The following is a 57671-nucleotide window of genomic DNA, read 5'->3' on the forward strand; positions in this document are numbered from 1 at the left end:
CGACCTGGCATCTCAAAACACGAACAGGATGGAAACGAATCTCCATCCTGTTCGATAGGTCTTACCAGATCCTCATCCAGCCCAACTTAAGTGAACTGCATTAGGCACATGGCCGCCCTCTTGCGGTTGTGCATACGATTCTATTGCACGGTTAGCTCGGCTCGCTCGCCGGCCTTGACCGTCACGTTGCCTTCTTTGGAACTGTTGTCGGATTTCTCCGAGACGACGGCGTAGTCGCCCGCAGGGATCGCTGCCTGATACTTCTGGTCGAATGCATAGCCAAGCGACTTGCGGTTGCCGTTGATGTCCTTCTTGGCCTCGAAAATCTCGATCTTCGAGGCTCCGGGCGCGGTGATCGCCAGCACGCCGGCATTCATTGCGACCTTCAGATCCTGAAATTCGCCCACCTTGACAGTGAACGGCTGCTCGACGACGGCGAGATCAACCGTCGCAATCAACACATAGTCATCGGGTGGCAGATCGAATTTGCTGTCGGGTCCGTAGGCATAGGTCACCTCGTCCCTGGTTCCATCGATCTTCTTTTTTGCCTTGAGCACCTTGAAGCCGATGCCTGAACCGTCCGCCTTGTCGCCGCCGGCAGCATAGTAAGCATTGGCAACGACATGGCCGACACCGGCAATCATGTCCTTTTCCACGGTCTTGCCGGCAGCCAGCGGGATCGTATCGGTAGCCGCGCCCTGCCCGATCGTGACAGTCACCTTCTGGTCGCCGGCCGGCAACACGGCTTTCGTCGTCCCATAAAAGGTCGCGGGCATGTCTGCACCCGGATAATCGATGACGACAGCCGCGCCATCGACGACATCCGCCCCCGCGTTCGGTCGCGGGTGGATGATCAGCGTGCCGGCATTCAAGTTGAAGAGAGGCTTGTAGACCTGGCCTGCCTCGATCTTGACCTTCTGCTCGGTCTTCGCCTGGCCGTCACTGGCCACGACGATATAGTCGCCCGGTTCCAGATTGGCCTTGTAGGCGCCGTATTCGGTGCTGACGTAGTCGCCGCGCGTACCGTCGGGTTTCGCCTTGTAGATTTCCCAGGCGTTGCCGTCGGTGACGGGATCGCCGCCCTCGGCAAGCACTGCTATCGGCTGGAAATTGAAGTCCGGTTTGGCCGGCTCCGGTGCGGGCGCTGGCTCCGGTGCCGGAGCGGGTGCCGGTTCCGGCACCGGCGCCGCCACGGTCTCGGCAAGCGCCTCCTGCAGCGCCTTCTCGTCGGAGGCCTGGATGTATTTGCCGCCGGTGTTGTCGGCGAGGCAGGCGATCTGCTTGCCCTCGTCGGCGGTGAGGCCGAAGCCGACGACATCGGCGGTGAAGTCGACGCCGGATGCCTCGAGCTCCTTGCCAAGCGCGCAGGGGTCGCCGCCGCATGTTTCGAGCCCGTCGGTGATGAGCACGACGGTCGCCTTGTCCTCGGTGTATTTCAACGCCTCGGCCGCCTGCTTGACGGCAGCGGTCAGCGGTGTCTTGCCGAGGAATTTCAGGCTGTCGGCAGCGGCCGAAATGGCGCTGCCCGAACCTGCCTGCGGCGGCACGATCAGCTGGATGTCGTCGCAGCTGCCCTTTGCACGATGGCCATAGGCCATGAAGCCGATCTCGTCGTCGGTGGGGACCGATTGAAGCACGGTTCGAAGCGACTCGCGGGCGATTTCGAGCTTGGGCTTGCCGTCGATCTGCGCCCACATCGAGCCGGACGCATCGAGAATGATGATGACCTTGTTTGCGGCGAAGCCGAACGTCGTCATCGACAAAAGGAGGACCGCCACCGCGACACCCCGTGCAAGTCCCGCCATCGAAATCTCCTAAATCCACCCCTGATCCGGGCGGCAAGCTATTTGACGCGGCGCCGGGACACAAGTCCGGGCGCCGGTGCGTAGGGCTCCGAACCCAGCTTGACAAAGACCAGACGGCAGCCAGTTCGGCAGTGCCGGCAGTTTTTGCGATAGGAATTTTTTCTTGACTCTATGCCCTCAGCTATGGTACATTTTCGTCCATGGTGCTGATTTGCGCCGGTGACCCGCCGCTCAGGCGGGTTTTTCGTTTGATGCACCCGTCAGCCTACGCGCAGCGAAGGCACCGAAGGAACCCGTTAACCCGAAATCGCTGCCCTGGTCCGATGCGCCGGGCCGAATGCCGTACTTTCAACGGAAGCGAAGTTCAGTAGGTCGTGCGGCGCTCTTCCGAGGGCGGCCTGCCGAATTGCAGCCGGTAGCTCTGGGCGAAGTAGGAATGCGAGGTGAAGCCTGTCGCGATCGCCACGTCGAGGATCGGCATGTTGGTCTGGCGCAGCAGTTCGCGCGCCCGCTCCAGCCGCAACCGCATGTAATAACGGCCGGGCGTGACGCTGAGATGGCGCAGGAACAGGCGCTCGACCTGGCGCACCGAAAGGCCGGCGGATTTGGCCAGCTGTACCGCCGACAGCGGCTCGTCGAGGTGGTCGGCCATCAGTTCGACGATACGCCTAAGCTTCTCCGACTTGCCGGTCAGGTCGCGTTCCGGCCCGACGCGCTGACGGTCGCCGGCCGAGCGGATGCGTTCGTGCTGGAACTGGTTGGCGACGCCATTGGCGAGGTTCGAGCCGAAATCGCCGCGCACGATCTCCAGCATCAGGTCGATCGAAGTGGTGCCGCCGGCACAGGTGTAGCGCTTGCGATCGATCTCGAAGACGTTGCCGGTGCAGTTGATGTCGGGGAAGCGTTCGACGAAGCCGGCACGGTTTTCCCAATGGATGGTGCAGCGATAGCCTTCGAGCTGGCCGGCCTCGGCCAGCAGATAGGAGCCGACCGACAGGGCACCCAGCGCATTGCCGCGCCGGCCCCAGCTTCGCAAAGCCGCCAGCACCTTGCTCTTGCCGGGGAATTCCGTCGTCAGCCCAACCGAGACGAACAGGATATCGACCGGCGGCAGGTCGGCAACGGCATAGTCGATCTTGAGCGGCAGGCCGTTGGAAGCCATCACCGGATCGCCATCGGCCGACACCGTCGTCCAGCCGTAGAAGTCACGGCCGAGCAACCGGTTCGCCGACCGGAACGTATCGATCGCGGCAGCCAGCGAGAACATGGAGAACTTGTCGACCAGCAGGAATGCGAACTGCCGGCCACCTTGAACGGGGTCCGCGATGACCGGCCGTTCTGAGGGAACACTGGGGTTCGGCAAAGCTGCGGCTTTCTGGCGGGTCAGAAGGACGGCCGTTTCAATCCGGCCGCAAGGTAGGCCGAGGCTAACGTATTGGCCATCAGCATGGCAATGGTCATAGGCCCGACACCGCCAGGCACCGGCGTGATGGCGCCGGCGGCCTTGGCCGCTTCGGCATAGGCGACATCGCCGACGAGACGGGACTTGCCCTCGCCCTTTTCCGGCGCCGGAATGCGGTTGATGCCGACATCGATGACGGTGGCGCCTGGCTTGACCCAATCACCCCTGATCATCTCCGGCCTGCCGACGGCCGCGACAAGAATGTCGGCGGTGCGGGCAAGTGCCGGCAGGTCCCTGGTGCGGCTATGGGCGATGGTGACGGTGCAATTGGCGGCAAGCAGGAGGTTGGCCATCGGCTTGCCGACGATGTTGGAGCGGCCGACGACGACGGCGTTGAGACCGGACAAATCCTTACCGCGCACCCGCTCGATCAGAAGCATCGAGCCGGCCGGCGTGCAAGGCACGAAGGCTGTCTCGAGTTCACCGGTGCCGAGCTTGCCGACATTGATGAAATGGAAGCCGTCGACATCCTTTTCCGGCGCGATGGTCTGGATGATCTTGCCGGCGTCGATGTGGGCCGGCAGCGGAAGCTGCACGAGGATGCCGTTGATGGCCGGATCGGCGTTGAGGTCGCCGATGATCTTCAGCAATGCCGGTTCCGAGGTTTCGGCCGGCAGCGTGTGCTGGACGGAATGAAAGCCGCATTCCTTGGCGGTGCGCGACTTGGACGCGACATAGACCTGGCTGGCAGGATCCTCGCCGACGATGACCACGGCAAGACCGGGCTTGGGCTTGCCCTTGGCGACAAGTTCAGCCGTCAGGGACTTGACCGTCCCCACAACGTCCCCGGCAACGCTCTTGCCATCAATCACTACAGCCATGGACTACCCTCAACACCAGAATGCCCAAGCGCGTCGCTTCCGAAAGCGACGCGCTTTTCGATCTTTCACAGCGTGGCATTTTCACGAAAATTCCAACATGCAATCCCGCCAAAGCGCCGTCCCATGCCGTTTACGCGAAACCGGCATGTTTTTGTACGGCGCCTGGAAGAATTTTGTGGCTCAGAAGTAGCGGCGCCGCGCGCGGCTCTCGGTCAGTTCGCGAACCGCTTCGCGGAATTCGCGCAGGCTGGCGCGGATTTCCTCGATTGGCGCTTGCTGCTCGGCATCCTCCACGGCCCGCGACGGCTCCGCCGATTGCTGATGAGGCTGAGGCGCCTGTTGCTGCTGGAGGGGCGGTTGTGGATAGGACTCGGAAGCAGGCTGAGCCGGATCGGGCTGCTGCCCGGCGTTGGCGGCCGGCATCGATGGCAAATAGGGATAGCCCGGCGGCTGCGCGTAGCCCAATGGCTGCGCGTAGGGATAGAGCTGCGGCCCGGAATATGGCCGCTGCGTCACCATGGGAGGCGGCAGTGGCGGCTGCGCCGTCTGCTGCGGATGGCCGCCGGGCTGGAAAGGCGGCGCCGGGTATGCTGTCGCGGCCGCCTGCCGAGGCTCGAAGGCCGGCGCCGACTGGGGATAAGCGCGGTATTGCGGATCCTGCATTGGTTTCGCGTTTTCGGCAGAGGCCCATTCAACGGTATCGAACGGCTCCTCCCGGGATGGCCTGCGGGAGACGGACTTATGCAGTCTCGACAGCAAGGCACCGATCCGGCCGGGACCTTCGGCCGGCGAGACCTCGGCTTGCTGGACAGGCGGTGGCGCGGCCGGCGGTGGTGATGCAGGCGGGGGTGTCGATGGCTGCGGCGCTGGTGTTTGTGGCGGCGCCGGCGGCGCTGCCCGATATGCCTTGTCTTCGTAAGGCGTCCGGCGTTCGTCCGTGCCATGGTCGCGGCGCGAGCGCGAATTGGCGGTGTCACGCAGGCTCTCATAGGCGCCACGCATGGCTCCGAGGCCAATGCCGGAGGCAAAGCCCAGCAACAGGCCGCCGAGCGCGACCACGACCCGCGACGGCCCGTTTGCCTCGAGCGGCGCGAAGGCCTTCGAGATCACGTTGATGTTGGCTGTGTTGATGTCCTTCTGCTCGCCGGTTTCCTTGGCGCGCAGCAGATACTGTTCGTAGACGGAACGCTTGGCGGTCGCCTCGCGCTCCAGTTCGCGCATCGACACCAGGTCGCTGTTGACGTCGCCGCTGCGGACCTTCAGCTGCGCCAGGCGAGAGGCAAGGTCCTGTTCGAGCTGGACCGCGCGCTTGAGGTCGACCTGCAGCGACGAGCCTATACGGCGCAGCTCCGCGGCGATGCGGTCGCGTGCGCCGGCAATCTGGGCATTGAGCGCCTGGAGTTCGGGATGACGCGGGCCGAACCGGATGGCGGCGCGGTCAGCCTCCTGCTTGAGCGACGCATATTGCGAACGCAGATCGCTCATCGTGTTGGAGTTGATCTCCTCCGGCAAGGTGCCGGTGAGGACCGAATTGACGTCGACCGACCGCGCCGAAGCGGCCCGGGCATTCAGCTCCAGCGTGCGGGCGCGGGCAATCGACAGTTGCTCGTTGAGCTTCAGCATCTCGTCATCGCTGATGAGATGGCCCTGCGCGTCGACAAGGTCGTGCGTGGCCCTGAAATCTTCGACCTTGCGCTCGGCGGCCTCGACTCCCTTGCGCAACTCGTCAAGCCGGGCCGTCAGTTCGTCGGTGGCGCGGCCTGCGGTGTCCGACTGTATCTGGCCGAAAGTCTGCAGAAAGACATCCGTCATCGTGTTGGCGATGAGGGCCGATTTCTCGCCATTCTGCGTGGTGGCACTGACGGTGATGACGAAGGTCTTGCCGCCGCGCTCGACCGAAAGGCTCTCGGCCAGATTGCCGACAGCAAGCGCGCGGCGGCGGGCGTCGTCGACACCGCCCGGCCCGTCATTGCGGGACAGGACGGAGCGGATGAGCGACATGACGCTGAGGCCGCCGCCGCCTTGCCCATTGAATTCCGGATCATTGACCAGATTGAGCTTGTCCACGACCTTGTTGAGAACGGTGCCTGATGTCAGCACCCGGACCTGGTTCTCGACGATGGCCAGCGTTGCATCGGAAGCCACGACCGACTGGGTGAGGTCGCGATCGGTGAGCTTCAGGTCGCGTGGGTCGACGATCAGTTCGGTGGTGGCTTCGTATTTCTTCGGCGTCGACAGCGCGATGGTGATGCCGAGCGCGGCGCCCAGTATCGTCGTCGTCACGATCAGCAGCTTCGACTTGCCGACACCGCGCACGACCTGCATCGGGTCGATCAGCGGCTTCCACTGCTGGCTGTCCATGCCGTCGTTTCGGGATACCGACGCGTCGCCCGCAGCGTAAGGTTCCGATGCATGATCGGCGCGACGGGCGCCAGCGGTTTCGGCGGCACTGATTTGTGTCCGTGGCGTGGTTTGCGCGCGGTGCGGCGATGAAGCCCGCTCCTGATCCCCGTCGGTTGCGACCGGATCCGACAGTTTCGGGTTGCGCGCCTCGCGCTGCGAACGGGCGAGGCGATGACGGGTGGCGGCATCCTCGCGCCATGACGGGTCTGCCCGATCGCCTATCGAGACCAGGGAAGCGTCGGGTTCGTCGCCGCGCACAGCCTGGCCAAGCGCCAGCAATGAGCGCTCGCGCTTCCAGTCTTCGCGGTTTTCCCTGTCGACCATCGTCTGGAACTTTACCTTTGGCGACCTGCAAACGGCGATTGGCCATTCGTTAAGCCACGCTAAACAGGCATGGAAAACAAAAGGTTAATTTTCCCGCGCCGAAGCGTCGGTTTCTCGCTTCGGTTGCATCTATTTTCGACACAAGCCCAAGCTCCAGAACGGCACGTTAAGTTTTCCGGCCTAGGCTCTCCTCGAGACATGACGCAGGCCAGTGACATACCGCAAAGGCGGCCCCTCGCCCGGATCGGCAGCTTTTTGGCCGAACGACGGGGGCTGCTTCGCGACTATTTCTCGGCGATCAGCGGCGCCGGCGGGCGACTGGTGTTTTCGCTGGCCTATTTCATCGCGTTGGCCAACACGCTGTCCATTTCCGAATTCGGCATGTTCGCCACCGCGTCGGCGGCCGGTGTCATGCTGTCGCGCATCCTCGCTTTCGGGTTCATCTCGGCGCTCTACCGCACCGCCACCATCCGCCCCAATCTGATCGGCACCTTCTCCGCCGGCTTCCTGCTGCTCGGCGTGCTGTCGCTGCCGCTGCTGGCCGCGGCCTCGTTCGGCGTCTATCTGCTTTTCTTCGCCGACACCGTGCCGCTGTCGGTGTTTGCGGCAATCGTCTTTGCCGAAGCGCTGTTGTGGCGGCCGGTCGAGGTAGCACTGATCGTCAACAACGGCCTGGGCAAATTCGGCCGCGCCGCGCTGCTGGCCATCCTGGCGACCGCGCTGCGGGCAGTCGGCGCGGTGCTGTTCATGTTCTCAGCACAACACAGCGTCTGGATATGGTCTTGGTTCTATATCGGCGCCAATGCCGCCTCGCTGCTGATTGCCTTCGGCTTCTTCTACCCGCGCCAGAGGCTGCGGCTGCGGGTCGCTCTGTATCTTCGGCGATTGGCCGATTCCATCTATGTGGCCGGCGCCGAAGTGCTGTTCTACCTGCAGATGGAGTTCGACAAGCTGCTGGTGCTGGCGATCGGCGGCCCGCATCTGGCTGGCATCTACGCCATCATCATGCGGCTGGTAGACCTGACGGCCATTCCGATCCGCACCTTCTCGATGATGCTGGTGCAGCGCATGATGCGCGCACCGGAACTGTTGTCACGGCTGGCGGTCAAGAGCGGCATCGAAGGCGGTGTGTTCGCGGTCTCCACGGCAGCGCTGCTGACGCTTGGCATCGTGCTGCACTTCTTCCCCAACGCACTCGGCAAGAATGTCGCCGAGGCTGCCCCGCTGGTGGTGCTGGCGATCTGCGTGCCGGGACTGCGCAATCTTGTCGAATACCAGGCCGAACTTTTGTTCGCGCGCGGCCAGACGCTGGTACGGGCGCTCAATCTCGGCCTGCTCGCCGCGCTGAAGGCACTGTTGCTGACCTATGTGCTGACGACCATCCTCGACACGCCGAATCTGGTGCTATCGCTCAATGTCGTCTTCCTGCTTCTGTATCTCGCCTCGGCGCTGCTCACCTATTCGGCGATGCGCAAGCCGGCCAAACCCGTCTAGGACTTTCTTTGCACCTGATCTTTTCCAAAAACCGGTTCCCGCTTTTCGGGATGCTCTAATCCAACCCAATCAGTCGGCGGATGCGGCCGATATCGGTGCCGATGAAGGATTGCATGCCGATCGCCACCTGCTCCGGCGCCATGGCGGCAACGAAGCGGCGGAACTCGTCATCCGAAAGCGCTTCGCCGGTCCAGTGGACGCGGCAGAATTCTTCCGAACCGTGGAAGTGGCCGGCGCCCTCCAGCAGATCGTCGACATAGCGGCCGTAGATCATGCATTCGGAGAATTTGCGCGCCGAGCCGACGACCTCGATCCAGTCGCGGCCATGGACCTTCTCGATCTCGGCGCACATGGCCAGCACGGTGTCGCGCCGCCAGGCGATCAGCGTCGAGATATAGTCATGGATCGACGTCCGGGACGGGTCGATGCCGAGTGCCGATCCCGCATTGCGCGACCAGATGCGATGCTCCTCATGACCTTCGTCCGCCAGGACACCGTCGCGGCGAAACAGGCGCACCTTGCCGTCGCGCCAGAAGGCGCCGCAGTCGAAAGGTTTGAGGAAAGCGACGTCTGAATCGCAGAAGATGAGCACGTCTTGAGATGCATGCGCCGATATGGCGATGCGGCGCAATTGCTGTACATGCCAGCCGCGCAGCGGCTGAGTCTTCAGGCTGAGCCAGACGCGCCGGCGAAACAGGCTGAGCGGATCGTCGAAGGCGTGCAGCCAGCGCGGCAGCAATTCACGCTCGTCGACGACCGTGCGGCGGCCGGTTTCCAATTGGCGAAACAGACTGACGTCGCGATGTTCGACCAGGATGTAATGGTGCGCCGCGCCCGAAACGTGGCGATCAAGTGTCTCGCACAGCAGGCGGCAGCGCTCGAAGTCGGGCGCGTAGCTTGCCGTCACGATTGCCGCCGTCGGTGTCTGCCGCAGCGGGCTTGGCTCGACAGCGGCACCTGGCACGAACCTGCTGTTCACTTGATATCCCTCGCAGCTTCGGGCGCAAGCGAGAATTTCTGCCTAAGGACGCGCAGCAGGAACAGCGGATTGCCGACCACATAACGGCGCCACAGGCGGCTCGGTTCGACAGCCAACCGGAACAGCCATTCGAGCCGCAGCCGGCGCATCCACAAGGGCGCGCGGGGCACCGCGCCGCTCAGGAAATCAAGCAACGCGCCGACCGCGATCGGCAGCGTGCAATGGCGCGCGTCGATATGGCGTTCGATCCACAATTCCTGGCGCGGCACGCCCATGGCGACGAGCAGCACGTCGGGCCGAAGCGCGGCAATCCGGTCGACGATTTCCTGCTCCTGCGAAGCAGGGAAATAGCCGTCATGGATCACCACGAATTTGTGCTGCACCGCCAATGCGGCCAGCTTGACCGACGCCGCTTCGGCATTGACGCGCGTCGCGCCGAGCAGGCCGACGGTGAGCGGCGTCGTCGAGGCCTGCAGGAAGGCCGGGACGAAATCGGTACCGTTGAGATTGTCGGGAAATGGCGCCCCGTAGAGGAGTCTCGCCGCCAGATCGATACCGATGCCGTCGGGCAGGATGAGGAAATCATCGAGTGCCTCGGCGAACACCGGGTCGGTATAGGCGATGTTGGCGTTGTGGGCGTTGAGGAAACTGACCTTGGTGAAGCGCCGCTCGGCAATCAACCGGTTCAGCAGGGCGATGGCATCGTTCCAGCGGACCGCAACCACCGGGATGCCAAGGATCGTCTTCAGCGTGTCGAGCCCGAACGCGGCGCGGGCGGAATGCATGTTCACGCAAATGCCTCCTGCCTGACGGGTGCGAGCTTTTCGAGGCCGAGCCGGATGGCAGCGTCGAGCGCCTTGACCTGCGAGCCCCGGAACGCGCTGCCGTCAACGTCGCGGATGTCGGCCGCCGCAGCCTCGAGTGCCCTGGCGAAGGCGACGGGATCGTCGGTGACGACGCAGTTGGCCGGACGGTGGTCGATGCCGCGCAGCGAACGGCTGGTGGCGACGGAAGGCAGGCCGAGCTCGAAGGTTTCGATTGTCTTCAACTGGACGCCGCTGCCGGCGGTGCTGATCAGCGGGATGACGGCAGCGCCACGCACGAAAGCCTGCGCGTCGGGCACGCGGCCGACAAATTCAACACCCGGATGCTTCGACGTGACGCCCGAAGGCATGTGGCCGGCGATGCGGATGCGAAAGTCGAGCCGCAGATGCGGCACGACCTTGCCCAGGAACCAGTCGAGGCCGATGCGGTTCGGCTGCCAGGTCCAGGTGCCGATCAGGGCGGCGTCGCAGTCGATGCGGCGCGGGCCTTTCAGGGTCGGCGCGTGGGCACCGGTCACCAGCGGCAGCACCGCCGAGCGGTCGTGCGAGGCGACACCGAGGGCGGTGCGGTCTTCTTCGGCCAGGGTGAAGACGAAGCGCGCCCGGCGGCAGAGACGGTCTTCGATGGTCTTGAGCAGCCTCGCCTCGCGGCGAAACAGCAGGCGCTGGAAGAGGCTGCCGGCGGCAGCGGCATTCTCCCGCGCCGAAAGATGCTCGACATTGTGGGCAACGAAGATCGAAGGCCGGTCGGTGAACAGTTTTTCGAAGGCACCGGCGAACTGCACGGAATTCAAGACATAGCCATCAACCGGTCCAGCGCGCTCAATGGCAGCGAGAACATCGCTGTCGGACACGGCGCGCAGCTTGGCCGAGGCGAAGGTGAGGCCCGAAAGCAGCGCCTTGCCGACCCAGGCCAGCTTTTGCCGCGCGGAGGCATTGTCCGTGCGCACGTCGATGGCACCCAGAACCACGGTGTTTTCGGGGTCGGCCGCGGGTTTTCCCGGCCAGGTGAAGCCGATGACGGTTACGCGCGCGCCAGCGCGCCGCAAGGCAGCGATGATCGCAGCGTTGGCGATCTCGTAGCCCGAGGCGAGAGCGCCGTCAGGCACGATCGATGTGGCGAACAGCAGATGCATCTCACCTATCCTGTGGTGTAGCCGGTAGCAAAGTGCGGTGAACCCTTGATTAAGCCAGCACATTCGACGGCCGAAAGTCCCTGTCTGGCGGGCTTCTCCGTGGAAGGTGATTAACGAAACCTTATCAACCGTGGTGCTACCAGAGCCCAACTCACCATGTGGCTGGACGCGGATGATCCCTTTGCCATCGGACGGTTCGGTATCGATCGCTGGACGCACGCCGCGGCTCGACGTCGAGGCCGTCGAAGCCGTCGTCACCTTGCCGACCTTCAAGCGCCCCGAGCAGGTGCTGGAAACGCTGGCGTCGCTGCGCGCGCAGCAAACCGGCAGGCGCTTTGCCGTGATCGTCATGGAAAACGAAGCCGAGGCGCGGGCCGGCGCCAAGGCAGCGCTGCCGCTGTTCGAGCGGGGCGAAATGTCGGGCTTAGCGATCATCGCGCATGAGCGCGGCAATTGCAGCGCCTACAATGCCGGCTGGCAGACGGCCATCCTGCAATTCCCGAACTTCAGGCATCTGCTGGTCATCGACGATGACGAGATCGCCGATCCGCAATGGCTGGAACGGATGTGCCAGGCTGCCGAAACGCTTGGCGCCGATATTGTCGGCGGCCCGCAGGTGCCCATGTTTGCCGACCCTGCCCATGCGCGATGGGCCGAGCATCCGGTGTTCGCGCCGCCTTATCGGGAAACCGGGCGCGTGCCTGCGCTCTATTCGTCCGGCAATCTTCTGGTCGGGCGCAACGTGCTGATCGCCATGGGTCCGCCCTTTCTCGATCTCAGATTCAACTTCATGGGCGGCGGCGATTCCGACTTTCTCAGCCGGTCGGCGCAAAAGGGCTTTGTTCTGGGTTGGTGCGCCGAGGCCAAGGTGCTGGAAACCGTTCCGGCGCGGCGTATCGAAGCCGACTGGATCCGTGCCCGCAGCCTGCGCAACGGCGTGATCTCGACACTGGTCGAAAAGAAGAAGCGTGCCGGCACGCCAATGGCCGGCGCCAAAGTGTTGCTGAAGAGCCTGGCACTGCTTGCCGCTTCGCCCTTTCGCGGCCTGATCCGGCTGGCGCGGACCGGATCGCCTGATATCGCCATCTACCCCGTCCATGTGGCGCTGGGCCGCGTGCTGGCCGAATTCGGATATGCCAATGAGCAATACCGCCAGCCTGAGAAAAACTGAGCACGCGCCGCTCAGCGCCGCGTTCACGCGCGAAGGCGTGGCCACCGCCATTGCCGCGCTGCTGTTCACCGTCATCATGGTGTCCTTCCGGCCGTTCCAGCCGGGCGGCGCAGAACTTACCGGTCAAGGCGGCGACATCGTCAACCAGCTTGGCTTCGGCTCGCTCGGCGCCATGTCGATCTTCTCGCTGATGGCCTTTGCCGATCCGCGCGTCGTGCGCTCGCTGCTCAGCCCATCCTGGGTGCTGATGCTGGGCTTCTTTTTCCTGTCGGTGGTCCTGTCGACCGATCCGCCTTCGGCGATGCGCGCCGCCTCCTTCACCCTGATCGGCATCCTGACGATGGCGACGATCCTGGTGCTGCCGCGCGACGCCGAAGCCTTCTCGAAGGTGATCATCTTCACCGCCGTCGTGGTCATGGGCCTTTCCTATCTCGGCCTCATCGTCTTTCCGCACGAGGCGATGCACACCGCCGACTCGCAGGAGCCCGAGCATGCCGGCCTGTGGCGCGGCGTGTTTACCCACAAGAACATCGCCGGGCCGATCATGGCCTGCCTCAGCTTCGCAGGCCTCTATCTCTACCGGCGCGGACAGCGCTACTGGGGCGCCGGGATCTTCCTCGCAGCAATGATCTTCATGCTGCACACCGGCTCCAAGACGACCGCCGGCCTGGTGCCGTTCTCGATCCTGATCGTGATGTTCCCGAGCCTGATAGGCATGCGGCTCGGCACGCCGATCCTGTTTTCGCTGGCGATCGTCGCGACAGCGGTCGGCACGCTGGGCATCGTCTTCCTGCCGCCTGTAAAACATCTGGCGGCGATCTATTTCCCCGGCATGACCTATACCGGCCGCACGACGCTGTGGGAGTTCGCCGGCAGCATGCTGGCGAAGAAGCCATGGACCGGCTACGGCTATGAGAGCTTCTGGGGCACGCCGCTGCTGCTCAACCAGGATCAGCCTTTCGACCGGCCGTGGGACATCAGGACCATCGTGCACGGCCATGACGGCTATCTCGACATCGCCGTGCTGATGGGCATTCCGGCACTGTGCGTGGCGGTCTACACTTTCCTCATCGCGCCGCTGCGCGACTACATGCGCATTCCGTTGCGCAGGGAAAACATCTTTCTCGGCGACTTCTTCATGATGGTGGTGCTGTTCACGGCGCTGAACGCCTTCCTCGAAAGCTTCTTCTTCCATCGCGGCGACCCGGTCTGGCTGTTCTTCGTGCTCGGCGTGCTTGGCCTCAGGCAAGTGTCGCTGCGGCCAATCGCGGTACGCGATCCCGATCGTGGCTCGCGATCCTGACAGGGCTTCCCCAGGGAAGCGCCAGCGTCTATGTGATGGCTTCCTTCGGAGGGCTTTCGATGACGATCAGACTTGTTCTCGCCGGCTGCGGCAATATGGGCTACGCCATGCTCTCGGGCTGGCTGAAATCCGGCAAGCTTGCGCCGTCGGCGGTCTTCGTGGTCGAGCCCAATGCCGATCTGCGCAATCGCGCGGCAGCGCTGGGCTGCGCGACATCAGCCGATGCCGATGGCATACCGGCCGATGCCGTGCCCGATCTCGTCGTCATCGCGGTGAAGCCGCAAGTGATCCGCAACGTGATTGCCGCCTACAAGCGCTTCGGCGACGGCCGCACCACCTTCGTCAGCATCGCCGCCGGCACGCCTGCCGCCACCTTCGAGGAAATCCTCGGCAACCGCGCGCCGGTCGTGCGCTGCATGCCCAACACGCCCGCGGCGATCGGCAAGGGGATGATGGTGGTGTTCTCCAACAGACTGGTGTCCGACGATACCAAGCGTTTCGTCGCCGACCTTTTGTCGGCGAGCGGCGAAGTGGCCACCATCGACGACGAGGGCTTGATGGATGCGGTGACCGCCGTGTCCGGATCGGGGCCGGCCTATATCTTCCATTTCATCGAGGCGCTGACCGTGGCCGCCGAGAAGGCCGGGCTGCCAGCCAAAACCGCCAAGCTGCTCGCCATGCAGACCGTCTACGGCGCTGCCTCGCTTGCCGCAGAAAGCAGCGAAGAGCCGGGCGTGCTGCGCCAGCAGGTGACCAGCCCCAAAGGGACGACGGCCGCGGCGCTGGAGGTGCTGATGGGCGAGGACCGGCTGACAAATCTGCTGACGCAGGCGGTGGAGGCGGCGCGGTTGCGGTCTGTCGAGCTGGGGAAATAATCCTCAGCTTGCCCCGTACAGCATCTCGTCCTGCAGCCGGCGCAAGGCGAACAGCCTCGTCGTCTGGTCGGGCGATGCATTGTCTGACGTCAGCAACTCACCTTTCCTGACCGGTTTCAGCACCTTGCCGCCCTCGAGCAGGCCGACCGGCACAGCGCGCCGGGCGCGGGCTTCGCCGACGGTCATGGTCCAGGAGCGGTAGCAGGTCTCGCCGATCGCATCGAAGGTCTCGCCGGCGGCAAGGTCGCGCTTGGCGACGGCGCACACTTCGGCCACCGGCCTCGGCAACGGCACCATGTCGGGCTTGCCGAAAAGCACGATGCGGGCGGCGGTCAGCGGCACCTCCAGCGACGTCAGATGATAGGGCCGGAACAGGCTGTAATAGGGGCCGTGGCCGATATGCAGATCGTCCATGCGCTCGATGATGCGCGGATGCGTCGCCTCGACGATGACGAAGACGCCAGGCGCGACGCCTTTGCCGACCGTGTAGTCGACGACGCCTTTCTTCAACAGCAGACCGCCATCCTCGCGCGGAATGAGCACCTTGGCGAGGTCGTCGCGGTCGGCCTTGGGGCCGTGCATGCCGGGCACATCGGGCACCAGCCCGGTGGCGTTGGCGATGGCGCACATCTCGACCATGGTCTTGGAGCCGTCGACGAACTCGACCAGCATGCGCGGGTTCATGTTGCGGCGGATCGCTTCGGCGCGATAGTCGTCCGGCACGGCATCGTGGTTGAGCGGGTTGTTCTTGCCCTTGCCGGCCGAGACGATGGTCAGCCCGAGTGCCGACGCAAACTCGATCAGTTCCATGCAGCTCGACGGCTCGTCGCCCGCACCCACCGAATAGACGACGCCAAGCCGGTCGGCCTGCTGCTTCAGATAGCAACCGATGGTGACGTCGGCCTCGACGTTCATCATCACAAGATGCTTGCCGTGCTCCATCGCCATGAGGTCGAAGTCGGCGGCGACACCCGGCTTGCCGGTGGCGTCGATGACGACGTCGATCAGCGGATTGGTGACCAGCATCTCGTTCGAGGTGATGGCGATCTTGCCGCTCTCGATGGCGCCGGTGACTTTCGACGCGGTGTCGGCTTCGACCGCCATGGCTTCATCGCCATAGGCGATGCGGATGGCATCGCGCGCGGTGTGCGGGCGGCGCGTCGAGACGGCGCAGATCGAAATGCCTGGCATCAGCATGCCTTGCGTGACCAGATCGGTGCCCATTTCGCCCGAGCCGATGACACCAATGCGCACCGGGCGGCCTTCGGCGGCACGCCTGGCGAGATCACGGGCAAGGCCGGTCAGGGCGACGTTGATCATGCAGGAATGTCCACAGCTTCGTGATTTGGGATCGGATAGCAGGGAACGGGTTCTATTTGCCAACGAAACCCGGTCGCGACCGGCAATTTCCACGAAATCGTCTCGGAAGGGACGTCCTTCGGGGCTCGATTGGCCGAAGCGCAACCAATTGACATCGCAGCGAACAACCCCAATAAAACATTCGTTTGTCAACAAAGGCAAATGTTCACCGACGCGACAGTCGGGAAGCATTCGCCTCTGGCGCAAATTGGGGAGTGTCTTTGCGCCACGGCGTCAAAGGCTGGATGGAGCATCATTGCGAGGCGTCGAGCGAAGGCTCGCGGCTCCAGGGGAGGAAAAATGGATACTGTTCTCGCGGGCCTCAAAGGGGCCATCGATACGCTTGGCCCGACGATCCTGCTGCCAATTGTCATTTTCATCATCGCCGTGGCTCTGGGCGCCAAGGTCAGCAAGGCTTTTCGCGCCGCCGTCACCATCGGCGTCGCCTTCATCGGCATCAATCTGGTGCTTGGCCTGATGTTCACGTCGATTGGCGATGTCGCCAAGGCCATCGTCACCAACACCGGCATTCATCGCGACATCATCGATGTCGGCTGGCCCTCCGCGGCCGCGATCGCCTTCGGCTCGTCGGTCGGCCTCTGGGTCATTCCGGTCGGCATCCTGGTCAATATCGTGCTGTTGCTGACACGCATGACGCGCACGCTCAATGTCGACGTCTGGAATTTCTGGCACTTTGCCTTTGTCGGCTCGCTGGTGGTCGCCGCAACCGACAATCTGGCCTATGGCATCGCGGTCGCAGCACTTGTCGCAGCACTCTCGCTGCTGTTCGCCGACTGGTCCGCGCGCGCGGTACAGCAGTTCTACGGCGTGCCCGGCATTTCGGTGCCGCATCTCGCCTCGGCACAGATTCTGCCGATCGCCATTGTGCTCAACTGGATCATGGACCGCATTCCCGGGATCAACCGCATCAACATCAACACGGACACGATCGAGCGCAGGTTCGGCGTGTTCGGCGAACCTGTCGTGATGGGCCTGATCATCGGCCTCGTGCTTGGTGCGATCGCCTTCTACAATGCGGGTGATCTCAGTGTGGTGCTGGCAAAGGTTCTGGGCACCGGCATGACGCTGGCCGCGGTGATGCTGCTGCTGCCGCGGATGGTCAAGATCCTGATGGAGGGGCTGATCCCCGTTTCCGACGCCGCACAGGCGTTCGTGCGCAAGCGCACCGGTGACCGAGAGCTTCTCGTTGGTCTTGATTCGGCGATCCTGATCGGCCATCCGGCCGCGATCTCGTCGTCGCTGATCCTTGTGCCGATCGCGATCATCCTGTCCATCATACTGCCGGGCAACCGCGTCATCCTGTTCGCCGACCTCGCGGTCATCCCCTTCATCGTCGCGATGACCGCGCCGCTGGTCAAAGGCAACGTGTTCCGCATGGTGGTGATCGGCACGGTGACGCTGGCCATCGGCTTCTACGTCGCCAACGCGCTGGCGCCGCTGTTCACAAGCGCTGCTGTCGCATCGGGCTTCAAGTTGCCGGCGGACGCGCTGCAGATCACCTCGGTGGTCGACGGCTTCCTGTGGGTGCCTTACGTGGTCATCGAGGCGATCCAGGGGATGGGGCTTGTCGGCATCATCGTGATCGCGGTGGTCATCGCGGCATTGTTTGTCCTCTACCGCCGCAATCCGCTCGGCTGGGAGCGGGCCGCGGGCGCCGAGGACGAGCCGGCCGAAGAGACGGCCTGACCTGATAGCGTCCACCCTTTAAACCGATCGTGCGCCCTTTCCGGGGCGCACGATTTCATCGACGGAGCAAAGAATGTCCGACGGCCTCATGCAGCTTCTGGACCCCGACGCGATCGTGCTCGGATCCGATGCCTCGACCAATGAGGAGATCATCCGCATCCTGGCGGGCCGGCTGGAGAGACTTGGCTATGTCAAAAGCAGCTATGCCGACGCGGTCGTGCGCCGCGAATTGACCATCCCGACCGGACTGCCGCTGGAACGCTCCGACAATGTCGCGGTGCCGCACACCGATCCGGAGCATGTGCTGAAGCCTGGCATCGCGATGGGCACATTGAAGCAACCAGTCACCTTCGCCAACATGGAGGATCCCGACGAGATGCTGCCGGTCGGCTTCGTCTTCCTGCTTGCCATCAACGACAAGGACAAGCAGATTGAGGCGCTGCAGGCCGTCATGGCCACCATCCAGAACCCGCAAGCCTTGGATGATTTGAGGTCGGCCAGAACCCTCGAAGACGTGCGAGCCGTACTCGGCTGAAACAAGGAGAAGCAGAGATGTCCAGACAGAAAACCATTCTCTTTGCCTGCGGCACGGGCATCGCCACCTCGACCGCGGTCAATGTCGCCGTCACCGAGGAAATGAAGAAACGCGGCCTCACCTTCAACGCCCAGCAGGCAAAGGCCACCGAAGTGCCTGGACTGGCCGACAATGTCGACTTCATCGTCGCAACCACACCGATCTCCGCTTCGGTGACCAAGCCGGTGATCAAGGGCCTCGCCTTCCTCACCGGCATCGGCAAGGACAAGGTGCTGGACGAGATCGAGGCGCAGTTGCGCAAATGACGGCACAGACGCTACGCGCAGGCTGACGCGGCTTCACACCACCCTGACATAGCTCGTCATTCCCGATTTCTGGTGCTCGATGATATGGCAGTGCAGCAGCCAATCGCCGGGATTGTCGGCGACGAAGCCGAGCTGAACCTTCTCGTTGGGCTGGATGAGATAGGTGTCGGAAATCGCAGGCTGAACCTGGCGCGTCGAGGATGACAGCACCTTGAAGCTCATGCCGTGCAGATGCATCGGATGGGATTGCGGCGTCAGGTTCTCCATGTCGATGACGTAGCTTTGGCCAAGCTTCAGTTCGGCCAGAGGCGCGGTCGGATCCTTGGTGTCGCCGGGCCACGGCACTTTGTTGATGGCCCAGAAACTGTAGCCAAGCGAACCGCAGATGCCATCGCTCGGGACGTTTTCCGCCGTGGCGCTCAGTGCCAGGGAAATATGCCTGGCGCTGGCGAGATCCACTTCCGCCACCGGATTGAGCTCCAGCGGCGCGAGATCGCGAATGTCCCGTTTGAGCGAGTTTCCAGTCGCACGCAGGGTCGCCAGGATTTTTGGCTTGGTGCCCCTGACGTCCCTCAAGCTGACGATCGCACCTTCCTCGTCGGGCATGCGTATGGCCAGCTCCATGCGCTGGCCGGGTCCAAGCAGCAAGGCATCGGGCGAAAAACGTTCAGGCACCGGATTGCCGTCGAGCGCCATGACACTCGCCTCCGCACCGTCGACGCGAAAAGCGTAGATGCGCGTGACGTCGGTGATGGCGACCCTGAGCCGCACCAGCCCTCCCGCCGGCGCGTCATATTGCGGCTGATCCAGCCAATTGGCGGTGCGCACCGTGCCGTAAGTGCCGGTTCTCGCGGCATCGCGCGGCCGGAACTGGTCGATGAACTGACCGTCGTCGCCGAGGCGCCAGTCGCGCAGGTTGAGGACGATTTCGGCATCGAATTTCGGGTCGTTGGGATTCTCGACCACGATCACGCCGGTCAGGCCATGGCCCATCTGCTCCAGTGTGTTGCAATGCGGGTGGTACCAGAAGGTGCCGGCGTCGGGCGGCGTGAAGGCGTAGTCGAAATGATCGCCGGTATAGACGTAGGGCTGGACCAGGAACGGCACGCCGTCCATCTTGTTTGGAACGCGAATGCCGTGCCAGTGGATCGTCGTCGGATCGTCGATCGCGTTGACAAGGCGTGCAGCGAAGGGCTCGCCCTTTTTCATTCTGAGCACGGGCGGCATTCCGGCGTTACCATAGGTCAGCACATCCCTGGTCTGGCCGACATCCATCAGCTTCGCCTGGATCTTTGCCGTCTGCAAAACCACCGGCTCAGTTGTGGCAGCTGCCAAGCCGCCAAGCCGACCCATGGCCGAAAGCCCGACCCCGCCCGCGCCGGCTATCGCTGCCGTTTTCAAAAGCCTGCGGCGTGTGAGTAAGGTCATTCGGCGCTCCAACTGCAAAGGCGACTGCCCGCGAAGGTGTAACCGCCGCGCCATGGATCACAAGCCGGGAACCCGCGCAAATTCTGTTGAGGGCATGCCGTCGCTATTCAGCCGCCTCGGCGTAGTGTGCCGGCACGTAGTTGAGGATGGGGCCAAGCCAGCGCTCGACCTCGGCCAAGGGCATTGCCTTGCGGCGTGCATAATCTTCGACCTGGTCGCGTTCGACCTTGGCGACGCCGAAATAGTAGCTTTCGGGATGCGACAGATAGATCCCCGACACGGACGAGCCCGGCCACATCGCATAGCTTTCGGTCAGGCTCACGCCCGCATTGCCCTCACCGTCAAGCAGCCGGAACAGCGTCGCCTTCTCGGTGTGATCCGGCTGCGCCGGATAGCCGGGCGCCGGACGGATGCCGCGGTAAGGTTCGCCGATCAGCTCGTCGGGCGCCAAGGCTTCGTCGGGAGTATAACCCCAGAATTCCTTGCGCACCTTCTCGTGCATGCGCTCGGCAAAGGCTTCGGCGAAGCGGTCCGCCAGCGCCTTGACCATGATCGACGAATAGTCGTCGTTCGCCCGCTCGAACCGTTCGGCGATCGCCACCTCCTCGATGCCGGCGGTGACGATGAAGCCGCCGATGTAGTCGGGCTTTCCGCTGTCGGCCGGCGCGACAAAATCCGACAGCGCGACATTGGCCTTGCCGTCGCGCTTGGTCAGTTGCTGGCGCAAGGTAAAGAAGGTCGCCAGTTCCTGCGACCGCTTTTCGTCCGTGAACAGCCTGATGTCGTCGCCGACGGCATTGGCCGGCCAGAAGCCGATGACGCCGCGCGGGGCGAACCATTTTTCGGCGATGATCTTTTTCAGCATCGCCTGCGCATCCTCGAACAGCTGGCGCGCGGCGGCGCCTTGCGCCTCGTCTTCGAGAATTTTGGGATAACGGCCCTTCAGCTCCCAGGTCTGGAAGAACGGCGTCCAATCGATGTAGCGCGCGAGTTCGGTGAGATCCCAGTTCTCGAACACCTTGACGCCGGTAAAAGACGGCTTCGGCGGCTCGTAGGCAGACCAGTCGATCCGGTGCGCATTGGCCCTCGCCTTGGCCAGCGGCAGCCGTTGCTTGTCGGCTTCGGAGCGGGCATGTGCATCCGCGACCTTCTTGTATTCGGTGCGCACCGTGTCGACATAGCCGCCCTTGCTCTCGTTCGACAGCAAGGACGACACGACGCCGACCGCCCGGCTGGCGTCGGTGACGTAGACCGTCTGCCCCTTGCTGTAGCGCGGGTGGATCTTCACCGCCGTGTGCACGCGGCTGGTCGTCGCGCCGCCGATCAGCAGCGGAATGTCGAAGCCTTCACGCTCCATCTCGGCGGCCATGTGCACCATTTCATCGAGGGATGGCGTGATCAGGCCGGACAGGCCGATGATGTCGACATTTTGGTCGCGCGCCGTCTGCAGGATTTTCGCTGCCGGCACCATGACGCCGAGATCGATGATCTCGTAATTGTTGCAGGCCAGCACGACGCCGACGATGTTCTTGCCAATATCGTGGACATCGCCCTTCACCGTCGCCATCAGGATCTTGCCCGCGGTCTGGCGTTCGCCATTGTCGATGCCGTTGGCGGCGTTGGCCAGCTTCTCGGCCTCCATATGCGGCAGCAGCCCGGCCACCGCCTGCTTCATCACACGCGCCGACTTAACCACCTGCGGCAGGAACATCTTGCCCGCGCCGAACAGGTCGCCGACGACGTTCATGCCGGCCATCAGCGGGCCTTCGATGACATGGAGCGGGCGCTCGGCGGCAAGCCGCGCTTCCTCAGTGTCGGCGTCGATGAATTCGGTGATGCCGTTGACCAGTGCATGGCCGATCCGCTGTTCGACAGTCCATTCGCGCCAGGCGAGATCGCGCTCCTGCGCTTCCTTGCCGGCCGTGCCCTTGAAGCGTTCGGCGATCTCCAGCATGCGTTCGGTGGCGGTGCCGCCGGCCTTGGGCATGCGGTTGAGCACGACATCCTCGCAGGCTTCGCGCAGTGCCGGCTCGATCGTATCGTAGACGGCGAGCTGACCGGCATTGACGATGCCCATGTCCATGCCGCGCTGGATGGCATGGTAGAGGAACACGGCATGCATGGCCTCCCTCACCGGCTCGTTGCCGCGGAACGAGAAGGAGAGGTTCGACACACCGCCGGAAATGTGGACATGCGGCAGCGTCGCGGTGATCTCGCCCGCCGCCTCGATGAAGTCGACGCCGTAATTGTCGTGCTCCTCGATGCCGGTGGCGATGGCGAACACGTTCGGATCGAAGACGATGTCCTCGGGCGGGAAGCCGGCCTGTTCGGTCAAAAGCTTGTAGGCGCGGGTGCATATCTCCACCTTGCGCGCTTTGGTGTCGGCCTGGCCATCCTCGTCGAACGCCATGACGACCACGGCGGCGCCATAAGCGCGCACGAGCCTTGCATGATGCAGGAATGCCGCCTCGCCTTCCTTCATCGAGATGGAGTTGACCAGCGGCTTGCCCTGCACGCATTTCAGGCCAGCCTCGATGATCTCCCATTTGGAACTGTCGACCATGACCGGGACACGGGCGATGTCCGGTTCGGCGGCGATCAGGTTGAGATACTCCACCATCGCCTTCTTCGAATCGATCAGGCCTTCGTCCATATTGATGTCGATGATCTGCGCGCCATTGGCGACCTGGTCGCGCGCCACGTCGAGCGCGGCGACATAGTCACCCGCCGTGATCAGCTTCCTGAACTTGGCCGACCCGGTAACATTGGTGCGCTCGCCTACATTGACGAAGGGAATTTCGTCCGTCAGCGTGAACGGCTCCAACCCGGACAGGCGCATCTTGCGCTCGATGTCGGGAATGGCGCGTGGGGGATACTTTTTCACCGCCTCGGCGATGGCGCGGATGTGCTCGGGCGTCGAACCGCAGCAGCCGCCGACGACATTGACCAGTCCCTCGCGGGCAAACTCCTCGATCTGCGCGGCCATGAAGTCCGGGCTCTCGTCATACCGACCGAATTCATTGGGCAGGCCGGCATTCGGATAGGCGCAGGTGAAGGTGTTGGCGACGCCTGAAATCTCGGCCAGATGCGCGCGCATGGCGTTGGCGCCGAGCGCGCAGTTGAGGCCGATGGTGAACGGGCTGGCGTGGCGCACCGAATGCCAGAAGGCCGTCGGCGTCTGGCCCGACAGCGTGCGGCCGGAGAGGTCCGTGATGGTGCCCGAAATCATCACCGGCAGGCGCACGCCCTTCTCGATGAAGATCTCTTCCGCTGCAAAGATCGCCGCCTTGGCGTTCAGCGTGTCGAAGATGGTCTCTATCAGGATGATGTCGGCGCCACCGTCGATCAGGCCGCGCAGCTGCTCGCCATAGGCGAGGCGCAGATCGTCGAAGGTCACGGCGCGATAGCCGGGATTGTTGACGTCGGGCGACATCGAGGCGGTGCGGTTGGTCGGCCCGAGTGCACCGGCGACAAAGCGGCGCTTGCCGTCCTGCTGCTCGGCCCGAACAGCGGCGCGCCGCACCAGCCGCGCGCCATCGCGGTTCAGCGCGTAGACGGCATCCTCCATGCCGTAATCGGCCTGGGCGATCGAGGTCGAGGAGAAGGTGTTGGTTTCGAGGATATCGGCGCCTGCGATGGCGTATTGATAGTGAATCTCCTCGATCGCCTTCGGCTGCGTCAGGATCAGAAGATCGTTGTTGCCTTGCTGGTGGCAGGCGCAGCCGGCGAAGGCCTCGCCGCGAAACTGGTCCTCGTCAAAGCCGAGGCCCTGGATCTGCGTGCCCATGGCGCCATCGAGGATGAGGATGCGTTCGCGTGCTGCTGCCGTCAGCGCGGCAAGCACTTCCGAGCCGTCCGGTTTTGCCGCGACGGGGCCGAACAAATCGTCCAGCGATGCAGAATTCTGCGACATTTTTTATCCCTTTGGCGACAGGCCTTTTCATGTCACATAAGGATATCTTTATGTCAATATACGGTAGGTGCACGTGATTGTCACCCACCTGTCTCGAAGGCGGGGTCTGTGGCGCCGGTTTTCCGACGGACCTACGCTCTGTCGAAGCTTGCCAGGAAGCGGGCGAAGACCGGATTGAAGCGATCCGGCGAATCCCAGAACGGCGCGTGGCCGGATTTGTCGAGCAGATGGGCCTTGCCTTCCCATAGATTGGAGAATTTCACAGCGGAGACGAAATCGGTGTTGACGAATGGCTCGTCGATGCCGTTCAGAACGGCGATCGGCGGCGTCTTGCCGGCCACGATCTCGCGCTGGTTCCGCCCGGTGCCGGCCGCGAACTTTTCGAACATCAGGCGCCGCGCCCTTCCATCGGTGCGCGCCACCGTGTCGATGAGAAACGGCTCGAACGGCTCGCCGCAGGTGCTGCGCGCATAGGCCTGGACATCCGCGTCAGTGAAGGTTTCCTGCCCGGCAAGGTGCATATGCGGGCTCGGCTTGAAGCCGTTGCCGACCTCCTCGGGCGAGACGGGCGGCGTGCCGGTGATCATCAGGCCAAGCAGGCCGGGAAAGCGGTCGATCATCTCAAGCCCGATATGGCCGCCGAGCGACCAGCCGAAGACGATGGCCTTGTCGATGCCGAGCAGCCCGAGCACTTCGGTCATGGCGTCGGCATAGCCTTCCATGCTGTAGGAACGCTCCGGATCGATCGCATCGGCGGACGCTCCATGGCCGGGCAAGTCGGGAGCGATGAGATGGTAGCGCTCGCCCAACATGCTGTCCAACTGGTTGCGGAAAACGGCGCTGGAAGATGAATTGCCGTGGATCAGCATGACAGCGGTGCCTTCGCCACCGGTCTGGCGAACAGCGATCTTGCCGTGGCTGGTTTCAAGGGTCTTCTGCGAGATCGTCATTGTCCGCTCCGTCGGGAATTGCCCTGTTTTAATGCAGTTGCGCAGCAAAGCGCCACGGCTTCCATACCTTTGCGGGAACCATCTTCCCGGCTAGGTTGCGTTGAAAAATCCTTTTCAAATAAGAACAATTATGCGTAGATTGTCAATTATCCAACTCCCGATGAACGGGAGGAAAACAGGGAACAGCACGATGAAGCCCAAATCCGCCGCAAGTCGAATCCGCCATATGCTGATGAGCACGACGCTGATCGGCATGTTTGCCGTGTCAGGCGCCCCCGCCTTTGCCGAAATCGTCAAGATCGGCCTGCTTGCGCCGCTGACCGGCCCTGCCGCGGCGGACGGCCAGGAATTCCAGCGCGGCGTGCAGATGGCCATCGACGAGGCCAACGCAGCCGGCGGCGTTGCCGGGGATACGTTCGAACTGGTGGTCGGCGACGTCAAGGATCAGTCCGCCGGCAACGTCACCAGCGCGGTCGAGCGCCTGCTTGGCGATCCGGGCGTGCACTTCATGCTGACCGGCTATGCCAGCCTGACCAATTTCGAGATCGACAACATGGCCGAAGCGGAAATGCCTTACATGCTGGCGGCCACCTCGCAGCAGACCAGGGACATCATCGCGCCGAGCCCCGATAAATACATGTGCTGCTGGTCGCTGACGCCTTCCTTCGACGCCTACAACACCGACGTCACCCTGTTCGTCGAGAAGCTCGCGGCCGACGGCAAGATCACCTTGCCGACCAAGAAGGTCGCCATCATCTCGTCCGACAACGCTTATTCGAAGACCATCTCCGAAGGCATGAAGAAGACCTTCAAGGAGAAGGGCTGGACCATCACCGTCGACGAGATCGTGCCCTTCGGCGAAGTGACCGACTGGCGTTCGATCCTCGCCAAGGTGCGCGAGAACGTTCCCGACGTCGTCATCAACACCGACTATCTGCCGGGCAATTCGGCGTCCTTCCTGAACCAGTTCCTCGAGCAGCCGACCAAGAGCCTCGTCTTCCTGCAATACGCACCGAGCGTTCCGGAATTCGTCGAACTGACCGGCAAGAAGTCGGATGGTGTCATCTACAACCTGCTCGGCGGCGCGCTGACGACGCCGAAGAACCCGCGGGCCGACGAGGTGGCAGCCAAGTTCAAGGCAAAATACGGCGTCGAGAGCGGCACCTACGGCATCGGCCTCTACGAAATGACCAATGTCTATTTCGACGCGGTCAAGAAGGTCGGCGGCGCATCCGACCATGCGGCGATCATGAAGGCGCTGTCGGAGACCGACAAGCAGGTCGCCGAAGGGCGGCTGAAATTCGATCCCGCCACCCACCTTGCCACACAGGGCGACGACTACATCCCGATCACCTTCTTCCAGATTTGGGACGGCCAGCGCACGCTGATCTCTCCGGAGAAATACGCCACCGGCGCCTTCAAGCTCCAGCCCTGGATGAAGTAGGGAATGGCCCTGCTTGAACTGGACGACGTGTCGAAGGCCTTCGGTTCGCTGAAGGCCGTCGACGGCGTGTCTTTCAAGGTCGAGGCCGGCGAGATCTTCGGTATCGCCGGCCCGAACGGCAGCGGCAAGAGCACGCTGTTCAACATCATCACCGGCATCCCGTTCGGCCCCGACCGGGGCAACATCCGCTTTGACGGCATTGCCATAAACGGCAAATCGGGACACGCCATCGCGCGCCTCGGCCTCGCCCGCACGTTTCAGCGCGAGACCAGCTTCGACGGGCTGACCGTGTTCGAGAACGCGCTGATCGGCGCCAGTTACGGCAAGCAGGAAAAGACAGCGGCCACGGCCCGCAATGCCGCCGCCGAGGCGCTGGAGTTCGTCGGTCTGGGATCTCAGTCGTTCGGCCGGCTTGCCGGCGAATTATCCGTGTTCGAGCGCAAATGCCTGATGCTTGCCACCGCGATTGCCATGCAGCCGCGCATGCTCTTGCTCGACGAGCCGGCATCGAGCCTGACCAAGCCCGAGATCGAGACGTCGATCGGCCTGATCCGCCGCACCGCCGAGCGCGGCATCACCATCCTTCTGATCGAGCACGTGCTGACCTTCCTGATGAGCCTTTCGCAGCATCTGCTGGTGCTCAACAATGGCCGTGTCCTGGCCGCCGGCGATCCGGCAGGCGTAATCGCCGATCCGCGCGTCATCGAAGCCTACCTCGGCACGAGGAGGTCGGCGGCGTGAACCCCATTCTCAGCGTCGAAGGCGTCACCGCCGGCTATGGCCGCGTCACCGTGCTGCACGATATCTCGCTGGAGGCCGGCCGTTTCGGCAATGTCGGCCTGTTCGGCCCCAACGGCCATGGCAAGACGACGCTGCTGCGCGCAGTCTCCGGGCTGCTGCAGCCGAAGAGCGGCCGCATCCTGTTCGACGGGCAAGACATTGCCGGCCGCAGCGCACGCGCCATCGTCGGCGCCGGCCTGATCCATGTGCCGCAAGGCAACCGGCTGTTTCCCGATCTCTCGATCGCCGACTGCATGGCGCTCGGAGCCTATTCGCCGCGGGCCCGGCCGCATGAGGCGGAGAACCGCGAGAAGGTGATCAAGCTGTTTCCGAAACTGGCGGAACGCTGGCGCCAGCGCGTGCGCACATTGTCGGGCGGCGAGCGCCAGATGGTGTCGATCGGCACCGCGCTGATGAGCCATCCGCGCCTGCTGATCCTCGACGAGCCGACGCTGGGGCTGGCACCCAAGATCAAGGACGAACTCTGCGCCTCCGTCATGGACATTTCGCGCGGCGGCGTGCCGCTGATCGTCGTCGAGCAGGATATCGAATTTCTGCTGGAACTGACGCAGCAACTCTACCTCGTCAACCATGGCGCCGTGGCGACCGAGATCAAGCCGGGCGAAAGCCTCGACCACGGCGAGATCATGTCGATGTATTTTGGCCATTAGGAAAATCCGAAGATGAGCGCATTGGCGGAAATCCTGTTCGGCGGCCTGTTCCAGGGCTCGCTCTACGCCATGATGGCGGTTGGGCTCGCTCTCGTCTGGACGACGATCGGCGTGTTCAATTTCAGCCATGGCGTGTTCATGATGCTGGGCGCCTACATCGCCTGGCAGCTGGTCGAACTCGGCCTGCCGGCGGCGGTCGCCTTTCCCATCGCCGTCGTCGTCATGGCCGGCGTCGGCTGGATCCTGCAGGCGAGCGTCGTGCGGCCGCTGATCGGCCGACCCAACATCGTGCTGGTCGTCGTCATCACCACGCTGGCAGCCGGGTCGCTGATCGAGAACGGCGCGCTGACCATCTGGGGACCGCGCTCGAAGCAGATCCCGGCGCTGATCGCCGGCAACACCACCATCGGCGGCGTCGGCGTCTCCCTGCACCAGATCGCCATCATCGTCATCACGCCGCTGATCCTGACCGCACTTTGGATGTTCCTCAACCGCACGCGGCTCGGGCTGGCGCTGCGCGCCGTGGCGCAAAACGAAGATGCCAGCCACCTTGTCGGGCTGAACGTCACCGCGCTCTATGGGCTGGCCTTCGCCATCGCCGCTTCGCTCGCCGGGCTCGCCGGCATCTTCATGGGCGGCTACCGTTTCATGTCGCCGGTGATGGGCAGCGACCCGCTGCTCAAGGCGCTGATCGTCGTCGTCTTCGGCGGCATATCGAGCATATCGGGCCCGATCTTCGCCGCCTATCTGATCGGCTTCTTCGAGGCAGCCTGCAGCTATTATTTCGGCTTGTACTGGACGCCGGCGCTGCTGTTCGGCGTGCTCATCCTGACCCTGATGGTGCGCCCCGAGGGCATCTTCGCCAGCCGCTCCCGAGGCCTAGCATGACCGACACGACATCGCTGATCGCGCCTGGCCACGCCGAGGCGGCAACCCCGATCGCTCCAGGCCGCACGCCGTGGAAGCAGGAGGCCATCGGCTTCGTGCTCGGCTTCGCGCTGCTGGCGCTGCTGCCGCTGATCTTCGGTGACACCTATGCCCGCCACATCCTGATCATGGCCTTCATCTATGCGATCGTCGCCTCGAACTGGGATCTTAGCCTCGGCTATGGCGGCGTTTTCAATTTCGGCCATCTGGCGCTGTTCGGCATCGGCGTCTATGCCTACAGCCTGCTGACCAAGCTGGCCGAATTCGACCCGTGGATCGCGCTGTTTGCCAGCGGTGTCATCGCCACGCTGGCGGCGATCCTTGTGACCATCCCGATCCTGCGGCTGAAGGGCATCTACATCATCCTGGTCACTTTCGGCTTCGCGCAGCTGGTCATGCAGGTGATCATCAGCCAGTCCGCCATCACCGGCGGCACGCAAGGGCTGGTGCGCATTCCCGGACTTTACGTGTTCGACCACAATATGGTCCGTGACGGCAAGTCAGCCTATTTCTACATCGCGCTGGCGCTGCTGGTGGCGAGCACGCTGTTCCTGCGCGTGTTCGTGCGCTCACGCGCCGGGGCCAGTATCGTCGCCTTGCGCGACAATGAGGAATACGCCGTCAGCCGCGGCGTCTCGATCGTCCGCCAGCGCATGCTGACGCTTGCCGCGAGCGCCTTCTTCACCGGCATCGCCGGCGCCTTCTACGCCGCCTACCAGCGCAATGCCTCGATCGACGTCTTCGGCATGAGCCTGGCGACCATCATCCTGTCGATGGTGCTGCTCGGCGGCACCAGCACCATTTACGGCGCCATCATCGCTTCGTTCGTGCTGACGATCTTCGCCGAATGGATGGCCGATTTCGGTGCGTGGCGGCCGATGATCACGGCGGTGCTGATCATCGGCGTGATGCTGGCCTACCCGAGCGGCCTGGTCGGCATGATCAAGGCTTCATGGGGCGCCGTCGCCGGACGCCTGAAACGCCCGGCCTGACCGTTTCGGAATAGCGGCTCCGCGTTAGAGCATTTCACCGTTTCAGAGAAACGGCGAGCTGCTCTAACTCTTTGTTTTGGAGCAATTCTGGACGGAAAACCGCTTCACACTTTTCCTAGAATTGCTCTAACGGATGCCGCACCAGTCGATGACCGAAGCAGCGATCACCTTGGCGGTCTCGACCACCGATTCGACCTCGACATATTCGTCGGAACCGTGAAAACCGTCGCCCGACGGGCCGAAGATGACACCGTCGACGCCGGCGCCGGCATAGTGCGCGGCATCGCACACAGCGACGAAGCCGCGCGCCTGCGGCGCCTTGCCGACCATGGCCTTGCGCTTCATCAGCGAGGTCACCAGCGGATGATCGACCGGGGTGTTCATCGGCGGGAAATATAGCCCGCCGAGCTCCCATTGGATCGCAGGCGGGTTGTCGCGCAGCCACGCATCGGTCTGGGCGAAATGGTGGACGAACGTCTCGAAATCGCGGCGGTAGTCGGCCGAGTTCTCATCGGGCAGGAATTTCATGTCGAGATCGAGCACCGCGACGTCGGGAATGATGGCCGGGTTGGTCATGACGGTCGGCAGGCCGTGTTCGCCAAGGCCGGTGCCGCCATGCATGACGCCGATGTTGATCGTGTTCATACCGAGCGGCAGCAATGGATGCGATTTCGCCCGCGTCCGGTCCAGTTCATACTGGCGCACGGCGGCGATGAAGCGAGCGGCGATCTCGATGGCGTTGACGCCCGGCTCGAGCCGGTCCTTGTCGTGGCGCTGCGGATAAATCTCGTTGTAGCGCAGCGCCGAATGGGCGTTGCGGCCGCGGATCGTCACCCGCGCCCATTCGAGCCCGCCTTCGACGGGCAGGACATCGCCCCAGGTCGGTTCGGCGACCAGCACCGCCTTGGCGAGCTTGCCCTTCTTCACCGCGTCCATGGCGCCGAAGCCGCCGGCTTCCTCGTCGACGACGGAATGGATGGCCAGCCGGCCCTGCAGCGTGATGCCCGCCTTGCGGATCGCATGTGCTGCGGCGACGCAAGCGGCGACGCCGCCCTTCATGTCGACGGCGCCGCGGCCATAAAGGCGGCCATTGGTGATCTCGCCGCCGAACGGATCCACCGACCAGTCCTTCATCGCGCCGACCGGCACGACGTCGATGTGGCCGCACAGGATCAGGCTGCGGTCCTCGTCTCCCGCCCATTCGCCGACCAGATTGGGCCGGCCGGGCAAGGCATCCCATTGCTCGGTCTTGAACCCGTCCTGCCTGAGGATCGGTTCGAGCAGCGCCTGGACATCCGCCTCGCGGTTGATCGCCGGGTTGGGCTCGAATTTGGGGTTGACCGAAGGGATGCGAACCATGTCGCGGGTCAGGCCGATCAACCAGTCGCGATCGGTCTCGATCTCAGCCTGCACGGCATCGATGATGGTCTGGTTGTCGGGCATTGTCGCTTCCTTCTCTGCGTCGCGGCGCTTTGCAATCGCTGCACTGGGCGCAACGACACTATTTCCTTGTGGTTTTGGATTTGGCGGCGTCGTCGGCCGATGACGACAGGGCGGTATCGAGCGTGACCGCATTGGCGCTGCGGATCCTTTCGATGTCCTCGATGCGCTTGCGCACCCCGGCGCCGTGGCTCTCCAGCGCGTGGGCAAACACGGTTTCCATCTGGGCAACGGCCGTCGCCAGCGTGTCGAACGGCGAGTTGGCGTCGATCGCGGCGACCATGGTCAGGTCCGCTATGTCAGATATCGGCGACAGCCAGACATCGGTGAACAGCAGGATGGAGACGCCGCGCTCCTTGGCCTGCTGGGCAAAGCTCACCACGTCCGACTGGTAACGCCGGTAGTCGAACACGACGAGGAGGTCGCGCTTGCCAAGGTCGATCAACAGGTCGAAATCGGCGGGGCTCAACGAACCGATGTCGCGCACGCCGGAGCGGAACTGCAGGAGGTAGCCGGCCAGCATGGAGGCGATATGCCGGCTGAACCGGCCGCCCAGCAGCACGACCTGGCCCTTGCTCTCCAGCAGCATGTTGACGGCCCGCGTGTAGGCCTGCACCGGCACTGCCGTGCGCGTGCGCTCCAAGCTGTCGGAAACCGAATGGAAATAGGCAAGTGCGGTGCCTTCGCTGGAGCCGCCCGGACGCTTGGCCTCCATCATCAAAAGCGGCGAATGCAGCCTGGATTCGACTTCGGTGAGCAGGCGTGCCTGGAAGTCGGCAAAGCCGACATAGCCAAGCTTGGTCATCAGCCGCGTCACGCTCGGGTCGCTGACGCCAGCGCGCCGTGCCAGCCGGGTCGCGGTGCCCAGCCCCGACATCGGATAATCGGCGAGCAGGACCTGGACGATCTTCTCTTCCGCGGAAGTGAACGCCACGGTCGTATTGGCCAGTTCTTCGCGGATCGACATGTCATCGCCTATCGTCGACGGAAAGACAATTATCTTACAATTTCGCACATGTTTGTCAAATTTGGAACTTTTCTTACAGAACCATCGAGAGTTCGGCATGACTTGCAATCCCATGACAGCCAAGCCAGTCGTGCAACACATCCACGTCGGCTCGAACGAGGGCTTGCGTCTATCTGAAGCTGGCGATGGGCAGGAACTTGACCGCTGAACCGGTGAAGCGTCGGTGATCGGAGGTCTGTCCTCGCGGCTGGAATCCATCGAGATAGATGTGCTCCGGCGCTGTGCGGATGAGATTGGCGGCAATGACGGGCGCCGCCGCAGGGCTAGCTCCGCCGGCGATGCCACGACCCGTCTCAATCAGCCGGCCGGACAACGCTGCCGGCACGATGACCGCGGTAGCTTCGGGATCGAGATTTGGCTGGACACGGTCGGCCTTCGGGCTGGTCCTGACGCGATCTTCGGGCTTCGATTGGGCAACCGAGACCCGCTGGCCGGCCAACCCATTGTGGCCGTCATCGGCGTGGTTCAAGGCCAGCAAGGCAGCGACCGCATCGCCGGATTTGTCTGCGTCAGGCTGGCGCGTCGGCCTTGTCGGGCTTTCCGGCCGCCATGTCGGCAACGGGATGTTGAGCACCACCAGGTCCGGCGCGCCGCTCGCGGGGCCGGCATCCGACTTGCCCGAGGGAATTTCAGCATCGGTTGCTGCTGGATTGGCCAGCTCGGCCCGCGCCGTGGAAGCGTTGGCTGTTGCAAGTGGCGCGATTTGCGGGGTCGGAATGCTGGCCGTTGACCCGGTGCGCGGGGCGAAGGCTGGCAGCGGCACTGAGCCCGGCGCCATCGCCATCACGATCGCTTCAGGCGTCTTTCCCTCCGCTCCGATCGGCGATTCTTCGGCCCGATCGACGGAAGCCGTCTGGATGTCGGCGCGCTGGGCATCCTGTGGCGGCACGATTGCGATGCCGGCGGGCCTGGGTTCAACGGACTTGGCCGGCTTGCGTGGCGCCGGCACCGCTTCGGCGACATCATCGGTCTCGTCCGCGCCGCGCCCACCCAAAAGCGTCGCCAGCAGGCCGCGCGGCCTGCGGTTGCCGCCGTCGGCACTTGCCAGGTCGATGTTGGGCGTGCCGGCGCCCTTGCGCGATTTGTAGGCGGCAAACGCCTGCCCATAACCGGGCAGCGGTTTGCCGTCGCTCGGCACATGCAGCGTATTGCCGTTCGGGAATACCCTTGCGAGTTCCTGGCGGCTGATGCCAGGCCAATGCCGCACATTGCCGACATCCATATGTATGAAAGGCGAGCCGGAGGTCGGGTAATAGCCTACGCCGCCGCCCTGCATCTTGAGGCCGATGTCGCGCAGCTTCTTCAGCGGCACATCCGGCAGGAAGAAGTCCATCGCGCGGCCAACCATGTGTTGGCTTTCCCGAGCCACGCCCTTCGAGCGGCTGCGCAGCATGGCGTTCGTCGCTGGCGACCGATAGGCGCTGACCACGTGAATATAGGCTGTCGAGCCGCTGGCGCGATAGGCCTGCCAGACAAGATCGAGCAGGCGCGGATCCATCTTCGTCGGTTCGTTGCGACGCCAGTCGCGCAGCATCAAATTGATCTTCTTCAATCCCGCCGGATCATAGCGCCCATTGCGCTTGAACACGATTTCAGCCTTCTCGCCCGTATGGAGATGTTGAATCTTCAAAGCACGCGTCTCCGCGAACGCGCCGGTAACGAACAGACATAAGAACGCTGCCATGATGGCCGGCAGTGTCCAAAGACGGGAAGCACCGGGGGCGTTTTGCACGTTTTCGCTCACGTTCATGCCTTGCACGTTCTTTTGTTTCGGGCGGTTTTAGGTTCCGCCCAGATCAGGAGCCTTTCGGCCCTCTTCCTGACAAGCATGGACTTGACCGACGCAGACGGGCATCCATGCCACAATACGTCATGTCGATGAACAGCATCTTGGTTAACGAATCGTGTCTTGCCGGGAATGCGCTTCGGCTGGAGTTGCCTGTGGCAGCCATTTTCTGGAGCAATGCACCGCTGATGAGGTCCGCCAACACGACGGCCGCGCCGTTCCCGTGTAGCCGCCTCGCCCTTGCAAATGCAGAGGACGAATGTGCGGCAACAAGGATGTTGGAAACTGGTGCTGCGAGAGAGGATTGAACTCTCGACCTCTCCCTTACCAAGGGAGTGCTCTACCACTGAGCTACCGCAGCCGCTGATGGCGGGGCTTCTGCCATATCGAACCGGCAAGCGCAAGGCCAAGCGCAACGCTTCTGTGAAAGCCTTTGCCGGATAGCTTTTAATGACATGGGGGCGCCACAATGTTGGCTATCCCTGAATGGCGGGCTGGCTGCTCACGGGCCAGAGCGGGACAATGGATGACAAGGCAATTCCAGTGAAAAAGGATGGTCCACCGAATAACAGCGCAACAATCCGCAAGGATCGGCTGGCAGAGCAATTGCGCGCCAATCTGCAGAAGCGCAAGGCGCAGTCACGCTCGCGGCGCACCGGAGATGCAGATCAACGGCCGGACGGGCTCGCTGCATCGAAGGAAATACAAAAAGATTAACTCAAATCGGCCACTCTTGGCCCGGGGTGGGCGAAATCCCATTTCTTGAACCAGCGTAATTCTTGAACCAGATCGGCCAATGGTCTAGACGGGCCGCTACTCAAACGATTGAACCGGCCCTGTTTGGCCGAGAGGGACTTTCTTCCATGGATCGCATCAGAATTGTCGGGGGCAACCAGCTCTCCGGAAGCATTCCGATCTCGGGCGCGAAAAACGCGGCGTTGCCTTTGATGATCGCCTCGCTTTTGACCGACGACACGCTGACGCTGGAAAACGTGCCGCATCTGGCCGATGTCGAGCAACTGATCCGCATCCTGGGCAACCACGGCGTCGATTATTCGGTCAATGGCCGCCGCGAGAAGCAGAATGAGGGCTATTCGCGCACCATCAACTTCTCCGCCCGCAACATCGTCGACACCACAGCGCCCTACGAGCTGGTGTCGAAGATGCGCGCCTCGTTCTGGGTGATCGGCCCGCTGCTGGCCCGCATGGGCGAAGCAAAAGTGTCGCTGCCGGGCGGTTGCGCCATCGGCACGCGGCCGGTCGATCTGTTCCTCGAGGGCCTGCAGGCGCTGGGTGCCGACATCGACGTCGACACCGGCTATGTCATCGCCAAGACAAGGAATGGCCGCCTTGTCGGCAACCGCTATATCTTCCCGAAGGTCTCGGTCGGCGCCACCCATGTGCTGATGATGGCCGCGGCGCTCGCCAAGGGCGAGACGGTGCTGGAAAACGCGGCTTGCGAGCCCGAGATCGTCAACCTCGCCGAGTGCCTCAATGCCATGGGTGCGAAGATTTCCGGCGCCGGCACGCCGACAATCACCATCGACGGCGTCGAATCGCTCTCCGGTGCGCGCGTACGCGTCATTCCCGACCGCATCGAGACCGGCACCTATGCCATGGCCGTCGCCATGACCGGCGGCGACGTCGTGCTCGAAGGTGCGCGTCCGGATCTGCTGCAGACCGCACTGGACGTGATCGCCCAGACGGGTGCGGAGATCACGCCGACCAATTCCGGCATTCGTGTGAGGCGCAACGGCGCCGGCATTGCGCCGGTCGACGTGACGACGGCGCCGTTTCCGGCCTTCCCGACCGATTTGCAGGCGCAGTTCATGGGCCTGATGACGATGGCCAAGGGCAAGTCGCGCATCACCGAGACGATCTTCGAGAACCGCTTCATGCATGTGCAGGAACTGGCGCGGCTCGGCGCTCACATCACGCTTTCGGGCCAGACGGCGATCGTCGACGGCGTGCCGAAACTGAAGGGCGCGCCGGTCATGGCGACCGATCTTCGCGCCTCTGTCTCGCTGGTCATCGCCGGCCTGGCGGCGGAAGGCGAGACGACGGTCAACCGCGTCTACCATCTCGACCGCGGCTTCGAGCGGCTGGAAGAAAAGCTATCCAACTGCGGCGCGGTGATCGAGCGGATTTCCGCATAGGCCAATCGCAAGGCCTCGCGGTGCGGTTGCGCGGACGGGAAAGACCGCCTAACAGAAGGTTCAGTTATCAACCTTCAGGTGCGAAATCCGCATGACTGCCCTTAAGCTTATCGCGCTCGACGATCAGGATCTGAGCATCGTTTCGGCCCATGTCCAGGATGCCGTGATGAAGGTCAGCGACCTCGAATTCCTGCCTGCGGCCAAGCGTTTCCTGCTGACCATGAACCGTTTCGTCTGGGAGGCCAAATCCGGCCTGTTTCGCCAGCACAATGAGCGGCGGCAGGCGGTGCTGCATTTCGACCGGGTGCTCGGCGCCAAGACCAACGGCATCGCCCGCGACAAGCCCAATGAGGTCCTGTCGCTGCTGGCGATCAGCTTCATCGAGATCAGCAAGCCGGCGGGCATCGTCGAGCTGATCTTTGCCGGCGGCGGCACGATCATGCTCGACGTCGAATGCATCGAGGCGCGCCTTGCCGATATTGGCGGGGCGTGGGAAGCCACCTCGCGCCCCATCCACAAGGCCTGAGCGTCCGATGGCCATCAAGCTTCGTCAGTCCGACGCCGATTTCGAGCAGCGTTTCGCCGCCTTCCTGTTGACCAAGCGGGAAGTGTCCGCCGACGTTGATGCCGCGGTGCGCGACATCATCGCGCGCGTGCGCGCCGAAGGCGACGCGGCGCTGATCGACTATTCACAGAAATTCGATCGCGCCGATCTGACTGGATTGGGCATCGCCGTCTCGAAGGACGACATCGCTCAAGCTTACAAGGCTGCCGACTCAAAGACGATCGAGGCGCTGGAATTCGCGCGAGACCGTATCCGCTCCCACCATGAGCGGCAGCGGCCGAAGGATGATCGCTATACGGATGCCGCCGGCGTCGAGCTCGGCTGGCGCTGGACGGCGGTCGAGGCGGTCGGGCTCTATGTGCCGGGCGGCACGGCGAGCTATCCAAGCTCGGTGCTGATGAACGCCATACCGGCCAGGGTGGCCGGGGTCGAGCGCATCGTCATGGTCGTGCCGGCGCCCGGCGGCATCATCAATCCGCTGGTGCTGGTGGCGGCCGACATATCAGGCGTGTCGGAAATCTACCGTGTCGGCGGCGCCCAGGCGATCGCAGCCCTCGCCTACGGCACCCGGACTATAAAGCCGGTCGCCAAGATCGTCGGCCCGGGCAATGCCTATGTCGCGGCGGCCAAGCGCCAGGTGTTCGGCACCGTCGGCATCGACATGATCGCCGGGCCGTCGGAAGTGCTCGTCGTGGCCGACGGCAGCAACGATCCGGACTGGATCGCGGCCGACCTGCTGGCCCAGGCCGAGCACGATGCATCGGCGCAATCGATCCTGGTCACCGACGATCCGGCCTTCGGCATCGCTGTCGAACAAGCGGTCGAGCGCCAGTTGCAGAGCCTGCCGCGGGCCGAAACGGCTGCGGCGAGCTGGCGCGATTTTGGCGCCGTGATCCTGGTTCCAACCATTGAATCCGCGCTGCCGCTGGTCGACCGCATCGCCGCCGAACATGTCGAACTGGCCATCGACGATGCCGAGGGTTTCCTGGCGCGGATGCGCAATGCCGGTGCCGTCTTTCTCGGCCGCCACACGCCGGAAGCCATCGGCGACTATGTCGGCGGCTCCAACCATGTGCTGCCGACGGCACGCTCGGCGCGCTTCTCGTCGGGCCTGTCGGTGCTCGATTTCGTCAAGCGCACGTCGATCCTCAAGCTTGGATCGGAGCAGTTGCGTATCTTGGCGCCGGCGGCGATTGCGCTCGCCAAGGCGGAAGGCCTTGAGGCGCATGGACGCTCCGTCGCCATACGGTTGAACATGTAGGCGGCGATGTCTGGCCCCGATCAAACCCGCGCCAGGCTGATCGATGTCGAACTCGATGAATCGATCGGCCGGTCGACACCCGATGTCGAGCATGAACGCGCGGTGGCGATCTTCGACCTGATCGAGGAGAACAGTTTTCAGCCCGTCAATGACAGCGGCGACGGCCCTTACCGGCTGAAACTGTCGCTGGCCGAGCAGCGCCTGGTGTTTGCCGTGGCGCGCGAGGATGGCACCGCCGTCGTCACTCATATCCTGTCGCTGACGCCGCTGAGGCGCATCGTCAAGGATTACTATATGATCTGCGAAAGCTACTACGACGCCATCCGTTCCTCGACGCCGAGCCACATCGAGGCGATCGACATGGGCCGCCGCGGCCTGCACAATGAAGGTTCGCAGACGCTGATGGACCGGCTATCCGGCAAGATCGACATAGACTTCGATACGGCGCGCCGGCTGTTCACGCTGGTCTGCGTACTGCACTGGCGGGGCTAGCCCTGGCACCCGGCGCCCTACCCCGTTCGATCCTGTTCCTGTGCGGCATGAATGCCGTGCGCTCGCCAATGGCAGAGCAGCTGGCGCGCCGCATGCTGCCCGCGGCCATCTTTGTCGCTTCGGCCGGCGTTCGCGCCGGCGAGCGCGATCCGTTCGTCGATGCGGTGCTTGCCGAGGAAGGCCTGTCGTTGGGCGAGCGTCACCCACGGACCATGGACGATCTCGAGGACGATTATTTCGACCTCATCGTCACGCTGGCGCCGGAAGCGCACCACGCCGCACTTGAACTCACCCGCTCGCTCGCTGTCGAGGTCGAATACTGGCCGACGCCGGACCCGACCGACGCCGCCGGCACGCGCGAACAGATCATGGCGGCCTACCGGGACGTGCGCGAGCGCCTGAAAGCGCGGATCGGGCGTCGATTCACACCTCCGGAGGCCGCCGATTAAGCGTGTTCACAAGCGGACGATTATCATATAGGTTCCGCCGAAATTCCGGCCAGGGCGCTGGAACTACCATCCAAGCAAAGGTATCGAATGCCGAAGGAAGAAGTCCTCGAGTTTCCGGGTGTCGTGACGGAATTGTTGCCGAACGCGATGTTCCGGGTAAAGCTCGAAAACGAACACGAAATCATCGCCCATACGGCCGGCCGCATGCGCAAGAACCGCATCCGCGTGCTGACCGGCGACAAGGTTCTGGTCGAGATGACGCCATACGACCTGACCAAGGGCCGCATCACCTATCGTTTCAAGTAAGCAAAGCCCGACTGGTCCGCGATGAGCATTTTGCAGAAGCTGGTGCTTGCCTCGGGTTCGCCGCGCCGAATCGAGCTCTTGCAGCAGGCCGGCATCGAGCCGGACCGCGTGCTGCCGGCCGATGTCGACGAAACGCCGCTGCGTGCAGAGCATCCGCGCTCGCTGGCCAAGCGGCTGTCGAAGGAAAAGGCCGAGAAGGCGTTCGCGTCGCTGAAAACCGAAGCCGACTACGCGCCGGGCTTCGTGCTGGCCGCGGATACGGTCGTCGCCGTCGGGCGGCGCATCCTGCCCAAGGCAGAAACCCTCGACGACGCCGCCAACTGCCTCGGGCTGTTGTCGGGCCGTTCGCACCGGGTCTATTCCGGCATCTGCCTGATCACCCCGGGCGGCAAGCTGCGTCAGCGGCTGGTCGAGACGCGGGTGCGCTTCAAGCGGCTGCCGCGCGAGGAGATCGACGCCTATGTCGCGTCGGGCGAATGGCGCGGCAAAGCGGGTGGTTACGCCGTCCAGGGTCTCGCCGGCGCCTTCGTCGTCAAGCTGGTCGGCTCCTACACCAACATCGTTGGGCTGCCGCTGTATGAGACCGTCGCGCTGTTGAGCGGCGAAGGCTTCAAGGTGCATGGCGGCTGGCTGGCGGGAACCCGGCTGTGAATTCCGACTCCAAAGTCACGCCCTTACGCCCAAAGCGCCCCTGCCCCGAATGCGGCAAGCCCTCGGCGCGCGACACCTTTCCGTTCTGCTCGACGCGCTGCAAGGACATCGACCTCAACCGCTGGCTGAAGGGCGCCTATGTCATCAAGGCCCGCGATGACGAGGAAGAGACGGACCCCGACGCTCCGAATTAAGGCTGGGCGCCGCCGATCAGGCGGCGGCCTCGTTCTTGCGCTTCAAGCGCGCCCAGGCAGGCAGCCATTCACCATGAGCAGCCAAGAGATCATCGACCAGTGACCAGATCTGGTCGAGATCGAGTTCGGCCGCGGTGTGCGGATCCATCATCGCCGCATGGTAGATGTGTTCGCGGTTCTCGCTCATCAGCGCCCGCACCGTCAGTTCCTGCACGTTGATGTTGGTGCGGATCAGCGCGGTCAATTGCGGCGGCAGGTCACCGATATAGGTCGGCTGGATGCCGGAGGCATCGACCAGGCACGGCACTTCGGCGGCGCAATCCCGGGGCAGCGAGGTGATGCAGCCATTGTTGCGGACGTTGCCGTAGATCACCGAGGGTTCGCCCGTCCACACCGAATTCATGATCGATGAGGCATATTCCCGGGACTGCTCGACCTCGATGCGATCGGCCGAGCGATAGGCCTCAGCCTGTCCCTTCCAGCGCTCGATCTGTTCGATGCAGCGCTTGGGATACTCATCCAGCGGGATGCCGTACTTCTCGATCAGGTCCGGGCGGCCTTCCTTGATGAAATAGGGCGTGTATTCGGCGAAATGTTCCGAGCTCTCGGTGACGAAATAGCCGAGCCTGGTCAGCATCTCGTAGCGCACCTTGTTGGGGCAGCGCGGGTTCCAGCCGGGCTTGGGCGCGCGGCCTTCGCGATAGGCGCGCACGAGATCGGGGTAGAGGTCGCGGTACGAACCGTCCGGCTGGCGATGCTCGAAGCTGAGATAGAAGGCCATGTGGTTGATGCCGGCCGAGCGATAGCGGATCTCTTCGTAGGGAAGGTCGAGATCGTGCGCCAGCTCCATTGCCGTGCCCTGCACGGAATGGCAGAGACCGACCTGCCTGATGTCAGGGTATTTCTCCGCTATCGCCCAGGTGTTGATCGCCATCGGGTTGACATATTGCAGCATGATCGCCTGCGGGCAGACGGCGAGCATGTCCTCGCAGATCTTCCACAGATGCGGCACGGTCCTCAAGCCGCGCATAATGCCGCCGACGCCGAGCGTGTCGGCGATCGTCTGGCGCAGGCCGTATTTCTTCGGCACTTCGAAGTCGGTGACCGTGCAGGGCTCGTAGCCGCCGATCTGGAAGGCGACGACGACGAAATCTGCGCCCGCCAGCGCCTTGCGCTGGTCCGAATGGGTCTCGGCCTTCGCCTTGACGCCGAGCGTCGCGATCAGCTTGTTGACGACGATGGCGCTCTCTTCCAGCCGCTGCGGATTGATGTCCATCAGCGCGATGGTCGCGCCGGAAAGCGACGGGCGCTGCAGCACGTCGCCGACAATGTTCTTCATGAACACCGTCGAGCCTGCGCCGATGAAAGTGATCTTGGGATTTCTTGCCATGCTAACCTCCGGCATATGTTCAGGCCACGTCGAAAGCGGCCCTGACGAGCCGTTCCGTGTAGGCGGTCTTGGGATTGGACAGGACGTCGTCGACGGGGCCCTGCTCGACGATCTTGCCGTTCTGCATGACGATCACGCGATGGCACAGTGCGCGCACCACCTTGAGGTCGTGCGAGATGAAGAGGTAGCTGAGGCCGCGCTCGTCCTGCAGCTTGCGCAACAGGTCGATGATCTGCGCCTGGACGGAGAGATCCAGCGCCGATGTCGGCTCGTCGAGCAGGATGAATTCGGGTTCGAGTGCGATGGCGCGGGCGATCGCGATGCGCTGGCGCTGGCCACCGGAGAATTCGTGCGGAAACCGTGACAGTATATCGCCCGGCATGCCGGCGCTGACCAGCGCGTCGCGCACCCGTTCGACCCGCTCGCGCCGCGTCGCCCCTATGCTGTTGACGATCAGCCCTTCCTCGATGATCTGGCCGATCGTCATGCGCGGGTTGAGCGAGGAGAACGGATCCTGGAAGACGATCTGCATGCGCGAGCGCAACGGCCGCATCTGCGCCCGCGACAGGCCGTGGATCGGCTTGCCGTCGAAACGGATCTCGCCGCGCTTGGCGTCGATCAACCTGAGCAGGGCCTGGCCGAAGGTGGTCTTGCCTGAACCGGACTCGCCGACCAGCCCCAGCGTCTCGTGGCGACAGAGTTTCAGGCCGAGATCGTCGACGGCGACCAGCTCTCGCCAGTCCGGTTTCAGGAAGGTGCCGTGGCGCAGCATGAATGAGACGCGCACGCCGCTGGCCTCCAGGATGGTGCCGCAGCCCTCCGGCAGCGGCTTCGGCTGCCCCTGCGGCTCGGAAGCGAGCAGCCGTCTCGTATAGGGGTGCTGGGGGTTGGCGAACAGCCGTTCGGTGACGTTGTGCTCGCACATTTCGCCATGCTGCATGACATAGACGTAGTCGGAGAACTGGCGCACCACGGTCAGGTCGTGGGTGATCAGGATCACCGCCATGCGCAGCTCTTTCTGCAGGCTGCGGATCAGGTTCAGGATCTGCGCCTGGACGGTGACATCGAGCGCTGTGGTCGGCTCATCGGCGATCAGCACATCGGGATTGTTGGCCAGCGCCATGGCGATCATCACCCGCTGACGTTGCCCGCCCGATAGCTGGTGCGGGTATTGCTTGAGCCGCGCGGCGGGATCCGGAATCTGCACATGCTGCAGAAGTTCCAGTGCGCGCGCCCAGGCCTGCTTGCGGCTGACTTTGCGATGCACCCGGATCGCCTCGACGATCTGGCTGCCGACCGTATAGATCGGATTAAGCGAGCTCATCGGCTCCTGGAAGATCATCGAGATGCGGTTGCCGCGCAGCTTGCGCCGGGCGCTCTCGGGAAATTTCAGGATGTTTTGCCCGTCATAACAGACGCTCGACCCGGGCGACACCGTGGCGCGCCGCGACAGCAGGCCCATGACGGTGCGCGCCGTCACCGACTTGCCCGAACCGGATTCGCCAACGATGGCGATCGTCTCGCCGCGATAGAGCTGAAACGAGATGTCCTTGACCGCGTCGACGACGCCATGCTCGACCTTGAAGGCCACGGCGACGTTGCGGGCATCGATGATCGGCTGGCCCTGGCGTCCGTCATGGTCGTGACGGACGGTTGGTGCGAAGGATTCGGCGAGCGCGACGGACATCTCAGGCACCTCAATAAGGGTCGACGGCGTCGCGCAGGCCGTCGCCCAGCGCGTTGAAGGCAAAGACGGTGACGAGCACGAAACCGACCGGCGACAGGATCCAGGGATAGGTGCCGATGACGGAATAGGTCGCGGTGTCCTGCAGCATCAGACCCCACGAGATCAGCGGCGGCTTGACGGCGAAGCCGAGGAAACCGAGGAAGGATTCGAGCAGCACCACCGTCGGGATCGCCAGCGTCACGGCGACGATCACGTGGCTCATCACATTGGGGAAGATGTGCTGCATGATGATGCGCCGGTCGGTGGCGCCGACCGCCATGGCGGCGCGCACATACTCGATCCGCGCCAGCGCCAAAGTCTTGCCGCGCACCTCGCGAGACATCTGCGCCCAACCCAAGGCCGACATGACGATGATGACGAAAGCGAGGAAGACGTTGGTGGGAGCGGTGACCGGGATCAGCGTCGTCAGCGCCAAATAGAGCGGCAGCTGCGGGAAGGCGAGCACCAGTTCGACGAAGCGCTGCATCCAGACATCGAACCTGCCGCCAAAATAGCCGGAGACCATGCCGACGGTGGTGCCGATGACGGTGATGATGAAGACGACCGTCAGCGCGATCATCAACGAGACGCGCGAGCCATGGATGGCGCGCGACAACACGTCACGACCAAACTTGTCGGTGCCCAGGAAATGCACCGGCTGGCCGTCCAGCGAGCCGAACAGATGCCGGTCCGCCGGCAACAGCCCGAAGAGCTTGTAAGGCGCGCCATGCACGAAGAAACCAAGCAGCCTTGGATGATCGTAGTCGGGACCGACGACGGGCTGGAAAGTGACCGGATCGAGGTCCGCCGAATCGGCCAGCGCATAGACCCTCGGCCGCGCGACGAAACCGCCATCTCTGTCATGGAAAACAGGCAGCTGCGGAGGCGCGAAGCCGACATCCGTCACCTTCGGGTCCATTGGCGCGATGAACTCGGCGAACACGGCCATCACCAGCAGCAGCACGACGAGCCAGAGCCCGGCCATGCCGGTCCAGGAGCGCTTCAGCCGGCGCCAGACAAGCGCGAGGTAGCTTTCGTTACCGCGCGCCGGTTTGGCTACGATGCGACCTTCGGCCGGCAGCGGTGGAGGGGATGGATCGCGCGCCAGCATCTCAGCGCCCCCCGAACTGGCGCACGCGCGGATCGAGCAGGACGAGCAGCATGTCGGCGATGATGTTGCCGACGATCAGCGTCGCCGACAGCACCATCATGAAGGTGGCGGTGACATAGACATCGCCGACAGCCATGGAGCCGACGATCGCCGGGCCGACAGTCGGCAGCGCGAAGATGATCGCCGTCTCGATTTCGCCGGTCAGCATGTAAGGCAGCACCACACCCTGATACATGATGAGCGGGTGCAGTGCGTTAGGCACGGCGTGGCGCATGACGACAGCGGCGCCGGTCAGCCCCTTGGCCCTTGCCGTCTCGACATATTGCGCGTTCAGCGTATCGAGCAGATTGCCGCGCATGACGCGCATATTGTAGGCGAGCCCGCCGAAAGTCGCGATCGCCACCACCGGCCAGACATGCTTGACCAGATCGACGAATTTGGCCCACGACCACGGCGCGCCCCCATATTGCGGCGAGAAGAATGAGCCGATCTCCGACACGTTGAACTGGAAGACCAGGAGATAGACGATGATCAGCGCCATCAGGAAGCGCGGCACCGTCATACCGAGGAAGGAGATGGCCGACAGCGCCGAGTCGATCCAGGTGTATTGCCGGGTCGCCGCCCATATGCCGAATGTGATGCCCAGCACCGAAGCCAGCAGATGGCAGACCAGCGCCAGGAGAAGGGTGCGCGGCAGGCGCTCTCCGACCACATCGGCGACCGGTTTGTTGTAGTAGAGGCTGTAGCCGAAATCGCCGCGGGTGACGATGCCGCCGATCCAGTTGAGATACTGGAGGGGCAGCGGCTTATCGAGACCATGCTCGATGCGGTAGGCCTTTGCCTGCGCGTCGGCCTCGGCGAAGGAGGCTCCACCCTGGTTGATCGCCTGCGAGCGGATGTAGTCGGCATAATCGCCCGGCGGCGCCTGGATGATGGCAAATGTGGCCAGGCTCAAAATGGCGAGGACCGGGATTGCCGACGCTATTCGCGTGAGCAGGAATCGCAGCATGGACGGTTCGTTTCCTCGTCTCGCCGATCGCGCCCTTGGTTGCGTCCGGAGGTTGGTTTGTCCGGCCGCGCCAGCGGCGCGGCCGGAGGTCTCTCAGTCAGGGAGGTAAACCTAATTCATCGGCCCCTTCTCTCCGGGTTTGCCGGGCAGTTCTTGCGGGAACAATTCGTATTTCGCCTGCTTGTCGGCCGCGACAAAGACCCTTTCGCGGATGATCGAATCTTCGGCCCAGTTGAACATGAAGATCGGCGTGCCCTGCGGAATGTTCGAGAAGCGCTTGTTGACGATCAGCGCGCCGGGATATTCCGTCAGGCCGACATTGTAGACGTGCTCCGTCGAGATCTTCTGGAATTGTTTCATTAGGCTGGCACGCTGGTCATTGTCCTGCGTCGAGACGAACTTGTTGACGATATCGACGAGGTCCTTTTCGAACGGCATCACATCGACCTCGCCGTTTTCCGGCGCACGATGGTCCCAGCTGGTGCGTGGACCGACCGGGGCAAGCTGCACGGTGTTTTGCACCACCGAGGTCAGTTCCTGTTCGTTGCGACGGACCAGCCAATCGAAGCGGCCGGAATATTGAGAAGCGTCGCGCTGGGTGCCGTTGAGCCCGTTGAGCACGACCCGCAGCCCAAGCTTTTCCATCTGGGCGACGACGCCTTCGGCAAGGCTCTTGTCGGTCGTGTAGTCGTTGTTGACCAGCATCACGATCTCGACGTTCTTGCCGCCGGCGGTGCCGGAAGGGAAATTCACGAAGCCGTCGCCGTCCGTATCCTTGAGGCCGGCCTTGGCGAGTTCCGCCTTGGCGCCCTCGAGGTCGAAGGGGTAGTAGACCGTCGAAGCGCGGTCGTAGAAGCTGGTTCCTGACGACAGGCCGCCGGGATAGATGGCGGTGAACGGTCCCTTGACCAACGAGTCGCCGAGCGCCTTGCGGTCGAGCGCCATGGTGACGGCCTTGCGGAAATCCTCGTTGCGGTTCAACTCGCGGATCGCCTGGCCGCGTTCGTCCGGATTGCCCCAGCCATTGGCGGAAAAATTAAAGCGCAGATTGTAGCCGATGAGCCGCGGGCCGAAAGCAAGACGGGCCGGCGCGTTTGCCTCTGCCGCACGCTTCAGCGAGGCGACGAAGTTTTCCGGCTGCTCCAAATTGGAAAAATCGGCCGCACCGGCCACCGCCTGGACATCGCGGTCGGCCCAGGTCGACAGCTTGTAATGCAGTTCGTTGAGATAGGGCAGTTGATTGCCCTTTTCGTCGACCTTCCAGTAATAGGGATTGCGGCGCATGACGATGATGTCGTCCGGCCGGTATTCGACCGGCACCCAGCCACCCATCACCGGCATGTTCATGAATTCCGGCGGGAAGGCATTTTTGAACTGATCATAGGTGTTCTTCGAGTATTTCGGATGCTGCGGCTTCAGGATGTGCGCGGGGCCCGGACAGAAGGTGCCGTAGGCCATGGCGTACAGGTACTGCTTCGGGAAGGCATCCTTGAAGGTCCATTCGACGGTGTAGTCGTCGATCTTCTTCAGCGTCGTGCCGACGCCGAAGGTTTCCGGCGTCGCACCGTTCAGCGGCGAGACGTTGGGATCGACCACCTCGTCGTCCCAGTAGAACATGACGTCATCGGCGTTGAACGGCACGCCGTCCGACCACTTCGCTCCTTCGATGAGGTGCATGGTCAGCTTGTGGCCATCGCTCGACCAATCCCAGCTCCTGGCCAGGTTCGGCAGCGGCTCGGTGTCCTTGGCCTCGACCTGGAACAGCGGGGCGGTGCGCGTCAGGCATTCGGAGAGGCCGATGTCGATGCCGCCCCAGCCTTGCGTCTGACCGGCGCCGTAGTTCCAGCCTTCCGGCCGCCCGCCGATGACGTGGCGCATCGTATCGCCATAGACGCCGATGCCGTCCTGCATGTTGCCTGTCTTGAAGACCAGCGGATCTTTCGGCAGCCTGTCTTTCACCGGCGGCAGCTTGCCGGTCTTGACGTATTTCTCGGTGACCCAGTCGGGCTCGTGATATTCGGGGAGCGGCTTGAACTCCAGGATCGAGTCTCGCGCGACATAGTTGATCTTGCCTTCGGCGGGAAACGGTGTCGGCCCCGGCGGAACCGTCGGCTCGGAAGCGTAAGCACTGAGTGCCGAGACCGAGACGCTCAGCGTCAGTCCGGCAGCAAGGCCGATATTGCGTAAATTCCTCACGGTCTCTCTCCCTCTTGTTTGTCCGGAGCGTTTGCACCCGCTCCGCCTCTCCTCGAATTCAAACGGCTTCGTGGCAGTGGATCCGCCTCCCATGGATCCACCATCACCGCATGAATTTTCAGCCGGCCCGCCTCAGCCGGCTTGCTTCAGCGCGGCTTTTTCGGCGCGCAATTCCTCGATCGAGCGAACGCTGCGCCGTGCGGCGCCCGCCCACTCGCGGGTCTTCACCTGAGATGTCGACAGCCGCTCCCTTGCGGCCGGAACCGCATGGGCATATTGCGGCAGCCAAGCCGCCTGGGCGACGACCATTTCGTCGACCATCTGCCAGACTTCCTCCGGCGTCGAAACCGCGCCGACCAGCGGGTCATGCAGCACGGCGAGCTTCAGAAGATCGATGTCGCCTGATATCGCGGCATGCACCGACATGCGCTGGACGTTGATCGAAGCGATGCAGGTGGCGGCGCAGGCTTCCGGCAACGTGATGCCGGCGGCCATGTTGATGCCAAAACGGTCGACGAAGCCCGGCGACTCGATGATGGCATCCTGCGGCAGGTTGGTGATCACGCCATTGTTTCTGACGTTGAAGTGGCCGCGATAGACGCGGTTGGTCTCCAGCGCCTCCAATATGTGGCTGGCATGCTCGTTGGAGCGCTTCTCCCGGTCGATCGGCTTTGACGCCGCTTCGAGGAACTGCGGATATTCCGTCTCGAACCAGTTTCGGGTTTCGGTGGAATAGCGGAGATAGCCGCCCGTCTCGCCGTGAATCCAGTCGGACATATCGATCCAGCGCGTGATCTCGTCGGGACGTTTGCGGTACCAGGGCAGATATTCGGAAAGATGGCCGTTGCTCTCGGTCGAATAGACGCCGAAGCGCTTCAGGACGTCGATGCGCAGCCTCTCCTGCCTGGAATAGACCGGATGCGCCTCGAAGGCGGCCACCAGTTCGTCCTTGCCGATGGGGCGGCCGTTCAGGCGCAGGTCGATGAACCAGGTCTGGTGGTTGATGCCGGAACAGACATAGTCGAGTTCCTTCACGGACTTGGCGCCAAGCACCTCGGCGATCTGTTCGGCGCCGTGCTGGACGCCGTGGCAGAGCCCGACAGTGTCGACCTTGCCGTATTCGATCGCTGCCCAGGTGTTCATCGCCATCGGGTTGGCGTAGTTCAGGAATTTGACGTTGGTCTCGGCAACCTCGCGGATGTCCTTGCAGAAATCCAGGATCACCGGGATGTTGCGCTGTCCATAGAGAATGCCGCCGGCGCAAATCGTATCGCCGACGCACTGGTCGATGCCATATTTCAGCGGAATGCGGATGTCGTCGGCATAGGCTTCGAGACCGCCGACCCGCACGCAGCTGATGACGTAGCGAGCGCCTTCGAGCGCCTTGCGGCGGTCGGTCGTCGCCGTCACCCTGGTCGGCAATCTGTTTGCCTCGACGATCCTGTCGAGGATCGCCTTGATCATCTGAAGGTTGTGCTCGCTGACATCGGTCAGCGCGAATTCGATATCCTTGAATTCGGGCACGCACAGGATGTCGGTGAACAATTTCTTGGTGAAGCCGACGCTGCCGGCACCGATGATAGCTATTTTGAAACTCATCAGCCGCACCTCACTCCACTTCGAATTGCAGGCAAGGAATGACAATGGGAAGCTGTAGCCACATGCCGCGACATGTATGCACGACAAGCCGGAATCCGGCTCGCCAACCTCCCTGTCCGCTCCTCGACTGCGGATCTGTCTCGCTTTTCGACGGGGATTATGCGCTTATTCGCGAGCGCGACCAGAGAAGGATTATGCTTTCGAGGGTAATTTTGTGCTGCATGATTTAATAACGAACGGACAGTCCATGCGCACGATCTCGCTGCCGCGCGGCCGCCAGCGCCTGCACGCCATGCCGACGAGCACAGGCTATGAAGTGCGCGAGGACGAGACCTACGATTGGGACGGCCGCAAGCGCGGCCAGACACCGTTCACCGTGCTCCAGCACACGATCAGCGGAGCCGGCCGGCTGCGCTACGAAAACCGCAACTACCGCCTGCAGAAGAACGACACATTGCTGGTGCTGGTGCCGCACAACCACCGCTACTGGCTGGCTGGAGACGAGCGCTGGGAGTATTTCTGGATTTCGATGAACGGCGAGGAGGCGCTGCGCATCCACAAGTCGATCCTCAGCGTCTCGGGTCCGGTATTTCGACTGCAGCCGGCGACGATCGATCATCTTGCCGATTGCAGCCTGCGCCTGATCAAAGGCGCCGCTTCGCCGGGCGCTGCTTCGGCGATAGCCTACGAGGCTGCGATGGCGCTCTATGACGATGTCTTCGGCTCCCATGCCTTTGCCGAAAAACAGAGCGTCATGCAGCCGGTCATCGATCACATCAATGCCAATCTCGACAGGCCGCTGCCGGTGTCGGATCTGGTGCAGATCAGCGGCCTCAGCCGAGCCCATTTCTCACGCTGTTTCGCCGAGAGCGAAGGCCTGCCGCCTGCCGAGTTCGTGCTGCAGCAGCGTCTGCAACGCGCGGCGAAGCTGCTGACCAAGGCGGATTTTCTGCCGGTGAAGGAGGTCGCCATCCTGTGCGGCTTCGAGGACGCGAACTATTTTTCGAAGGTCTTCCGCCGCTGCTACGGCATCACGCCGAGCCAATTCCGCACCACCGGCATGTATGCCAATTTAAGAACGCCGGCGAGGCGTGGCGTCAGGGCGCATGATGACGAGACCTGACGCCGCCCCCGGATAAAAGGCAGCCAGCTAGGCAGCGCGCAGACTGCCGCCATCCAGCCATTCGAGATCGGCTTGCGAAAGCGTGATGTCGAGAGCGCGCAGGCTGTCGTCCAACTCATCCAGCGTGCGTGGCCCGATCAGCGGGATGGATGGGAAGGGCTGAGCGAGCACATAGGCCAGCGCAATATGGATCGGGCTCTTGCCCAGTCTCGCGGCAAGTTCGATCGCCCGGTCGCGGCGGCCGAAATTCCGCTCGGAGTACCAGACCCGCACCAGTTCCTCATTGTCTTGCTTGTCCCGACCTGCGCGATCGGTGAAGAAGCCGCGCCCCTGGCTTGACCAGGCGAAATTCGGCATCTGCCTGGATGTCAGCCAGGCCTTCCACGCATCGGTCGAGGAGGTGACGCAGCCGGCCCAGATCGGCTCCAGCATTTCAGCCAGCGAGAAATTGTTGGACAGCGCGCCGGGCTTTTGCTTGCCGGTGCGTTCGGCATAGGCGATCGCCTCATCCATGCGTTCCATCGTCCAGTTCGAGCCGCCGAACGGGCCGCGGATGCGGCCGGCCTTGACCTCACGATCCATCGCATCGACGAATTCGCCGACCGGCACATCCGGATTGTCGCGGTGCATGAAGTAAACATCGACGTGGTCGGTCTGCAGGCGTTCGAGCGACTGGTCGAGCTGCTTGCCGATCACATCGGGATAGCACAGCGGCGAGTGCGCGCCCTTGGCGATGACCACCGATTGCGCGCGCACGCCACGGTTTTTCAACCACTCGCCAAGCAGCTTCTCGGTATAGCCGCCGCCATAGACATAGCCGGTATCGAAGAGATTGCCGCCGGCCTCGAAAAAGGCATCGAGCAGGATCGAGCCTGAGGAAAACGTGCGGAAATCCTCAAAGCCGAGCGCCAGCACCGACGCCGGCTTCGACAGGCCAGGGATCGTGCGCTTGGCGATCGCCGTGCCGCCGGACCGCAAAGGCCGGCCGGAGATGGTGTTGGTACGCTGCTGGGCCTTCTCGATCCCGTATTCGAGGCCGGCGGCCGCCCGCCATTTGTCCAGCACGCGCAACGTGCCGAGGCTTTCCGCCCATGCCATGCCCGGCCAGGCGAATTCTTGGCCGCCGGCGCGGATGGCCTCACCGGCTGCGTCGACCTCGAAGGAATAGACATGGCGCTTCTCGTTGACGCTGATGGTCTCGCGCGTGCCATCGGATGCAATGACGTCGATCTGGCCGAGACCAACGTCGCGGTTGCCGCCGGCGAACCAGAAGTCCGGCACTTCGATGCGGCCTTTGGTGCCGAGGATGCGCAGAACATTGTCCTGGTTGAGCGAGATGCTGCAGGAGGCTTCGGCGACAATGCCACCCGGGAACTGCAGCAGCGCCGAGGCCCATTCGTCGACGCCGGACTGGCCAAGATGGGCAGTACCGACCACCTTGTCAGGCTCGGCGAAGGGTTTTCCGGCCGCGGCGCCGGCAATCAACCGCACCATCGAGACGGGATAGCCGCCGACGTCAAGAATGCCGCCGCCGGCGAGATCGTTGGCGTAGAGCCGGTGCTCCGGCATGAAGCGCGGCATCGCAAAACCAAAGCTCGACTTGATCATTCTGATCTCGCCGATGACGCCCGATCTGATCAGTTCCACCAGCTTCAGCGTCTGCGGATGCAGCCGGTACATGAAGGCTTCGCCGAGAAACGTGCCGGCCTTGCGCGCGGCATGCATCATGGCGTCGGCCTCGAAGGCGGTCAGCGCCAGCGGCTTTTCGCACAGCACATGCTTTCCTGCCTCGGCCGCCTTGATCGCCCATTGCGCATGGCCGGGATGCGGTATCGAAATGTAGACGGCATCGATTTCGGGATCAGCAAGCAGCGCATCGTAGCCATCGAGGATGCGGGCGCGGGGGAAACTCTCGGCGAGGCCAGGCTTGGCGGGATTGCGGGCACCGATGGCGACCAGCTTTCCGGTGCGCGAATCGGCCACGCCACCGGCAAAGGACTGGGCGATGCTGCCCGGTCCGAGGATGCCCCAGCGAATGGGCGTGGTTGCGGTCATTGTCATTCTCCTTGAAGGCTGGAAACGGCGGCCGGTCAGCGCAGCCGCAGTCCTTTTTCGTCGAACAGGTAGGATTTGCGGATTGAAACGGTGATCTCTGATGTGTCGGGGACCTTTGTCGCGTCGCGCTGGATCACCACGTCGTCACCATTGGCCGTTCTTGCGTAGAGGAAACTTGTGCCGCCCAGGTGCTCGACCACGTCGATGGCAACCACAAGGTCGGCGTCGCCCTCTCCGGCATTGCCGAAATGTTCGGGCCGCACGCCGACAATGACCTTGCTGCCGATTTTTGGGCTGCCCATTTCGGGTGCAGCGCCGGTCAGCGGTTGCGTGATGCGGGTCTTCTCCTGACCCGCCAGATCGACCACCACGCCACCCGCATCGTGCCCGACAACCCGGCCCTTGATGAAGTTCATCTTCGGCGACCCGACAAAGCCCGCAACGAACTGATTGTCGGGGTTGTCATAGAGATCGAGCGGCCGGCCGATCTGCTCGATATGGCCGGCGCGCATCACGACGATCCTGTCGGCGAGCGTCATCGCCTCGGTCTGGTCGTGCGTGACATAGATCATCGTCGTGCCGAGCTCCTTGTGCAGCCGGGAGATCTCGACGCGCATCTGGACGCGCAATTCGGCGTCGAGGTTGGAGAGCGGCTCGTCGAACAGGAACACCTGCGGTTCGCGCACGATGGCGCGGCCGATGGCGACGCGCTGGCGCTGTCCGCCGGAGAGTTTTTTCGGGCGCCTGTCCATCAATTCGCTGATGCGCAGGATCTCGGCCGCCCGCTTCACCCGCCGTTCGGTGTCGGCCTTTGGATTGCCGGTCATGCGCAAGCCGAAAGAGAGGTTCTGTTCGACGCTCATATGCGGATAGAGCGCGTAGGACTGGAAGACCATGGCGATGCCGCGGTCGGCCGGCTCGACATCGTTGACCACCTTGCCGCCGATGGCGATCTCGCCGCCGCTAATGTCCTCGAGCCCGGCGATCATCCTGAGCAGCGTCGATTTTCCGCAGCCGGAGGGGCCGACGAAGACGACGAACTCGCCGTCCTTGATGTCGATGCTCGCGCCATGGACGACCTCGAAGACGCCGAAGCGCTTGACGACACTGTTAAGCGTGACCGTTGCCATGCTGCCCCTTACTTGACCGCGCCGGCGGCGATGCCGGCGATGAAATGGCGCTGCAGCAGCACGAAGACGACGAGCATCGGCACCGTCAGCATCACCGCACCCGCCATGATGCCGCCCCATGACACCTTGGTGAGGCCGATCAGCGTGCCGAGCGCTACGGGTGCTGTCATCGAACCCGGCTGGCTGTTGATCAAAAGCGGCCATAGATAATTGTTCCAGGAGGCGAGGAACAGGATGATGGCGAGTGCGGCCAGCATCGGCCGCGCCAAAGGCAGCGCGACGAAGAGGAAGATGCGCCATTCCTTGACGCCCTCGACGCGCGCCGCATCGAAGAGATCGTCCGGCATCATCGAAAAACTCTGCCGCATGAACAGCACGCCGAGCGAATTGAACAGCGGCGGGACGATCAGCGCCACCCAGGTGTTGGCGAGCTTGAAGTCGCGCGCCACCATGATGAATTGCGGGATCAGCACGACCGCATAGGGCAGCGTTATGGTGCCGAGGATGATGGCGACAACCGCGCCCTTGCCGAAAAACTGGTAGCGGGCCAGAGCCCAACCGGCCATCGACGTCAGCAGCACCGACAGGAATGTGTAAGTCACCGCCACCGATACCGAGATGCCGATGGCGCCGACGAAGTTGGTGTCACGCTGCAGATTGTTGAAATTGTCGATGAAATTGCCGTGCGGCAACAGCTCGATGCCGGGGCTGAAGATGCCGTTGTCCGGCATGGTCGAGAACACGACCATCATCCACAACGGAAACAGCCAGATCAGCGCCAGCGGCGTCAGGAACAGATGCAGAGCGATGCTGCGTCCCAATCTGGCTGCGGAGCGCGAACTCATTTCGGTTCCCTCGTCAGCCACAGCTGCGCCAGCGTGATGGCGATCGCCAGCCCGGCCATGGTGTAGGCCACGGCCGAGGCGTAGCCGAAATTGAGCGACCGAAAGCCCTGGCGGTAAAGCAGCAGGCCAAGCGTCTCCGTGCCGCCGCCCGGCCCGCCGCGCTCGGTGATCAGGAAGGGCTCGGTGAACAGCTGCATGGTGCCGATGATCGACAGCACGAGGCAGAACACGATGACCGGCTTCAGCAGCGGCAGGGTGATGTAGAAGAACTGCTTGAGCTTGCTGACGCGGTCGAGCGTCGCCGCCTCGTAGACATCTTCGGGAATGGACTGCATGCCGGCGAGCAGGATGATGGCGTTGTAACCGGCCCAGCGCCAGGTCACCGCGATCATGATCAGCGCCATCGCCGGCGTGACGTTGGAAAACCAGTCGATCTTGGGCAGGCCGATGCTGTTCAGGAGCTTGTTGATGATGCCGAAATCGAGGTTGAACATCAGCCGGAACACCGCCGAATAGGCAACCTCGCCGACCACCACCGGGGCGAAGAAGGCAAAGCGGTAGAGGCCGCGCGCCTTCAAGAGCGGCGAGTTCAAAAGCACCGCCATGACCAGCGCCAGCGAGATCATCACCGGCACCTGGATGACAAGGATGAGCAGCGTGTTCTTCAGGGCGTTGAAGAAGGCCGGATCGCCGATCAACCGGCCCCAGTTGAAGCCGGGCGCGAACCGCCACGGCACGGTACGCGTCGCCTGGAAGGAAATCATGAAGGAGCTGATGATCGGCCATACCCAGAAGATCGCGAAGATCAGCAGATAGGGCGTGAGGAAGCGATAGGCCGTGGCGTTGCGATTGCGCATCTTCCTCCTCCTTCATTTCGTTGCCGCTTCGGCCATGGCCCTCGCAGCAGCGGAGCCGGTTTGCCAGCAAATACAGGTCCCGTGGGAGAACCCCACAGGCCGCGACCAGGTCCGGGCGGCGCAAACGCCTGTCCCGGACCCGGCTTGGGAGGTTATGACTTGACGGGCAGTCCGGTTGCCGCCGCGATCTGGCTTGCGGCATCGTCGAGTGCCGTCTTGGCGTCGGGGTAGCCGCCGGCCAGATACTTGGTCTGCACGGCGCGGACGATGATTTCGGCGTCGCTCTGGAACTGCGTGCCGCGGCTCGGAACAACCTTCGGCAAGGTGCCGAGAATGTCCTTCCACACCGCCTGGCCGCCCCAATAAGGCAGGCCTTGCGAGACATAGGGATCGTCGAGCGCCGAGATCAGGGACGGCACCAGGCCGAACTCCTTCAGCATCGTGATCTGGCCTTCATTGGTTCCGAGCGTGTATTTCAGATAGGCGTAGGCGGCCTCCTTGTTCTTCGACGCCGAGGTGATAGCCAGCGAGGAACCGCCGAGATTGGCGGCGCGCGGCCCGTCGGCGGTGAGGCTCGGCATCAGATAGACGCCCCATTTGCCGTTTTCACCGGCCGATTCCGTGCGGATGGTGCCTTCATACCAACCGCCATAGATCTGGGTGGCGACGGTGCCGGCAGTGTTGTTGGTGATCTTGGTGCTCCAGTCGGCCGATGAGATGATGCCGGCGTCCTTCATCTCCTTGACCTTGGTCATGGCGTCGACGCATTTGGGCTGGTTGACCGTGATCGATTGTCCGTCCTCGGAGAAGTAGGCGCAGCCCTGTTCGTTGGAGATCATGCGGAAGAATTCCGAGTCACCGTTGAAATCGGCATTGGTCATCGAGACGCCTGGGTTGGAGGCCTGGATCTTCTTGCCGGCGGCGATGAAATCATCCCAGGTCTTGATCGAAGCCGGATCGACGCCGGCCTTTTCGTAGAAGTCGCGGCGATAAAAGACGGCCACCGGGCCGGAATCCCACGGCATTGCGTAGGCCTTGTCGCCCACTTCCAGCTCGGTGCGCTTGAAATCGGGGAACTTTTTCTGGTCGTCGGCTGTGTAGCCCAGCGTATGCAGGTCGACGAAGCAGTCGGGGAACTGGCTCCAGTAATTCTCGGCCTCACCGTTCTCGACGGTGACGATGTCGGGCAGCCCGACGCCGCCGGCGGCGCAGCCGGCGATCGACTTGTCGTAGGTTGGCTGGTTGCCGAGATCCTGGACCGTGACCTTGACGTCGGGAAATTGCTTGTTGAAGCCGGCAATGGTCGCCTTCAGCGATGAAGCCGCGACATTCCAGCTCCAGACGGTGATTTCGCCGGATTGCGCGAAGGCCGGGGCTGAGCCCAGGGCAAGCACGAGCGCGGCGCAGGTCATTGTGATGCGCATTGAAATCCTCCCATTTCATTTGCTCTCTCACTGTGAGCGTGGCTAGACTATGCAGTGGGCAAGGCCTGTCGCCGTCAAAGGGAATATGAAATTGGCGGAAAGTAAGATGCCTGAACGGCCGTTCTACCAGCCTGGGGCCAGCAGCGTGGAAGGCCTGCCGCTGCTCCTGCAGATGTTTCACACCAATCCGCTGGTGATGCTCAAGCCGCATTGGCACGCCCAGGTCGAGGTTAATTTCATCGTGCGCGGCAGCGTGCATTACCGGATGAACGACTACGAGATTTCGCTGTCAGCCGGCGAGATGTGCCTGTTCTGGGGTGGCCTGCCGCACCAGATGGACGATTTGTCCGACGACGCCATCTATGCCGGGGCGCATCTGCCGCTGGTGCATTTCTTCCGGCTGCACCTGCCCACTGACATAAGGCACCGGCTGATGACGGGCGCGACACTGGTGACATCAGCCACCGACCAGTCCGACAACCATAATTTCGAGCGCTGGAACCGCTACGCCCGGTCCGGCGACCAGGCCAAGGCCGAACATGCCGTCAACGAATTGCTGCTGCGGCTGGAGCGGGTGCGGTTCGAGCCCTACCGGCTGGTATCCGCAACTCCGACCGACCAGGAAACAGGCAGCCCCTTCGACCAGCAATCGTCGCGCAATGTCGGACGCATGTGCGATTTCATCGCCGAAAACTTCCTCTACGACATCGATTGCGTGAACATCGCGGCGGCCGCCGACATCCATCCCAAATATGCCATGAGCCTGTTCAAGAAATCCACCGGCATGACGCTCAACGAGTATGTGAATCTGTTGCGGCTGAGCTATGCGCAGGCGCTTTTGATGCATCAGGACGCCAATGTGCTGCGCGTCGCCATGGATTCAGGCTTCGGCTCGCTCAGCGCCTTCAACAAGTCGTTCCGCAAGCTCGCCGGCATGTCGCCCTCCGATTTTCGCCGCGGCGTGACCGGCGTCAGATAGGCGGCGGCGACCAGTGGCGCGTCTGAGCCGCAAATGCATTGGTGCGCCTCGATCGCCGGCTAAAGGCAGTGCCACGGCATGTCAGCCGGCAATAGCGGCACGGACAGGGATGGCGAAGGCCGCATCGTGCCATGCCGTGCCCGATTCCGGCCTGCAAGCGGCATGGAAACCGGGGCACCGCACGGCATCGCTTTTCCTGCCCGAAATCGCCCACTAGGCGCTGGACAGGCCGAATTCCCGTGCTATAACCCACGCGCTTTCAAGGGGCGCCCACGGCGCCTCGATGAAATCC

Annotated in this window: 48 protein-coding genes and 1 tRNA gene; 23 read left to right on the forward strand and 26 right to left on the reverse strand. The window is 63.2% G+C overall.

Translation table 11 applies throughout. The features are described from left to right. Window positions 1–140: 140 nt before the first annotated feature. The 4 genes from NKI66_RS19245 to NKI66_RS19260 all read right to left on the reverse strand — a co-directional run bounded on the left by NKI66_RS19245 (window position 141) and on the right by NKI66_RS19260 (window position 6815). A complete protein-coding gene (locus tag NKI66_RS19245) occupies window positions 141–1805 on the reverse strand; it encodes a vWA domain-containing protein (protein ID WP_352752574.1) in 1665 nt (554 codons plus the stop codon). Between the two features lie 364 nt (window positions 1806–2169). Continuing rightward, on the reverse strand, window positions 2170–3168 hold the full coding sequence (locus NKI66_RS19250; protein WP_032908654.1) for a GlxA family transcriptional regulator: 999 nt from the start codon (window positions 3166–3168) through the stop codon (window positions 2170–2172). A 20-nt stretch (window positions 3169–3188) separates the two neighbouring features. Next, the gene (folD, locus tag NKI66_RS19255) at window positions 3189–4088 is read right to left on the reverse strand and encodes a bifunctional methylenetetrahydrofolate dehydrogenase/methenyltetrahydrofolate cyclohydrolase FolD (RefSeq protein ID WP_128302655.1); all 900 of its coding nucleotides are present in this window, start codon (window positions 4086–4088) and stop codon (window positions 3189–3191) included. A 180-nt stretch (window positions 4089–4268) separates the two neighbouring features. Further along, on the reverse strand, window positions 4269–6815 hold the full coding sequence (locus tag NKI66_RS19260; RefSeq protein ID WP_352752576.1) for a GumC family protein: 2547 nt from the start codon (window positions 6813–6815) through the stop codon (window positions 4269–4271). Between the two features lie 198 nt (window positions 6816–7013). Between NKI66_RS19260 and NKI66_RS19265 the strand changes: the two genes are divergently transcribed. Beyond that, on the forward strand, window positions 7014–8309 hold the full coding sequence (locus tag NKI66_RS19265; protein WP_352752578.1) for a lipopolysaccharide biosynthesis protein: 1296 nt from the start codon (window positions 7014–7016) through the stop codon (window positions 8307–8309). Window positions 8310–8364: 55 nt separating this feature from the next. Here the strand turns inward: NKI66_RS19265 and NKI66_RS19270 are convergent, their stop codons facing one another. Genes NKI66_RS19270 through NKI66_RS19280 form a run of 3 tightly spaced genes read right to left on the reverse strand, consistent with a single transcriptional unit; the run spans window position 8365 to window position 11248 of the window. Then, window positions 8365–9288: a DUF6492 family protein gene (locus tag NKI66_RS19270; RefSeq protein ID WP_352752580.1), complete on the reverse strand. Its 924-nt coding sequence runs from the start codon at window positions 9286–9288 to the stop codon at window positions 8365–8367. Continuing rightward, complete coding sequence (locus NKI66_RS19275) at window positions 9285–10079, reverse strand: WecB/TagA/CpsF family glycosyltransferase (RefSeq protein ID WP_352441052.1); 795 nt, start codon at window positions 10077–10079, stop codon at window positions 9285–9287. Before NKI66_RS19275 ends, NKI66_RS19270 begins: the two co-directional genes overlap by 4 nt. Continuing rightward, window positions 10076–11248 carry a glycosyltransferase family 4 protein gene (locus NKI66_RS19280; RefSeq protein ID WP_352441053.1) on the reverse strand — a complete coding sequence of 391 codons (1173 nt, stop codon included), beginning with the start codon at window positions 11246–11248 and terminating at the stop codon, window positions 10076–10078. The genes NKI66_RS19275 and NKI66_RS19280 overlap by 4 nt, the downstream gene beginning before the upstream one ends. 172 nt (window positions 11249–11420) lie before the next feature. Here NKI66_RS19280 and NKI66_RS19285 point away from each other — a divergent pair, with 172 nt between their 5' ends. The 3 genes from NKI66_RS19285 to proC are packed head-to-tail and all read left to right on the forward strand — an operon-like array spanning window position 11421 to window position 14597. Further along, complete coding sequence (locus NKI66_RS19285) at window positions 11421–12419, forward strand: glycosyltransferase family 2 protein (RefSeq protein ID WP_352441054.1); 999 nt, start codon at window positions 11421–11423, stop codon at window positions 12417–12419. Next, entirely contained in the window at window positions 12388–13722 is a 1335-nt protein-coding gene (locus NKI66_RS19290) for an O-antigen ligase family protein (RefSeq protein ID WP_352752582.1), read from the forward strand. Before NKI66_RS19285 ends, NKI66_RS19290 begins: the two co-directional genes overlap by 32 nt. A 59-nt stretch (window positions 13723–13781) precedes the next feature. Further along, a complete protein-coding gene (gene proC / locus NKI66_RS19295; protein ID WP_023809199.1) occupies window positions 13782–14597 on the forward strand; it encodes a pyrroline-5-carboxylate reductase in 816 nt (271 codons plus the stop codon). 3 nt (window positions 14598–14600) lie between these two features. Here proC and NKI66_RS19300 read toward each other — a convergent pair whose 3' ends face one another. Further along, window positions 14601–15917 (reverse strand): NAD(P)H-dependent oxidoreductase, encoded by a 1317-nt coding sequence (locus tag NKI66_RS19300; RefSeq protein ID WP_352752584.1) that lies wholly within the window; start codon window positions 15915–15917, stop codon window positions 14601–14603. 339 nt (window positions 15918–16256) lie between these two features. Here NKI66_RS19300 and NKI66_RS19305 point away from each other — a divergent pair, with 339 nt between their 5' ends. The 3 genes from NKI66_RS19305 to NKI66_RS19315 all read left to right on the forward strand — a co-directional run bounded on the left by NKI66_RS19305 (window position 16257) and on the right by NKI66_RS19315 (window position 18503). Continuing rightward, complete coding sequence (locus NKI66_RS19305) at window positions 16257–17663, forward strand: PTS galactitol transporter subunit IIC (protein ID WP_128302666.1); 1407 nt, start codon at window positions 16257–16259, stop codon at window positions 17661–17663. Between the two features lie 73 nt (window positions 17664–17736). Next, on the forward strand, window positions 17737–18198 hold the full coding sequence (locus NKI66_RS19310) for a PTS sugar transporter subunit IIA (protein WP_127267974.1): 462 nt from the start codon (window positions 17737–17739) through the stop codon (window positions 18196–18198). Window positions 18199–18215: 17 nt separating this feature from the next. Beyond that, entirely contained in the window at window positions 18216–18503 is a 288-nt protein-coding gene (locus NKI66_RS19315) for a PTS sugar transporter subunit IIB (protein WP_023809203.1), read from the forward strand. A 33-nt stretch (window positions 18504–18536) separates the two neighbouring features. On the opposite strand, the gene NKI66_RS19320 is transcribed toward NKI66_RS19315, so the two are convergent. The 3 genes from NKI66_RS19320 to NKI66_RS19330 form a co-directional block, all read right to left on the reverse strand. Next, the gene (locus NKI66_RS19320) at window positions 18537–19931 is read right to left on the reverse strand and encodes a multicopper oxidase family protein (RefSeq protein ID WP_128302668.1); all 1395 of its coding nucleotides are present in this window, start codon (window positions 19929–19931) and stop codon (window positions 18537–18539) included. A gap of 103 nt (window positions 19932–20034) precedes the next feature. Next, window positions 20035–23844, reverse strand: coding sequence for a methionine synthase (gene metH / locus NKI66_RS19325; protein ID WP_352752587.1), 3810 nt, complete (start codon window positions 23842–23844; stop codon window positions 20035–20037). A gap of 131 nt (window positions 23845–23975) precedes the next feature. Beyond that, the gene (locus tag NKI66_RS19330) at window positions 23976–24794 is read right to left on the reverse strand and encodes an alpha/beta fold hydrolase (protein WP_352441060.1); all 819 of its coding nucleotides are present in this window, start codon (window positions 24792–24794) and stop codon (window positions 23976–23978) included. 190 nt (window positions 24795–24984) lie between these two features. On the opposite strand from NKI66_RS19330, the gene NKI66_RS19335 reads away from it, so the two are divergent. The 5 genes from NKI66_RS19335 to NKI66_RS19355 are packed head-to-tail and all read left to right on the forward strand — an operon-like array spanning window position 24985 to window position 29608. Next, entirely contained in the window at window positions 24985–26238 is a 1254-nt protein-coding gene (locus NKI66_RS19335; RefSeq protein ID WP_352441061.1) for an ABC transporter substrate-binding protein, read from the forward strand. Between the two features lie 3 nt (window positions 26239–26241). Further along, window positions 26242–26979, forward strand: a complete 738-nt coding sequence (locus tag NKI66_RS19340) for an ABC transporter ATP-binding protein (RefSeq protein ID WP_352441062.1) — start codon at window positions 26242–26244, stop codon at window positions 26977–26979. Then, a complete protein-coding gene (locus NKI66_RS19345; RefSeq protein ID WP_127269236.1) occupies window positions 26976–27689 on the forward strand; it encodes an ABC transporter ATP-binding protein in 714 nt (237 codons plus the stop codon). Before NKI66_RS19340 ends, NKI66_RS19345 begins: the two co-directional genes overlap by 4 nt. A 12-nt stretch (window positions 27690–27701) precedes the next feature. Beyond that, window positions 27702–28577, forward strand: coding sequence for a branched-chain amino acid ABC transporter permease (locus NKI66_RS19350; protein WP_352441064.1), 876 nt, complete (start codon window positions 27702–27704; stop codon window positions 28575–28577). Further along, window positions 28574–29608 carry a branched-chain amino acid ABC transporter permease gene (locus NKI66_RS19355; RefSeq protein ID WP_352441065.1) on the forward strand — a complete coding sequence of 345 codons (1035 nt, stop codon included), beginning with the start codon at window positions 28574–28576 and terminating at the stop codon, window positions 29606–29608. Before NKI66_RS19350 ends, NKI66_RS19355 begins: the two co-directional genes overlap by 4 nt. 126 nt (window positions 29609–29734) lie before the next feature. On the opposite strand, the gene NKI66_RS19360 is transcribed toward NKI66_RS19355, so the two are convergent. The 4 genes from NKI66_RS19360 to NKI66_RS19375 form a co-directional block, all read right to left on the reverse strand. After that, complete coding sequence (locus NKI66_RS19360) at window positions 29735–31051, reverse strand: M20 family metallopeptidase (protein ID WP_352441067.1); 1317 nt, start codon at window positions 31049–31051, stop codon at window positions 29735–29737. A 58-nt stretch (window positions 31052–31109) separates the two neighbouring features. Further along, window positions 31110–32015 carry a MurR/RpiR family transcriptional regulator gene (locus tag NKI66_RS19365; RefSeq protein ID WP_352752590.1) on the reverse strand — a complete coding sequence of 302 codons (906 nt, stop codon included), beginning with the start codon at window positions 32013–32015 and terminating at the stop codon, window positions 31110–31112. Between the two features lie 169 nt (window positions 32016–32184). Then, window positions 32185–33825 (reverse strand): peptidoglycan L,D-endopeptidase MepK, encoded by a 1641-nt coding sequence (locus NKI66_RS19370; protein WP_031212436.1) that lies wholly within the window; start codon window positions 33823–33825, stop codon window positions 32185–32187. A 322-nt stretch (window positions 33826–34147) separates the two neighbouring features. After that, window positions 34148–34222, reverse strand: a tRNA-Thr gene (locus NKI66_RS19375). A gap of 161 nt (window positions 34223–34383) precedes the next feature. On the opposite strand from NKI66_RS19375, the gene NKI66_RS19380 reads away from it, so the two are divergent. The 9 genes from NKI66_RS19380 (at window position 34384) to yacG (ending at window position 39935) form a co-directional block, all read left to right on the forward strand. Continuing rightward, a complete protein-coding gene (locus NKI66_RS19380) occupies window positions 34384–34578 on the forward strand; it encodes a hypothetical protein (protein ID WP_023809256.1) in 195 nt (64 codons plus the stop codon). Window positions 34579–34724: 146 nt separating this feature from the next. After that, window positions 34725–36017, forward strand: a complete 1293-nt coding sequence (murA, locus tag NKI66_RS19385; protein WP_023809257.1) for a UDP-N-acetylglucosamine 1-carboxyvinyltransferase — start codon at window positions 34725–34727, stop codon at window positions 36015–36017. A 91-nt stretch (window positions 36018–36108) separates the two neighbouring features. Next, window positions 36109–36543, forward strand: a complete 435-nt coding sequence (locus NKI66_RS19390; RefSeq protein ID WP_023809258.1) for a DUF2948 family protein — start codon at window positions 36109–36111, stop codon at window positions 36541–36543. A gap of 7 nt (window positions 36544–36550) precedes the next feature. Further along, a complete protein-coding gene (gene hisD / locus NKI66_RS19395) occupies window positions 36551–37843 on the forward strand; it encodes a histidinol dehydrogenase (RefSeq protein WP_023809259.1) in 1293 nt (430 codons plus the stop codon). Between the two features lie 6 nt (window positions 37844–37849). Next, window positions 37850–38335 (forward strand): UPF0262 family protein, encoded by a 486-nt coding sequence (locus tag NKI66_RS19400; RefSeq protein ID WP_013530198.1) that lies wholly within the window; start codon window positions 37850–37852, stop codon window positions 38333–38335. Further along, a complete protein-coding gene (locus NKI66_RS19405) occupies window positions 38323–38784 on the forward strand; it encodes an arsenate-mycothiol transferase ArsC (RefSeq protein ID WP_081734750.1) in 462 nt (153 codons plus the stop codon). Before NKI66_RS19400 ends, NKI66_RS19405 begins: the two co-directional genes overlap by 13 nt. 87 nt (window positions 38785–38871) lie before the next feature. Next, complete coding sequence (gene infA / locus NKI66_RS19410; RefSeq protein WP_006200926.1) at window positions 38872–39090, forward strand: translation initiation factor IF-1; 219 nt, start codon at window positions 38872–38874, stop codon at window positions 39088–39090. A 21-nt stretch (window positions 39091–39111) separates the two neighbouring features. After that, window positions 39112–39741 (forward strand): Maf-like protein, encoded by a 630-nt coding sequence (locus NKI66_RS19415; RefSeq protein WP_023809261.1) that lies wholly within the window; start codon window positions 39112–39114, stop codon window positions 39739–39741. Then, window positions 39738–39935: a DNA gyrase inhibitor YacG gene (yacG, locus tag NKI66_RS19420; RefSeq protein WP_023809262.1), complete on the forward strand. Its 198-nt coding sequence runs from the start codon at window positions 39738–39740 to the stop codon at window positions 39933–39935. Before NKI66_RS19415 ends, yacG begins: the two co-directional genes overlap by 4 nt. Before the next feature lie 16 nt (window positions 39936–39951). Here yacG and NKI66_RS19425 read toward each other — a convergent pair whose 3' ends face one another. The 6 genes from NKI66_RS19425 to NKI66_RS19450 all read right to left on the reverse strand — a co-directional run bounded on the left by NKI66_RS19425 (window position 39952) and on the right by NKI66_RS19450 (window position 48966). Next, complete coding sequence (locus NKI66_RS19425; protein ID WP_023809263.1) at window positions 39952–41325, reverse strand: alpha-glucosidase/alpha-galactosidase; 1374 nt, start codon at window positions 41323–41325, stop codon at window positions 39952–39954. 19 nt (window positions 41326–41344) lie between these two features. After that, window positions 41345–43012, reverse strand: a complete 1668-nt coding sequence (locus NKI66_RS19430) for an ABC transporter ATP-binding protein (RefSeq protein WP_352752592.1) — start codon at window positions 43010–43012, stop codon at window positions 41345–41347. Window positions 43013–43022: 10 nt separating this feature from the next. Beyond that, complete coding sequence (locus NKI66_RS19435) at window positions 43023–44162, reverse strand: ABC transporter permease (RefSeq protein ID WP_352752594.1); 1140 nt, start codon at window positions 44160–44162, stop codon at window positions 43023–43025. 1 nt (window position 44163) lies between these two features. Beyond that, window positions 44164–45171: an ABC transporter permease gene (locus tag NKI66_RS19440; RefSeq protein ID WP_352752596.1), complete on the reverse strand. Its 1008-nt coding sequence runs from the start codon at window positions 45169–45171 to the stop codon at window positions 44164–44166. A gap of 111 nt (window positions 45172–45282) precedes the next feature. Continuing rightward, window positions 45283–47367 carry an ABC transporter substrate-binding protein gene (locus tag NKI66_RS19445; protein ID WP_352752597.1) on the reverse strand — a complete coding sequence of 695 codons (2085 nt, stop codon included), beginning with the start codon at window positions 47365–47367 and terminating at the stop codon, window positions 45283–45285. A gap of 132 nt (window positions 47368–47499) precedes the next feature. Beyond that, window positions 47500–48966, reverse strand: a complete 1467-nt coding sequence (locus NKI66_RS19450) for an alpha-glucosidase/alpha-galactosidase (RefSeq protein WP_352752599.1) — start codon at window positions 48964–48966, stop codon at window positions 47500–47502. Between the two features lie 76 nt (window positions 48967–49042). Here NKI66_RS19450 and NKI66_RS19455 point away from each other — a divergent pair, with 76 nt between their 5' ends. Beyond that, window positions 49043–50089 (forward strand): AraC family ligand binding domain-containing protein, encoded by a 1047-nt coding sequence (locus NKI66_RS19455; protein ID WP_502900947.1) that lies wholly within the window; start codon window positions 49043–49045, stop codon window positions 50087–50089. Window positions 50090–50116: 27 nt separating this feature from the next. On the opposite strand, the gene NKI66_RS19460 is transcribed toward NKI66_RS19455, so the two are convergent. The 5 genes from NKI66_RS19460 to NKI66_RS19480 all read right to left on the reverse strand — a co-directional run bounded on the left by NKI66_RS19460 (window position 50117) and on the right by NKI66_RS19480 (window position 56400). After that, window positions 50117–52144, reverse strand: coding sequence for an aldo/keto reductase (locus NKI66_RS19460; RefSeq protein ID WP_352752603.1), 2028 nt, complete (start codon window positions 52142–52144; stop codon window positions 50117–50119). Between the two features lie 35 nt (window positions 52145–52179). Further along, window positions 52180–53274, reverse strand: coding sequence for an ABC transporter ATP-binding protein (locus tag NKI66_RS19465; protein ID WP_023809270.1), 1095 nt, complete (start codon window positions 53272–53274; stop codon window positions 52180–52182). A gap of 8 nt (window positions 53275–53282) precedes the next feature. Then, window positions 53283–54119 carry a carbohydrate ABC transporter permease gene (locus NKI66_RS19470; protein WP_023809271.1) on the reverse strand — a complete coding sequence of 279 codons (837 nt, stop codon included), beginning with the start codon at window positions 54117–54119 and terminating at the stop codon, window positions 53283–53285. Beyond that, on the reverse strand, window positions 54116–54976 hold the full coding sequence (locus NKI66_RS19475; RefSeq protein WP_023809272.1) for a carbohydrate ABC transporter permease: 861 nt from the start codon (window positions 54974–54976) through the stop codon (window positions 54116–54118). Before NKI66_RS19475 ends, NKI66_RS19470 begins: the two co-directional genes overlap by 4 nt. A gap of 152 nt (window positions 54977–55128) precedes the next feature. Then, a complete protein-coding gene (locus NKI66_RS19480; RefSeq protein WP_352752605.1) occupies window positions 55129–56400 on the reverse strand; it encodes an extracellular solute-binding protein in 1272 nt (423 codons plus the stop codon). Between the two features lie 85 nt (window positions 56401–56485). On the opposite strand from NKI66_RS19480, the gene NKI66_RS19485 reads away from it, so the two are divergent. Further along, window positions 56486–57379, forward strand: a complete 894-nt coding sequence (locus NKI66_RS19485; RefSeq protein WP_352441093.1) for a helix-turn-helix domain-containing protein — start codon at window positions 56486–56488, stop codon at window positions 57377–57379. Window positions 57380–57671: the final 292 nt, after the last annotated feature.

Source organism: Mesorhizobium sp. M0518 (assembly GCF_040321125.1).
GTDB lineage: Bacteria > Pseudomonadota > Alphaproteobacteria > Rhizobiales > Rhizobiaceae > Mesorhizobium.

What these genes read in the sequence shown, in the direction of transcription:
- NKI66_RS19280 (WP_352441053.1), bottom strand. Translation starts at nt 11,248, where the DNA reads ATGCATCTGCTGTTCGCCACATCGATCGTGCCTGACGGCGCTCTCGCC.
- NKI66_RS19315 (WP_023809203.1), top strand. Translation starts at nt 18,216, where the DNA reads ATGTCCAGACAGAAAACCATTCTCTTTGCCTGCGGCACGGGCATCGCC.
- NKI66_RS19430 (WP_352752592.1), bottom strand. Translation starts at nt 43,012, where the DNA reads ATGTCCGTCGCGCTCGCCGAATCCTTCGCACCAACCGTCCGTCACGAC.
- NKI66_RS19435 (WP_352752594.1), bottom strand. Translation starts at nt 44,162, where the DNA reads ATGCTGGCGCGCGATCCATCCCCTCCACCGCTGCCGGCCGAAGGTCGC.
- NKI66_RS19260 (WP_352752576.1), bottom strand. Translation starts at nt 6,815, where the DNA reads ATGGTCGACAGGGAAAACCGCGAAGACTGGAAGCGCGAGCGCTCATTG.
- infA (WP_006200926.1), top strand. Translation starts at nt 38,872, where the DNA reads ATGCCGAAGGAAGAAGTCCTCGAGTTTCCGGGTGTCGTGACGGAATTG.
- NKI66_RS19450 (WP_352752599.1), bottom strand. Translation starts at nt 48,966, where the DNA reads ATGAGTTTCAAAATAGCTATCATCGGTGCCGGCAGCGTCGGCTTCACC.
- NKI66_RS19415 (WP_023809261.1), top strand. Translation starts at nt 39,112, where the DNA reads ATGAGCATTTTGCAGAAGCTGGTGCTTGCCTCGGGTTCGCCGCGCCGA.
- NKI66_RS19265 (WP_352752578.1), top strand. Translation starts at nt 7,014, where the DNA reads ATGACGCAGGCCAGTGACATACCGCAAAGGCGGCCCCTCGCCCGGATC.
- NKI66_RS19245 (WP_352752574.1), bottom strand. Translation starts at nt 1,805, where the DNA reads ATGGCGGGACTTGCACGGGGTGTCGCGGTGGCGGTCCTCCTTTTGTCG.
- NKI66_RS19305 (WP_128302666.1), top strand. Translation starts at nt 16,257, where the DNA reads ATGGATACTGTTCTCGCGGGCCTCAAAGGGGCCATCGATACGCTTGGC.
- NKI66_RS19330 (WP_352441060.1), bottom strand. Translation starts at nt 24,794, where the DNA reads ATGACGATCTCGCAGAAGACCCTTGAAACCAGCCACGGCAAGATCGCT.
- NKI66_RS19355 (WP_352441065.1), top strand. Translation starts at nt 28,574, where the DNA reads ATGACCGACACGACATCGCTGATCGCGCCTGGCCACGCCGAGGCGGCA.
- NKI66_RS19390 (WP_023809258.1), top strand. Translation starts at nt 36,109, where the DNA reads ATGACTGCCCTTAAGCTTATCGCGCTCGACGATCAGGATCTGAGCATC.
- murA (WP_023809257.1), top strand. Translation starts at nt 34,725, where the DNA reads ATGGATCGCATCAGAATTGTCGGGGGCAACCAGCTCTCCGGAAGCATT.
- NKI66_RS19465 (WP_023809270.1), bottom strand. Translation starts at nt 53,274, where the DNA reads ATGGCAACGGTCACGCTTAACAGTGTCGTCAAGCGCTTCGGCGTCTTC.
- NKI66_RS19460 (WP_352752603.1), bottom strand. Translation starts at nt 52,144, where the DNA reads ATGACCGCAACCACGCCCATTCGCTGGGGCATCCTCGGACCGGGCAGC.
- NKI66_RS19455 (WP_502900947.1), top strand. Translation starts at nt 49,043, where the DNA reads ATGCACGACAAGCCGGAATCCGGCTCGCCAACCTCCCTGTCCGCTCCT.
- NKI66_RS19285 (WP_352441054.1), top strand. Translation starts at nt 11,421, where the DNA reads ATGATCCCTTTGCCATCGGACGGTTCGGTATCGATCGCTGGACGCACG.
- NKI66_RS19440 (WP_352752596.1), bottom strand. Translation starts at nt 45,171, where the DNA reads ATGCTGCGATTCCTGCTCACGCGAATAGCGTCGGCAATCCCGGTCCTC.
- NKI66_RS19485 (WP_352441093.1), top strand. Translation starts at nt 56,486, where the DNA reads ATGAAATTGGCGGAAAGTAAGATGCCTGAACGGCCGTTCTACCAGCCT.
- NKI66_RS19400 (WP_013530198.1), top strand. Translation starts at nt 37,850, where the DNA reads ATGTCTGGCCCCGATCAAACCCGCGCCAGGCTGATCGATGTCGAACTC.
- hisD (WP_023809259.1), top strand. Translation starts at nt 36,551, where the DNA reads ATGGCCATCAAGCTTCGTCAGTCCGACGCCGATTTCGAGCAGCGTTTC.
- NKI66_RS19480 (WP_352752605.1), bottom strand. Translation starts at nt 56,400, where the DNA reads ATGCGCATCACAATGACCTGCGCCGCGCTCGTGCTTGCCCTGGGCTCA.
- NKI66_RS19365 (WP_352752590.1), bottom strand. Translation starts at nt 32,015, where the DNA reads ATGTCGATCCGCGAAGAACTGGCCAATACGACCGTGGCGTTCACTTCC.
- NKI66_RS19340 (WP_352441062.1), top strand. Translation starts at nt 26,242, where the DNA reads ATGGCCCTGCTTGAACTGGACGACGTGTCGAAGGCCTTCGGTTCGCTG.
- folD (WP_128302655.1), bottom strand. Translation starts at nt 4,088, where the DNA reads ATGGCTGTAGTGATTGATGGCAAGAGCGTTGCCGGGGACGTTGTGGGG.
- metH (WP_352752587.1), bottom strand. Translation starts at nt 23,844, where the DNA reads ATGTCGCAGAATTCTGCATCGCTGGACGATTTGTTCGGCCCCGTCGCG.
- NKI66_RS19320 (WP_128302668.1), bottom strand. Translation starts at nt 19,931, where the DNA reads ATGACCTTACTCACACGCCGCAGGCTTTTGAAAACGGCAGCGATAGCC.
- NKI66_RS19360 (WP_352441067.1), bottom strand. Translation starts at nt 31,051, where the DNA reads ATGCCCGACAACCAGACCATCATCGATGCCGTGCAGGCTGAGATCGAG.
- NKI66_RS19470 (WP_023809271.1), bottom strand. Translation starts at nt 54,119, where the DNA reads ATGAGTTCGCGCTCCGCAGCCAGATTGGGACGCAGCATCGCTCTGCAT.
- NKI66_RS19425 (WP_023809263.1), bottom strand. Translation starts at nt 41,325, where the DNA reads ATGGCAAGAAATCCCAAGATCACTTTCATCGGCGCAGGCTCGACGGTG.
- NKI66_RS19335 (WP_352441061.1), top strand. Translation starts at nt 24,985, where the DNA reads ATGAAGCCCAAATCCGCCGCAAGTCGAATCCGCCATATGCTGATGAGC.
- NKI66_RS19370 (WP_031212436.1), bottom strand. Translation starts at nt 33,825, where the DNA reads ATGAACGTGAGCGAAAACGTGCAAAACGCCCCCGGTGCTTCCCGTCTT.
- NKI66_RS19300 (WP_352752584.1), bottom strand. Translation starts at nt 15,917, where the DNA reads ATGATCAACGTCGCCCTGACCGGCCTTGCCCGTGATCTCGCCAGGCGT.
- proC (WP_023809199.1), top strand. Translation starts at nt 13,782, where the DNA reads ATGACGATCAGACTTGTTCTCGCCGGCTGCGGCAATATGGGCTACGCC.
- NKI66_RS19350 (WP_352441064.1), top strand. Translation starts at nt 27,702, where the DNA reads ATGAGCGCATTGGCGGAAATCCTGTTCGGCGGCCTGTTCCAGGGCTCG.
- NKI66_RS19380 (WP_023809256.1), top strand. Translation starts at nt 34,384, where the DNA reads ATGGATGACAAGGCAATTCCAGTGAAAAAGGATGGTCCACCGAATAAC.
- NKI66_RS19310 (WP_127267974.1), top strand. Translation starts at nt 17,737, where the DNA reads ATGTCCGACGGCCTCATGCAGCTTCTGGACCCCGACGCGATCGTGCTC.
- NKI66_RS19475 (WP_023809272.1), bottom strand. Translation starts at nt 54,976, where the DNA reads ATGCGCAATCGCAACGCCACGGCCTATCGCTTCCTCACGCCCTATCTG.
- NKI66_RS19290 (WP_352752582.1), top strand. Translation starts at nt 12,388, where the DNA reads ATGAGCAATACCGCCAGCCTGAGAAAAACTGAGCACGCGCCGCTCAGC.